The sequence below is a fragment of the Pseudomonas sp. KNUC1026 genome (assembly GCF_021650705.1).
GTDB lineage: Bacteria > Pseudomonadota > Gammaproteobacteria > Pseudomonadales > Pseudomonadaceae > Aquipseudomonas.
Genome location: NZ_CP087138.1, coordinates 1,086,719 through 1,143,556 on the forward strand (window position 1 = coordinate 1,086,719; position 56,838 = coordinate 1,143,556).

Annotated in this window: 43 protein-coding genes and 14 pseudogenes (2 of these 57 only partly in view); 18 read left to right on the top strand and 39 right to left on the bottom strand. The window is 63.9% G+C overall.

Annotation, left to right across the window (positions count from 1 at the left end):
- A pseudogene (locus tag LN139_RS04770) lies at positions 1-108 on the top strand (YcgL domain-containing protein); it begins 187 nt to the left of the window's first position.
- Positions 109-346: 238 nt separating this feature from the next.
- The gene (locus LN139_RS04775; protein ID WP_236358991.1) at positions 347-1,279 is read left to right on the top strand and encodes a D-2-hydroxyacid dehydrogenase; all 933 of its coding nucleotides are present in this window, start codon (positions 347-349) and stop codon (positions 1,277-1,279) included.
- On the opposite strand, the gene LN139_RS04780 is transcribed toward LN139_RS04775, so the two are convergent.
- Together LN139_RS04780 and LN139_RS04785 are read right to left on the bottom strand one after the other, a co-directional pair.
- Complete coding sequence (locus tag LN139_RS04780; protein ID WP_236358992.1) at positions 1,273-3,285, bottom strand: acyltransferase family protein; 2,013 nt, start codon at positions 3,283-3,285, stop codon at positions 1,273-1,275. The two genes, LN139_RS04775 and LN139_RS04780, sit on opposite strands and share 7 nt — an antisense overlap.
- 171 nt (positions 3,286-3,456) lie before the next feature.
- On the bottom strand, positions 3,457-4,461 hold the full coding sequence (locus LN139_RS04785) for a sulfate ABC transporter substrate-binding protein (protein ID WP_236358993.1): 1,005 nt from the start codon (positions 4,459-4,461) through the stop codon (positions 3,457-3,459).
- Positions 4,462-4,827: 366 nt separating this feature from the next.
- Here LN139_RS04785 and LN139_RS04790 point away from each other — a divergent pair, with 366 nt between their 5' ends.
- A complete protein-coding gene (locus LN139_RS04790) occupies positions 4,828-5,124 on the top strand; it encodes a hypothetical protein (RefSeq protein WP_236358994.1) in 297 nt (98 codons plus the stop codon).
- A 62-nt stretch (positions 5,125-5,186) separates the two neighbouring features.
- Here the strand turns inward: LN139_RS04790 and LN139_RS04795 are convergent, their stop codons facing one another.
- Positions 5,187-5,897, bottom strand: a complete 711-nt coding sequence (locus tag LN139_RS04795) for a FadR/GntR family transcriptional regulator (RefSeq protein ID WP_236358995.1) — start codon at positions 5,895-5,897, stop codon at positions 5,187-5,189.
- An 849-nt stretch (positions 5,898-6,746) separates the two neighbouring features.
- Between LN139_RS04795 and LN139_RS04800 the strand changes: the two genes are divergently transcribed.
- Genes LN139_RS04800 through LN139_RS04810 form a run of 3 tightly spaced genes read left to right on the top strand, consistent with a single transcriptional unit; the run spans position 6,747 to position 8,412 of the window.
- Entirely contained in the window at positions 6,747-7,229 is a 483-nt protein-coding gene (locus LN139_RS04800) for a nucleotidyltransferase domain-containing protein (protein ID WP_236358996.1), read from the top strand.
- Positions 7,230-7,274: 45 nt separating this feature from the next.
- A complete protein-coding gene (locus LN139_RS04805) occupies positions 7,275-7,616 on the top strand; it encodes a hypothetical protein (protein ID WP_236358997.1) in 342 nt (113 codons plus the stop codon).
- A gap of 58 nt (positions 7,617-7,674) precedes the next feature.
- Complete coding sequence (locus LN139_RS04810; RefSeq protein ID WP_236358998.1) at positions 7,675-8,412, top strand: phosphotransferase; 738 nt, start codon at positions 7,675-7,677, stop codon at positions 8,410-8,412.
- Between the two features lie 110 nt (positions 8,413-8,522).
- On the opposite strand, the pseudogene LN139_RS04815 reads toward LN139_RS04810, so the two are convergent.
- A pseudogene (locus LN139_RS04815) lies at positions 8,523-9,092 on the bottom strand (transposase); the annotation flags it as partial.
- Between the two features lie 310 nt (positions 9,093-9,402).
- Positions 9,403-11,141 (bottom strand): annotated as a pseudogene (locus LN139_RS04820) (IlvD/Edd family dehydratase).
- A 180-nt stretch (positions 11,142-11,321) separates the two neighbouring features.
- On the opposite strand from LN139_RS04820, the pseudogene LN139_RS04825 reads away from it, so the two are divergent.
- The 3 genes and pseudogenes from LN139_RS04825 to LN139_RS04835 all read left to right on the top strand — a co-directional run bounded on the left by LN139_RS04825 (position 11,322) and on the right by LN139_RS04835 (position 15,006).
- Positions 11,322-12,640, top strand: a pseudogene (locus LN139_RS04825) (MFS transporter).
- A gap of 13 nt (positions 12,641-12,653) precedes the next feature.
- Entirely contained in the window at positions 12,654-13,643 is a 990-nt protein-coding gene (araD1, locus tag LN139_RS04830) for an AraD1 family protein (RefSeq protein ID WP_236358999.1), read from the top strand.
- Positions 13,644-13,714: 71 nt separating this feature from the next.
- A pseudogene (locus LN139_RS04835) lies at positions 13,715-15,006 on the top strand (DEAD/DEAH box helicase).
- A gap of 154 nt (positions 15,007-15,160) precedes the next feature.
- Here the strand turns inward: LN139_RS04835 and LN139_RS04840 are convergent.
- The 15 genes and pseudogenes from LN139_RS04840 to ccoN form a co-directional block, all read right to left on the bottom strand.
- Positions 15,161-15,675: pseudogene (locus LN139_RS04840) on the bottom strand (c-type cytochrome); the annotation flags it as partial.
- Between the two features lie 52 nt (positions 15,676-15,727).
- On the bottom strand, positions 15,728-16,912 hold the full coding sequence (locus tag LN139_RS04845; RefSeq protein ID WP_236359000.1) for an MFS transporter: 1,185 nt from the start codon (positions 16,910-16,912) through the stop codon (positions 15,728-15,730).
- Positions 16,913-16,915: 3 nt separating this feature from the next.
- The gene (locus LN139_RS04850) at positions 16,916-17,494 is read right to left on the bottom strand and encodes a class I tRNA ligase family protein (RefSeq protein WP_236359001.1); all 579 of its coding nucleotides are present in this window, start codon (positions 17,492-17,494) and stop codon (positions 16,916-16,918) included.
- A 379-nt stretch (positions 17,495-17,873) separates the two neighbouring features.
- Positions 17,874-18,329, bottom strand: a pseudogene (locus tag LN139_RS25425) (class I tRNA ligase family protein); the annotation flags it as partial.
- Entirely contained in the window at positions 18,326-19,606 is a 1,281-nt protein-coding gene (locus LN139_RS04860) for a KamA family radical SAM protein (protein ID WP_236359003.1), read from the bottom strand. The gene LN139_RS04860 and the pseudogene LN139_RS25425, both read right to left, overlap by 4 nt.
- Positions 19,510-21,003 (bottom strand): DinB family protein, encoded by a 1,494-nt coding sequence (locus tag LN139_RS04865; RefSeq protein ID WP_236359004.1) that lies wholly within the window; start codon positions 21,001-21,003, stop codon positions 19,510-19,512. The genes LN139_RS04860 and LN139_RS04865 overlap by 97 nt, the downstream gene beginning before the upstream one ends.
- A 378-nt stretch (positions 21,004-21,381) precedes the next feature.
- Positions 21,382-22,077 carry a sulfite exporter TauE/SafE family protein gene (locus LN139_RS04870; RefSeq protein ID WP_236359005.1) on the bottom strand — a complete coding sequence of 232 codons (696 nt, stop codon included), beginning with the start codon at positions 22,075-22,077 and terminating at the stop codon, positions 21,382-21,384.
- On the bottom strand, positions 22,067-22,258 hold the full coding sequence (gene ccoS, locus LN139_RS04875) for a cbb3-type cytochrome oxidase assembly protein CcoS (RefSeq protein ID WP_236359006.1): 192 nt from the start codon (positions 22,256-22,258) through the stop codon (positions 22,067-22,069). The genes LN139_RS04870 and ccoS overlap by 11 nt, the downstream gene beginning before the upstream one ends.
- Positions 22,255-24,636 (bottom strand): annotated as a pseudogene (locus tag LN139_RS04880) (heavy metal translocating P-type ATPase). Before LN139_RS04880 ends, ccoS begins: the two are co-directional and overlap by 4 nt.
- Complete coding sequence (locus LN139_RS04885) at positions 24,633-25,151, bottom strand: FixH family protein (protein ID WP_236359007.1); 519 nt, start codon at positions 25,149-25,151, stop codon at positions 24,633-24,635. Before LN139_RS04885 ends, LN139_RS04880 begins: the two are co-directional and overlap by 4 nt.
- The gene (gene ccoG / locus LN139_RS04890) at positions 25,148-26,407 is read right to left on the bottom strand and encodes a cytochrome c oxidase accessory protein CcoG (RefSeq protein WP_236359008.1); all 1,260 of its coding nucleotides are present in this window, start codon (positions 26,405-26,407) and stop codon (positions 25,148-25,150) included. The genes LN139_RS04885 and ccoG overlap by 4 nt, the downstream gene beginning before the upstream one ends.
- Positions 26,404-27,345 carry a cytochrome-c oxidase, cbb3-type subunit III gene (gene ccoP / locus LN139_RS04895; protein ID WP_236359009.1) on the bottom strand — a complete coding sequence of 314 codons (942 nt, stop codon included), beginning with the start codon at positions 27,343-27,345 and terminating at the stop codon, positions 26,404-26,406. The genes ccoG and ccoP overlap by 4 nt, the downstream gene beginning before the upstream one ends.
- Positions 27,342-27,497: a cbb3-type cytochrome oxidase subunit 3 gene (locus tag LN139_RS04900; RefSeq protein WP_236359010.1), complete on the bottom strand. Its 156-nt coding sequence runs from the start codon at positions 27,495-27,497 to the stop codon at positions 27,342-27,344. The genes ccoP and LN139_RS04900 overlap by 4 nt, the downstream gene beginning before the upstream one ends.
- Positions 27,497-28,111: a cytochrome-c oxidase, cbb3-type subunit II gene (gene ccoO, locus LN139_RS04905; RefSeq protein WP_236359011.1), complete on the bottom strand. Its 615-nt coding sequence runs from the start codon at positions 28,109-28,111 to the stop codon at positions 27,497-27,499. Before ccoO ends, LN139_RS04900 begins: the two co-directional genes overlap by 1 nt.
- On the bottom strand, positions 28,108-29,514 hold the full coding sequence (gene ccoN, locus LN139_RS04910) for a cytochrome-c oxidase, cbb3-type subunit I (RefSeq protein ID WP_236359012.1): 1,407 nt from the start codon (positions 29,512-29,514) through the stop codon (positions 28,108-28,110). Before ccoN ends, ccoO begins: the two co-directional genes overlap by 4 nt.
- Positions 29,515-29,630: 116 nt before the next feature.
- Here ccoN and LN139_RS04915 point away from each other — a divergent pair, with 116 nt between their 5' ends.
- The gene (locus LN139_RS04915) at positions 29,631-30,284 is read left to right on the top strand and encodes an alpha/beta family hydrolase (RefSeq protein ID WP_236359013.1); all 654 of its coding nucleotides are present in this window, start codon (positions 29,631-29,633) and stop codon (positions 30,282-30,284) included.
- Here the strand turns inward: LN139_RS04915 and LN139_RS04920 are convergent.
- On the bottom strand, positions 30,274-31,839 hold the full coding sequence (locus tag LN139_RS04920; protein ID WP_236359014.1) for a methyl-accepting chemotaxis protein: 1,566 nt from the start codon (positions 31,837-31,839) through the stop codon (positions 30,274-30,276). The two genes, LN139_RS04915 and LN139_RS04920, sit on opposite strands and share 11 nt — an antisense overlap.
- Before the next feature lie 129 nt (positions 31,840-31,968).
- On the bottom strand, positions 31,969-33,294 hold the full coding sequence (locus LN139_RS04925) for a putative porin (RefSeq protein WP_236359015.1): 1,326 nt from the start codon (positions 33,292-33,294) through the stop codon (positions 31,969-31,971).
- Between the two features lie 309 nt (positions 33,295-33,603).
- Here LN139_RS04925 and LN139_RS04930 point away from each other — a divergent pair.
- A pseudogene (locus LN139_RS04930) lies at positions 33,604-34,736 on the top strand (GNAT family N-acetyltransferase).
- 174 nt (positions 34,737-34,910) lie between these two features.
- Positions 34,911-36,101 carry a Fic family protein gene (locus LN139_RS04935; RefSeq protein WP_236359016.1) on the top strand — a complete coding sequence of 397 codons (1,191 nt, stop codon included), beginning with the start codon at positions 34,911-34,913 and terminating at the stop codon, positions 36,099-36,101.
- Between the two features lie 139 nt (positions 36,102-36,240).
- Here LN139_RS04935 and LN139_RS04940 read toward each other — a convergent pair whose 3' ends face one another.
- From LN139_RS04940 to LN139_RS04960, 5 genes are all read right to left on the bottom strand, one after another.
- A complete protein-coding gene (locus LN139_RS04940) occupies positions 36,241-37,287 on the bottom strand; it encodes an HlyD family secretion protein (RefSeq protein ID WP_236359017.1) in 1,047 nt (348 codons plus the stop codon).
- Positions 37,284-39,368: a TolC family protein gene (locus LN139_RS04945; RefSeq protein WP_236359018.1), complete on the bottom strand. Its 2,085-nt coding sequence runs from the start codon at positions 39,366-39,368 to the stop codon at positions 37,284-37,286. The genes LN139_RS04940 and LN139_RS04945 overlap by 4 nt, the downstream gene beginning before the upstream one ends.
- Before the next feature lie 32 nt (positions 39,369-39,400).
- Complete coding sequence (locus LN139_RS04950; protein WP_236359019.1) at positions 39,401-40,729, bottom strand: glycosyltransferase family 2 protein; 1,329 nt, start codon at positions 40,727-40,729, stop codon at positions 39,401-39,403.
- A 57-nt stretch (positions 40,730-40,786) separates the two neighbouring features.
- The gene (locus LN139_RS04955) at positions 40,787-42,109 is read right to left on the bottom strand and encodes a diguanylate cyclase domain-containing protein (RefSeq protein ID WP_236359020.1); all 1,323 of its coding nucleotides are present in this window, start codon (positions 42,107-42,109) and stop codon (positions 40,787-40,789) included.
- Between the two features lie 184 nt (positions 42,110-42,293).
- Complete coding sequence (locus LN139_RS04960) at positions 42,294-42,902, bottom strand: acyl-homoserine-lactone synthase (protein WP_236359021.1); 609 nt, start codon at positions 42,900-42,902, stop codon at positions 42,294-42,296.
- 131 nt (positions 42,903-43,033) lie between these two features.
- Between LN139_RS04960 and LN139_RS04965 the strand changes: the two genes are divergently transcribed.
- On the top strand, positions 43,034-43,267 hold the full coding sequence (locus tag LN139_RS04965; protein WP_236359022.1) for a hypothetical protein: 234 nt from the start codon (positions 43,034-43,036) through the stop codon (positions 43,265-43,267).
- Between the two features lie 16 nt (positions 43,268-43,283).
- Here the strand turns inward: LN139_RS04965 and LN139_RS04970 are convergent, their stop codons facing one another.
- The 4 genes from LN139_RS04970 to arsC all read right to left on the bottom strand — a co-directional run bounded on the left by LN139_RS04970 (position 43,284) and on the right by arsC (position 45,930).
- Entirely contained in the window at positions 43,284-44,000 is a 717-nt protein-coding gene (locus LN139_RS04970) for an autoinducer binding domain-containing protein (RefSeq protein ID WP_236359023.1), read from the bottom strand.
- A 307-nt stretch (positions 44,001-44,307) separates the two neighbouring features.
- Positions 44,308-44,979 carry a DNA-3-methyladenine glycosylase I gene (locus LN139_RS04975; RefSeq protein ID WP_236359024.1) on the bottom strand — a complete coding sequence of 224 codons (672 nt, stop codon included), beginning with the start codon at positions 44,977-44,979 and terminating at the stop codon, positions 44,308-44,310.
- Positions 44,972-45,580, bottom strand: coding sequence for an NAD(P)H:quinone oxidoreductase (gene wrbA / locus LN139_RS04980; RefSeq protein WP_236359025.1), 609 nt, complete (start codon positions 45,578-45,580; stop codon positions 44,972-44,974). The genes LN139_RS04975 and wrbA overlap by 8 nt, the downstream gene beginning before the upstream one ends.
- On the bottom strand, positions 45,577-45,930 hold the full coding sequence (gene arsC / locus LN139_RS04985) for an arsenate reductase (glutaredoxin) (protein WP_236359026.1): 354 nt from the start codon (positions 45,928-45,930) through the stop codon (positions 45,577-45,579). The genes wrbA and arsC overlap by 4 nt, the downstream gene beginning before the upstream one ends.
- A 68-nt stretch (positions 45,931-45,998) precedes the next feature.
- On the opposite strand from arsC, the gene LN139_RS04990 reads away from it, so the two are divergent.
- On the top strand, positions 45,999-46,451 hold the full coding sequence (locus LN139_RS04990) for a TlpA family protein disulfide reductase (protein WP_236359027.1): 453 nt from the start codon (positions 45,999-46,001) through the stop codon (positions 46,449-46,451).
- On the opposite strand, the gene LN139_RS04995 is transcribed toward LN139_RS04990, so the two are convergent.
- Both LN139_RS04995 and gcvA read right to left on the bottom strand, forming a co-directional pair.
- Positions 46,417-47,004, bottom strand: coding sequence for a cytochrome b (locus tag LN139_RS04995; RefSeq protein WP_236359028.1), 588 nt, complete (start codon positions 47,002-47,004; stop codon positions 46,417-46,419). The two genes, LN139_RS04990 and LN139_RS04995, sit on opposite strands and share 35 nt — an antisense overlap.
- 58 nt (positions 47,005-47,062) lie before the next feature.
- Positions 47,063-47,961: pseudogene (gcvA, locus tag LN139_RS05000) on the bottom strand (transcriptional regulator GcvA).
- A gap of 180 nt (positions 47,962-48,141) precedes the next feature.
- Between gcvA and LN139_RS05005 the strand changes: the two are divergent.
- Positions 48,142-48,951: a DUF2242 domain-containing protein gene (locus tag LN139_RS05005; protein ID WP_236359029.1), complete on the top strand. Its 810-nt coding sequence runs from the start codon at positions 48,142-48,144 to the stop codon at positions 48,949-48,951.
- A 96-nt stretch (positions 48,952-49,047) separates the two neighbouring features.
- Positions 49,048-49,816, top strand: a pseudogene (locus LN139_RS05010) (IS5 family transposase).
- 640 nt (positions 49,817-50,456) lie between these two features.
- Here the strand turns inward: LN139_RS05010 and LN139_RS05015 are convergent.
- The 6 genes and pseudogenes from LN139_RS05015 to LN139_RS05040 form a co-directional block, all read right to left on the bottom strand.
- A pseudogene (locus LN139_RS05015) lies at positions 50,457-50,738 on the bottom strand (transposase); the annotation flags it as partial.
- A gap of 180 nt (positions 50,739-50,918) precedes the next feature.
- A complete protein-coding gene (locus LN139_RS05020) occupies positions 50,919-51,308 on the bottom strand; it encodes a hypothetical protein (RefSeq protein WP_236359030.1) in 390 nt (129 codons plus the stop codon).
- Positions 51,305-53,296, bottom strand: a complete 1,992-nt coding sequence (locus LN139_RS05025) for an S-type pyocin domain-containing protein (protein WP_236359031.1) — start codon at positions 53,294-53,296, stop codon at positions 51,305-51,307. The genes LN139_RS05020 and LN139_RS05025 overlap by 4 nt, the downstream gene beginning before the upstream one ends.
- Positions 53,293-53,508 carry a hypothetical protein gene (locus LN139_RS05030; RefSeq protein WP_236359032.1) on the bottom strand — a complete coding sequence of 72 codons (216 nt, stop codon included), beginning with the start codon at positions 53,506-53,508 and terminating at the stop codon, positions 53,293-53,295. The genes LN139_RS05025 and LN139_RS05030 overlap by 4 nt, the downstream gene beginning before the upstream one ends.
- 438 nt (positions 53,509-53,946) lie before the next feature.
- Positions 53,947-54,965 (bottom strand): annotated as a pseudogene (locus LN139_RS05035) (AraC family transcriptional regulator ligand-binding domain-containing protein).
- Between the two features lie 14 nt (positions 54,966-54,979).
- Positions 54,980-56,021: pseudogene (locus tag LN139_RS05040) on the bottom strand (carbon-nitrogen hydrolase family protein).
- A gap of 174 nt (positions 56,022-56,195) precedes the next feature.
- On the opposite strand from LN139_RS05040, the gene LN139_RS05045 reads away from it, so the two are divergent.
- Positions 56,196-56,369, top strand: a complete 174-nt coding sequence (locus LN139_RS05045; protein ID WP_236359033.1) for a hypothetical protein — start codon at positions 56,196-56,198, stop codon at positions 56,367-56,369.
- Positions 56,369-56,838, top strand: partial view of an oxidoreductase gene (locus LN139_RS25430; RefSeq protein WP_442964412.1) — the beginning only. 1,168 nt of this gene lie beyond the right edge of the window; only the first 470 of its 1,638 coding nucleotides appear in the window; its start codon is at positions 56,369-56,371; its stop codon lies beyond the right edge, outside the window. The genes LN139_RS05045 and LN139_RS25430 overlap by 1 nt, the downstream gene beginning before the upstream one ends.

A 56,838-nucleotide genomic window follows, 5' to 3' on the forward strand; every position in this document is an offset into this window, starting at 1 on the left:
TGGAAAACCTCGACACTCAGGGCTACCACCTGCAGATGCCGCCGCCTGAAGAGGAGTACATCGAGCATCTGCCTGAGGAGCTGCTGCCGGCGCAACGATCCGGTCTGACGATTTCACTGTCAGGCCCCGGATTTTTCGATACTGTAGCGCCCTGTTTTGAATGATGAGTGCGCATCGCCCTTACATGTCGCCCGGCGAGCCGGCCTCCCACAGATTTGCATGCTGGCGGTGCAGCCTTTGTGGGAGGCCGGCTCGCCGGGCGACATGCACCAGGCAACGCGCACCAGAAATCGATCGGCAACCCTGAAGTGCCGACGCGTGCCCGCTTCCCCTGCAAGGTCCCCACATGCCCGTCCTGATCGCGGAGCACAGCTTCGCCACCTACGTTCGCCTGCTCGGCGAGCAAGCCCCCCATCTCGAAGTGCTTACCAGTGACGATTCCGCCGTGCTTGCCGAGCACGCGGCCCGCTGCGATATCTGGCTAGGCCAACCCGACCTGCTGGCAAGCCTGCTGCGCCAGGGCCACCGCCCGCGCTGGGTGCAGTCCACCTGGGCCGGCATCACGCCGTTGCTGGCAGAGGGTTTGCCGCGCGACTACGCGCTCTCCCGCGCGGTAGGCATCTTCGGCCAGGTCATGGCCGAGTATGTGCTCACCTACCTGCTGGGCCATGAACGCTTTGTGCTCTCGCGGCTGGTCAGCCAGGTCGAGCGGCGCTGGGATAACCGCCTCGCCCCGAGCCTGCGCGGCAAGCGCGTGCTGATCGTCGGCACCGGCGACATCGGCGTGGCGGTGGCGCGTTTTCTCAAGCCGTTCGGCGTGAAGCTGCAAGGCATCGCCAGCCGCCCGCGCAAGCAGGCGCCGTTCACCCGGGTCGGTGGGCTGGAGGCCTTGCCTGAGCGCGTGGCCGAGGCCGATTACGTGGTGAACCTGCTGCCCAACACGCCGGCCACCGAAGACATCTATAACGCCGAGCTGTTCGCGCGCTTCAACCCCGATGCGTTGTTCATCAATGCCGGGCGGGGCACCTCGGTGGTCGATGCCGACCTGGTCGAGGCCCTCAAGCAGGGCCACCTGGCGGGCGCGGTAATCGACGTTTGCCGCCAGGAGCCGCTGCCGCAGCGCCACCCGTTCTGGACTGCCTGGGGGCTTCTGCTCACCGGCCACAGCGCGGCGCCCACTTCGCCCGAGCTGATGACAGAACTGTTCTTGAAAAACCTCAAGGCCTTCGAGGCCGGCCAGGCGCTCAAAGGCTCAGTGGACTTCGACCGCGGCTACTGAACAGCGGCAACCGCAGCCGGCTCGACGATCTGCCGCACCACCGCCAGGCTGCGTTCTGCGCCTTGTGCGTTGAGGTGGTCGCTGTCCTTGTACCAGGGCTGCAGGTCGCCGATCAGGCAGCGCTGGGCATCGCAGAACGCCGCATCCAGGCTGAACAGCCGAACCTGGCCAGCATCGGCCAGTTGCTGCAGGTAGCCGCGGCTGTAGGCTTGCAGTGCCTTGTGTTCCGTGTAGGGCACCGACAGCGCCTGAATGGCCGCGAGTTTATCGGCCTGGCTATCCTGCTGCTGGTGCGCCAGGCGGTAATACAGGTTGCGCGGGCTGGCCAGTTGCTGCGGCGCCTGGGCGACCACATCCACCTGCGCGCCCAGCGCGCGGTATTGCGCCACGGTGCGGGCCAGCCCGGCTTCGAACACCTGCCGTGAGGTGGCCTGATCCTGGCGGCTGTGCTCGGCATCGGTGAGGAAGTAGCGCACCTTGCGCGCGCCCTGATAGCCGCCGTCGGTGTACAGCGACCAGCGTGCAATCAGTACCACGTGCTTGACCTTGTGCTCGCGCACGAAGTCCAGTTGCCGCTGCGCAAGCTTCTGGCAGGCAGCCGGGGCGTAGTTGCCGGCGATTACATCCACGCCCAGTAGCGGCGGGCAACCGCCCACGCCCAGGTGCGCGATGCCGTGCGGCAGGCCATCGGCCAACTGAGCGAAGGCCGGCAGCAGCGCTTCGGAATGGCTGTCGCCGAACACTGCAAGGCTCGCGCCGTCCGTGTCGTTCGCCGCACCGAAGTAACACAGCGCGATGCTCTGGCCGTCGCCGTTGTAGCCCTGGTCGCAGGCATGGCGGATGGTCGGGTCCAGGAATGCGTTGACCAGCGCAGGGTCGAGGTTGTAGCGGCCCGGGAAGCCCTGCTGCTGATAGCCCAGCAAACCGATGGCCATGAACGCCACCGAGGCCAGGGCGCTGGCGCTGAAGATCTGCCGGCGGCTGACGCGCTGCTTGTCGCGAAACGGCCCCTCGATAAAGCGCCAGCTCAACCATGCCAGCACCAGCGACAGCGCCGCCAGCCCCAGCATGGCAGCGGTGGAGGGCGGCATCAGGTCGGCGTTGCGGGCAAAGGCGAACAACGGTTGGTGCCATAGGTAGGCGCTGTAGCTGATCAGGCCGATGCCTACCAGCGGCCGGCTGGCCAACAGCCGACCGGCGAAGGTGTGCGGGCTGCAGCTGGCGATCACCAGGGCAGCGCCCAAGGTCGGGAACAGCGCGTGCAGGCCGGGAAACGGCGTGCCCAGGCCGAAACTGAACACCGCGTAGCCGATCAGGCCCAGGCCCAGCAGCCCGCCCACTTCAGCCAGCGGGCCTTGGGCCGGTTGAGCCCGATGCTGCAACGCGAACGCCAGCAGCGAGCCGAGCAGCAGCTCCCAGCCACGCGCCGGCAGCAGATAGAAGGCTGCGGTCGAGGCCTGTTGCGCACCGTATTCGGCCCACACCAGGCTGGCGAGCCCCAGCAGCGCAAGCCCGGCCACCAGCAGCCGGCGCGGCAGGTGCCAGCCCAACCACAGCAACAGCGGGAAGATCAGGTAGTACTGCTCCTCGACCGCCAGGGTCCAGGTGTGGATCAGCGGTTTCAGCTCGACATCGCCGCCGAAGTAGCCGGTCTCCATCCAGAACAGCGCGTTGGAGGAAAACACCGGCACCGTCACCAGGCTCTTGGCGAAGCTGCGCAGGGCGATGGGGTCCAGCCACAGCCACGCCAGCGGCAAGCACACAGCCATCATCACGAACAACGGCGGCAGAATGCGCCGCGCCCGGCGTTCGTAGAAGCGCAGCACGCTGAAGCTGCCGCGTTCATGCTCGTTGAGCAGGATCGAGGTGATCAGGTAGCCGGAGATCACGAAAAACACGTCCACCCCGACAAACCCTCCGCCGAACAGGCTGATGCCTGCGTGGTAGAGAATCACCGGGAGCACGGCAATGGCGCGCAAGCCATCGACTTCCGCGCGATAGGGCACGGAAGAATGAGGGCATTCTTCATGGGTCGGAAACCTGGAAAAGTCAGCGGGTACGCTCACCGCACTGCCAGCGGGGGCAGAGGGGCGATAAAAGAAGGGGAATTCAGGTTGCCGTTTTACTCCGGCGCGCCGGATTTGTCGAGATGCCCGCGCTGGGCGGGCACCATCGGGTTACGGCTGGTAGATCTGGTCGAACACGCCGCCGTCGGCGAAGTGGGTCTTCTGCACGGTGCGCCAGTCACCGAAGGTTTTTTCCACAGAGATCAGCTCGACCTTGGGGAAACGGTCGGTGTACTTGGCCGCGACAGCGGGGTCACGCGGGCGCAGGTAGTTCCTGGCGGCGATTTCCTGGCCTTCGGGCGACCACAGGAACTTGAGGTAATCCTCGGCCAGGGCGCGGGTGCCTTTCTTGTCGACGACCTTGTCGACCACGGCCACCGGCGGCTCGGCTTCGGCCGACACGCTGGGGTACACCACCTCGAACTGGTCGCGGCCGAATTCACGGGCGATCATCTCGGCCTCGTTCTCGAAGGTCACCAGCACGTCGCCGATCTGGTTTTTCATGAAGGTGGTGGTGGCGGCGCGGCCGCCGGTGTCCAGTACCGGCACCTGCTTGAACAGCTTGCCGACGAACTCGCGGGCCTTGGCATCATCGGCGCCGTGGCGTTGCGCGTAGGCCCAGGCCGAGAGGTAGGTGTAGCGGCCGTTGCCACTGGTCTTGGGGTTGGGCACGACCACTTCGACGCCGTCCTTGATCAGGTCGGGCCAGTCCTTGAGCGCCTTGGGGTTGCCCTTGCGCACGATGAACACGGTCGCCGAGGTGAATGGCGCGCTGTTGTTGGGCAGGCGGGTGGCCCAGTCCTTCGGCACCAGGGCGCCGTTGTCGGCCAGGGCATTGATGTCGGTGGCCATGTTCATGGTGATCACATCGGCCTGCAGGCCATCGATCACCGAGCGCGCCTGTTTGCTGGAGCCGCCGAACGACAGTTGCAGGTTGGCTTCAGGCTTGCCTTCATCCTTCAGGTGCTGGGTGAAGGCGGCGTTGTAGTCTTTGTAGAAATCGCGCATTACGTCGTAGGAAACGTTCAGCAGGGTGGGCTTGGCATCGGCGGCCAGGGCATTGGCGCCCCAGGCCAGGCCTGCGGCGAGCAGGGAGGCGCTTAACAGTCGTTTCACGTGCAAAAGGTCCTTTTCTATGGCGGGCAGGGCAGTGTGCCGGCGACTATAGCCGCCCCCTGTCGCCTTCGAAAGTTCCGAAGGTTCGGGCCTTATGCTTTTTGGTGTTATGGCTTGTCTTCGGGATTGAACAGGCCCAGCGCCGGCAGCGCGAACGGGCAGGCAGCCAGGGCGGCGAAAGCGGCGATCAACAGGCTCAAGGTAGGCAGGTCCATGGCAATGGGCTCCATCGGGATGAAAGGGTATCGGTGTGTGGGGCCCATGTTACGCCGCGGCCTGCAAAGCAGAAGGCAGCGCGTGGCGATGGTAACTATCAAGGCCGCTGATGACTGCGTTATAGTCCGCGCTTTTGCACGGGAAGCTCCCATGAAGCGCTGCGTCGTCGCCCTCGCCATCCTCGCCCTGGCCGGCTGTGCCACCTACCGCATGGGCCAGGCCCGCGATGCCGGCCCGATCGCCACGCTTGAATCGGCACGCCTGCCGGTGGACATGGCCCAGTGCGTTGAAACCACCTGGCAACTCGAATCGCTGTTCGGCCCCGACGCCGACGCCTTTACTGACCGCGACGGTAAGGGGCGGTTCACTGTGCTCGAACCACACCTCTACCTATTTCGCCGACATCGAGCCCAATGGCCGCGGCAGCATCGTGCGCTTCTACGGTGAGCCGCGCCGCGGCGATGTCGCGCAGAAGCGCCAGGCGACCCTCGCTACCTGCCTTCGATCCCTCAGACGCCCAGCACCGCACCCAGTGCATCGCGGGCGTCGTCCAGCTGCACCAGCGCCGCCTGCCGCGCACCGAGTGCATCGCCATGCTCGATGGCCGTGAGGATCGCCTTGTGCCGGGGCAGTGCCAGCTCATGCAGGTTCGGCCGCTGGTTCGAATAGCGCAGCGCCTCGCGCAGGGCAGAGGACAGCATGTTGCACAGGTGGGTAAGCAGGTCGTTGTGGGTGGCGTCGGCGATGCGCGCGTGAAAATCCAGGTCCGGTTGCAGCAACGAGTCGGCCGAGCCTGAAGCCTCCATGCGCTGATACGCCTCGGCGATCGCCGCCACTTCCTCAGGCGTGGCGTATTGCGCCGCCATCGCCGCCGCCGCCGGCTCGATCACCGCGCGCACGTTGGTGAGCATGGCGAAGAAATCATTCTGCGGGCTGCTCTGCATCAGCCAGTGCAGCACGTCCGGGTCGAGCAGATGCCACTCGCCCCGCGGGCGCACCACCGAGCCGACCCGCGGCTTGGAATACACCAGCCCCTTGGCCACCAGTACCCGCGTTGCCTCGCGCAGCACCGGCCGGCTGACCGCGTACTCCTCGCACAGCAGCGCCTCGGCGGGGAGCTTTCGCCCCGGCTCCCAACGCCCGGCGACGATGCCCATGCCGATGTCGTGGACGATCTGGCTGTGCAGGCTTTTGCGTTTGGGGGGCTTGCGGTAATCCATGAGGGGCTCGGTGGCGGGTTTGGCGCTAAAGCTACAGGGCGGGTGGTGGTGTCGCAAGGGTTGGGCTCGGGGATTCGGGGGTGGCTGGATGTATTGATTCAGACGTGGTTTTAAGAGACAGCTGTTTGGTTTTGTTTCAGGATGTTCATTCAAGTAGTTAACGGAAACTAAGCATGCTCCATGCGTCATCCGTAAACTCGTAGCGCTTAGCTATCACGGGATTCCTTTCGATAGATGGCTGAAGAAATTGAAGAACCTTACCGTTCGCGGCACTTAAGTTTGGCTTGTATGGATTTGATACAGAACCTATATGGCGGGAGATTCTACGGAAAATGGCCTGGGGCGTGAGTTTGGTTGAGTTCCTGTCAATTGCATACAGAGCCTATTCGTAAAATATTCTCACAACTGTGTCCTGAGTCACATTCATTTCAAAATGTATTAAGCCTTGACTGCAAATATTGATTTGCGCAGACTTGCTACCTGCAATGCAGCCTTTGTCAGCAAACCCTCCGCAGTTTCATTTGGAGAAATGATTCGGAAGTTTAACTTGACTAGCACTTCTACTACCTGTGTAGATGACTGCGTGGGCACATTGAGTATTGCGCGGAAACATGGGTTTGGAACGGTATATATAGGCGACTTAGTGGCTGTGGAGCATCCTGCTTACAAGAGCGTATCAGACTTCATATCATTTGAGAAACCCGTTGCCCCAAGTGTAACTTGCGAATATGAAGAAGTAGGAGTGGTGAGCGTGTCGAGTGAAGGGGATTCGATTGTTTACAATCGTATAGGGAAGAACAATGCAGGCATTGGCAGTTTATCTAATACATCTGACTAGGCGAGGAGACGATGGAGTTTTTGAAAGCGCTAGGTAGATACCTACCCTACTCGGTCGCGGTTTTTATCCGTGGTAGCCAGGCCCAGGGTTTTGGGGCGGTAGACGCCGATATCGACGCTATTGTCGTTACCGATCAACCTCATTATTTCGAGCTTGGTCCAAAAGGTTTCGATATCTATCGCTGGCAGGATGTGAGTGTGGAGGTCCTGGTTCTGACCGAAGCGGATCTCCATCAACGCTTGAGTGTCTTGGAAAAGCCAAGTTTGTCGCAGGTCGAGCTCGATCAGGCAGAGCGCATTCTATCTGCACGTCTTTTGCAAGGTGATCCCTCACAGTTCGATTTTTCGGCGTATCAGCAGACGTTTAATACGAAGTACATCGCCCTGAGAATGGAGCGATGCAGGAATCTGTTTGGCAAAATTAGGAGCGATTTCGCAACCGGGGACCATCAGCTGGTTCACCTGTCGAGGAAGTTCACACTTTCCATGTTGTAGGCGTATCTGGTTTGGAAGGGCGATAACTTCACCCGCGAGCGCTGGTTGTTCAAGCGCCTGGATAGAACCTTGGGCAAGGAGGCATGGGTGGTCAGACGTTACATCCAGCTCCTGTTTCAACGGATTTGTCTGACGCCGCAAGAACTCCAGGCCAACGCACGGCAACTGCTGTTGCTGGCTCAGGCCATGCAGTACGCCATGCTCACTGACAGACATGACAGCCCAGTGCTCGACGGTAGTGGATGCGAGACGGCCGAGCCTGCGTTCTTGCTACGAATGACACCGGGCCAATCTGCAGTCATCTATTTGAATGACGTCAAGGTTGGAGATGCTACGGCCTGCCTGGATCTGTTCAGGCAACACGTGTGCGGCGTTGCGGCAGGTTGAAGGCAACGGTGGGCCTGACGCGAACAGCGCAATTTTCTTGTATGAGTTGGAGGCCCGCGTGCGCAATTCGATTACATTTGACGAAGCCACTGTTACAAAGCGCTATGTCTGTTGTTTTTCACTTATGAGGGAACGATACGTCTACGATAACGAAACGAATTTGGGAGACGTTGTCATTCGTGGTGTCGTGCCGTTTGGCAACGACGCGCTTCGGCTCCCTTACGTGGCGGCGCAACAGGGACCCTGGTGCCATGAGCAGGCAGGGCGTCTGTTGGCAGACTTCCATGATGCAGTTTATCGAACGCCTTTTACCTCGCTGGAGATACCCGAGGGGAAGATGTTTGTCGAGCGCAAGCTCGTTTCACTGCTTGAGGAATACAAGGGCGATAGAGCGATCAGCGTTGTTCTGACTTGTGCCGTGGAAGCCCGTACCGACCTCGTGCTCTGTCATGGCGATTTTTCTCCAAGGAACATTATCGTCAGTAATTCAGGACGGCTTTATCTGATCGATTTTGAAGCGGTGTCGCTTGGCCCGAGGGCGTTTGATATCGCCAAGTATTTGTGGAAGTGCGCCGAGAATCGAGGTACACGGCAGGGCGCCAGCGTTTTCATAAGAGCCTATGAGCGGAGTGCCCGCTGTGCGGTGGCAGCGCGGGAAATCGACATCTATATTCTGGTTCACGCGTTGCTTGCCAAGAAATGGTTGCGAGCAACCGGTATCGACGACCCTCACTACCACCTGTTGGCGCAACGCACAATCGCTCGACAGATGACCAAGCTTCGCGCAGGCGAATGAACCCGCTCATTACGGCGCAAACACCACATGAAACAAGTCAGTGAGATCGTGGCGATCGTGTCCCGGGAAGTGGTGTAACTCATCATGGCCTTGGCCACTGAGTTTGCCGTTTAGTTGATCACGGTCGACAGCTCGGCCTGTGGATTATCGCTGACTGCCTCAAAGGCCTCCAACTGCATGTAACGCCGTTGCAGGCACCACTCGTCGCTCTGCTCCAGCAACATTGCTCCGACCAGTCGGGTGATCGCCGGGTCATTCGGGAAGATGCCCACGACCTCAGTACGGTGTTTTATCTCGGCGCTCAGCCGCTCTAGCGGATTGGTGCTGTGAAGTTGCTGCCGGTGAGCCTTGGGGAAGCCCATGTGCGCCAGCACTTCATCCTCGCAGCCGTCCATCAGAGCTGCGATCTTCGGGTACTTCTCGCGTAACTGATCGGCCACCAGGCGCCACTGCTGGTGGCATTCCCGGCGGCTGTCCTGGGCAAACACTTTCCGCAGCAGCACCGCCACCATGGTGCGCTGGCCTTTGCCGACATGGACCATGGCATTGCGCATGAAGTGAACACGGCAGCGCCGCCACGTCGCGTGGAAGACCTTGGAAACAGCCGCCTTCAAGCCTTCGTGAGCTTCGGAGATGACGAGCTTCACGCCACGTAGGCCCCGCCGCATCAGGCTTCGCAAGAGGCCCTTTACGGAGATTGCAGCGACGCAGCAATTCAGCCCGCTCAGCCTCAGAAAGCGCTATAGGTATCGCTCGTCGGCCCATGATGTGACAGCTCTAGATGAGTGAGTTCACAATGAGCGTGGACTATATTTTCGCCGGTACTTCTGAAACACCACACTAATACGTCGTAGACCATGGCGCCCAGCATCCTGCCTACAGCAGCCCCTATGGCCGCCAAACACCCCAAACCCCTTCTGTAACAAGGCCTCCTGTCAGTCGCCTGGCAAACGGTCCAACGCAGCCCCACGGCTGCGTATTCCCAATACCTCAATGCGAATGCCGCGCCACCTTCGACCCTCTGCACCCCACCAGGAAGTCGAAATCGCACCCTTGATCCGCCTGCATCACATGTTCGATGTACAGCTGCCGATACCCCCGATCATCCCGTCACCGGCCGGTGCCTGCCAGTCGGCCAGGCGTGCGGCGAGTTCCTCGTCGCTGATGTCCAGGTGCAGCCGCCCAGTGCTGCAATCGAGCTCGATCCAGTCACCTTCGCGCACGGCGGCGAGCGGTCCGCCGGCGGCCGCTTCGGGCGCGACATGCAGCACCACGGTGCCGTAGGCGGTGCCGCTCATGCGTGCATCGGAGATGCGCACCATGTCGGTCACGCCCTGGGCCAGCAGCTTGGCCGGCAGGCCCATGTTGCCGACCTCGGCCATGCCTGGGTACCCCTTGGGCCCGCAGTTCTTCATCACCAGGATCGAGTCGGCGGTCACGGCCAGGTCCGGGTCGTTGATGCGTGCCTTGTAATCTTCGAAGTGCTCGAACACCACCGCCTGGCCGCGGTGCTTCATCAGCGCCGGGGTGGCGGCCGAGGGCTTGAGCACGGCGCCGCCGGGGGCGAGGTTGCCGCGCAGTACGCAGATGCCGCCGTCGGCAACCAGCGGGTTGTCGATGGCGCGGATCACTTCGTCGTCGCCGTGGATGGGCGCTTCGCGCACGTTTTCCCAGAGGGTGCGGCCGTTGACCGTGAGCGCATCGGGATGCGGCAGCAGGTTGTGCTCGCCCAGGCGGCGCAGTACGGCGGGTAGGCCGCCCGAGTGGTAGAACTCTTCCATCAGGAAGCGCCCGGACGGTTGCAGGTCCACCAGCGTCGGTGTGCCGCGGCCGATGCGGGTCCAGTCGTCCAGCTCCAGCGGCACGCCGATGCGGCCGGCGATGGCCTTGAGGTGAATCACCGCGTTGGTCGAGCCGCCGATGGCAGCGTTCACGCGGATGGCGTTTTCGAAGGCTTCGCGGGTGAGCACCTTGGACAGGGTGAGCCCTTCGTTGACCATCTCCACCGCGCGCATGCCCGAGAGGTGCGCGAGCACGTAGCGGCGTGAGTCGACTGCCGGGATGGCGGCATTGTGGGGCAGGGAAACCCCCAGGCTCTCGGCCATGCAGGCCATGGTCGAGGCGGTGCCCATGGTGTTGCAGGTGCCGGCCGAGCGCGACATGCCGGCTTCGGCGGAGAGGAATTCGTCGAGGTTGATGCGCCCGGCCTTATAGGCCTCGTGCATCTGCCAGACGATGGTGCCGGCGCCGATGTCGCGGCCCTTGTGCTTGCCGTTGAGCATCGGCCCGCCGGTGACCACGATGGCCGGCACGTTGCAGCTGGCGGCGCCCATCAGCAGGGCAGGGGTGGTCTTGTCGCAGCCGGTCAGCAGCACCACGCCGTCCACCGGGTTGCCGCGGATCGCTTCTTCCACGTCCATGCTTGCCAGGTTACGGGTGAGCATGGCGGTGGGGCGCAGGTTCGACTCGCCGTTGGAGAACACCGGAAATTCCACCGGGAAGCCACCGGCCTCCAGCACACCGCGTTTGACGTGCTCGGCGATCTGGCGGAAGTGCGCGTTGCACGGCGTGAGCTCGGACCAGGTATTGCAGATGCCGATGATCGGCTTGCCATGGAACTGATGGTCGGCAATGCCCTGGTTCTTCATCCAGCTGCGGTACATGAAGCCGTTCTTGTCGTTGGTGCCGAACCATTGGGCCGAGCGCAGGGTGGGTTTGTTTTCAGGCATGGCGGGCTCTCTTATTGTAAGACTTAATTATTCGAACGTTCTCCAATATAGGCGCTGAAAATCCAATTTGGAAGCTGTTGTGGTTTAAATAGTAAGACTATATAGTCCTTCAAAACGGCCTCTCGACAGGCCGTGCCCTATACAGCCGTGCCCACAAGAACAACAACACGGAGTCGCCCCATGAGCCAGGAACTGGCGCTGATACGCCGTATCACCCTCAAGTTGATCCCCTTTCTGGTGCTGCTGTACCTGGTGGCCTACGTCGACCGTTCGGCGGTGGGGTTCGCCAAGCTGCACATGAGCGCCGACGTCGGCATCGGCGACGCCGCCTACGGCATGGGCGCGGGGCTGTTCTTCATCGGTTACTTCCTGCTGGAGGTGCCCAGCAACCTGTGGCTGGAGCGCTTCGGTGCGCGGCGCTGGTTCGCCCGCATCCTGATCACCTGGGGCGCCATCACCTGCGCCATGGCGCTGATCCAGGGGCCGTGGAGCTTCTATACCCTGCGTTTTCTGCTGGGTGCGGCAGAAGCGGGGTTCTTCCCCGGCGTGCTGTACTACATCACCCAGTGGTACCCGGTGCGCCATCGCGGCAAGATCATGGGCCTGTTCATCCTCTCCCAGCCCATCGCCATGATGATCACCGGCCCCGTCGCCGGCGCCTTGCTCGGCCTGGAAGGGCTTGGCGGGCTGCATGGCTGGCAGTGGCTGTTCATCGCCATCGGCCTGCCGGCGATGCTGCTCACCTGGCCGACCCTGCGCTGGCTGCCGGATGGCCCGCGCCAGGTGGCCTGGCTCAGTGAAGCGGAAAAAGACTGGCTGGCCGGCGAGTTGCGCAAGGACCTGGCCACCTTCGGCCAGACCCGCCATGGCAACCCGCTGCATGCCCTGAAGGACCGCCGCGTGCTGCTGCTGGCGCTCTATTACCTGCCGGTGACTCTGAGCATCTACGGCCTGGGCCTGTGGCTGCCCACGCTCATCCAGCAATTCGGCGGCTCCGATCTCACCACCGGCTTCGTGTCCTCGGTGCCCTATGTGTTCGGCATCCTCGGCTTGCTGATCGTGCCGCGCAGTTCCGATCGCCTCAACGACCGCTACGGCCACCTGGCCGGCTTGTACCTGCTCGGGGCCATCGGCCTTGCTTGCGCGGCCTGGTTCGCGGCGCCTGCGCTGCAATTGGCGGCGCTGTGTGCGGCGGCGTTTTCGCTGTTTTCCTGCACGGCGGTGTTCTGGACGTTGCCGGGCGATTCTTCGCCGGGGCCAGTGCAGCGGCAGGTATCGCGCTGATCAATTCGGTGGGCAACCTCGGCGGCTACCTGGGCCCGTTCCTGATCGGCGCGCTCAAGGCCTGGACCGGCTCGCTCGCCAGCGGCCTGTTCCTGTTGGCCGGTGTGATGCTGCTGGGGTTGCTGCTGACCGCAATCGTTTATCACGTGCTGGAGCGCCGCCATGCGTTGGCGCCTGAGCAGTTCGCTGCCAGTGCCCGTTCCCGTTTGAGTTGAAGGAGGCAGTTCGATGCGTTCGATTCAGTTCACAAGCCCGGCCGGCGAGCGCCGCGTGGGTGTGGTTGAAGGTGGCCAGGTAAGGGCCGTCGACGGAGTAGGCAGCACCCGCGAGCTGGCGTTTGGAGCCATCGAGCGGGGCACCCGCCTGCAGGATGAAGTGCAGCGTCTGGGGCTGGGCGAGGCGTTCGATTACGCCTTGTTGCTGGAGCAGCACCGCGTGCTGCCGCCGCTCGACCACCCGGACCCGGCGCACCTGCTGGTGACCGGCACCGGCCTCACCCACCTGGGCAGCGCCGCCACCCGCGACAAGATGCACCAGGGCGCCGATGAAGGCACCCTCACCGACAGCATGAAGATCTTCAAATGGGGTGTGGATGGCGGCAAGCCCGCCGCAGGCGAAGCAGGTGTGCAGCCTGAGTGGTTCTACAAGGGCGATGGCGGCATCGTGGTTGCGCCCGGCGCGCCGCTACCGCTGCCGCCGTTTGCCGAAGACGGCGGCGAGGAACCGGAGCTGGCCGGCCTCTACCTGATCGGCCCGGACCACAAGCCTTACCGGCTCGGCTATGCCTTGGGCAACGAGTTCTCCGACCACGTGATGGAGCGGCGCAACTATCTGTATCTCGCCCATTCCAAGCTGCGCGCCTGTGCCTATGGGCCGGAGCTGCGGGTGGGCGCGCTGCCGGAGCACCTCGAAGGAAGCAGCCGCATCCTGCGTGATGGCCAGGTGATCTGGGAAAAACCGTTCTTGAGTGGCGCGGCCAACATGTGCCACAGCTTCGAGAACCTGGAGTTTCACCACTTCAAATACGCGCAGTTCCTGCGGCCGGGGGATGTGCATGTGCACTTTTTCGGCACTGCAACGTTGTCGTTCGCCGACGGCATCAAGGCGCAGGAGGGTGACCACTTCGAGGTGAGCCTGGCCGAGTTCGGCGAGCCGCTGCGTAACCCCTTGGGTAAAAGCGCCGAGGTGTTCGCGCCGGGCGGTGTGAAGGCGCTGTAAAAGCTTTCGCCGCGCGCGGGCAAACACGGTATTCTTGGCGGTCGTTCTCCCCGCCCTGAGGTAGTTTTTCCGTGTTTGCCCAATTCGACCTGCATGAACGCCTGCTCAAAGCCGTGGCCGAGCTCAATTTCGTCGAGCCCACCCCCGTGCAGGTCGAGGCGTTGCCGCCAGCACTGAAAGGCCGTGACCTGCGCGTCACCGCACAAACCGGCAGCGGCAAAACCGCCGCCTTCGTGCTGCCGATCCTCAACCGCCTGGTCGACCTCACCGAGCGCCGCACCCACATCCGCGCCGTCATCCTGCTGCCCACCCGCGAGCTGGCTCAGCAAACGCTCAAGGAAGTGGAGCGTTTTGCGCGCTACACCTATGTCAAGGCGGGTTTGGTCACCGGCGGTGAAGACTTCAAGGTGCAGGCTGCGATGCTGCGCAAGGTGCCCGACATCCTGATCGGCACCCGGGCCGGCTGCTGGAGCAGCTCAATGCCGGCAACCTGGAGTTGGAGCGCGTCGAAGTGCTGGCCTTGGACGAAGCAGACCGCATGCTCGACATGGGCTTTGCCGAAGACGTCGAGCGCCTGTGCAACGAGTGCGCCAGCCGCCAGCAGACGCTGCTGTTCTCCGCCACCACCGGCGGCGCGGCACTGCGCGAGATCATCGGCAAGGTGTTGAAAGACCCGCTGCACCTGATGGTCAACAACGTCGCCGACCTCAGCGAAAACACCCGGCAGCAGATCATCACCGCCGACCACCCGGCGCATAAAGAGAAGATCGTGCAGTGGCTGCTGAGTAACGAAACCTATCGCAAGGCGATCGTGTTCACCAACACCCGTGCCATGGCCGACCGCATCTATGGCCACCTGGTGGCGATGGACTTCAAAGCCTTCGTGCTGCATGGCGACAAGGACCAGAAAGACCGCAAGCACGCCATCGAGCGCCTCAAGCAGGGTGGCGCCAAGGTGCTGGTTGCAACCGACGTCGCGGCCCGCGGCCTGGACGTCGAAGGCCTGGACATGGTGATCAACTTCGACCTGCCCCACAGCGGCGACGAGTACGTACACCGCGTGGGCCGCACCGGCCGTGCCGGTGAGCAGGGCCTGGCCATCTCGCTGATCTGCCATATCGACTGGAACCGCATGTCCAGCATCGAGCGCTACCTCAAGCAGCAGTTCGAGCGCCGCGTGATCAAGGAAGTGGCTGGTAGCTACACCGGGCCGAAGAAGGTGAAGGCGTCCGGCAAGGCGGCCAGCACCAAGAAGAAAAAGACCGACAAGAAAGGCGCCGCTGCCAAGCCTGCGGCCAAACGCAAGCCGGCGAGCAAACCGCTGGCCAGTGCTGATGGGATGGCGCCGCTGCGCAAGCGCTGACCCCTTGTCGCGCGGCAAGCCGCCCTCCCACCAGCTCTGTGGGAGGCCGGCTTGCCGGGCGACGCCCTCCCACCAGGTAAATGACGAAGCTCAAGTGGGAGGCCGGCTTGCCGGACGCCGTGTAACGGGCGACGGCCCATGATCAATCGCCAGTCGAAAACCACTTCCTCCAAACCGCCAACGGCCACCGCATCGACAGTGGCCAAGGCACCTCATTGGCCCGGTTTTCCCGCTCGGCCGGCGCCACGCGTTGCATGAAGTACGCGTACAGGGCGATCACATCCTCATCGCTCAAGTGCGCATAGAGGGGTACGGCATCGCCGGATACAGGCTGCTGCCATCGGCCGCGATGCCATGGCGCAGCGCACGGTCGAAATCCTCAAGGCTGTAGGCGCCGATGCCCTGTACCCGGCTGGGGGTGATGTTGGTGCTGTAGAGCGTGCCGATCGGTGTCGGCAGCGCCAGGCCGCCGGCGAACGGCTGGCCGCCCTGGGCGGTGTGGCAGCCTCCGCAATTGCCGGCCAGGGCCAGGTACTCGCCGCGCGTGCTCCAGCGCGGGCCTGAGAGATCCGCCGGTGTCTGCAGCGGCAACGTGCGGGTCGGCCACAGGGCAACGGCCAGCAGCGCGGCGAACAGCAGGCAGGCAAGCCCCAGCAGCAGTTTGACCATCAGGGCGCAGATTCCTTACAAGCGCAGGCAGGCAAAAGCTCAGAGGCGGTATTCAAGCCCCGGTTCCCTGCAAGATGTTACCCATCGCCAGGCGCGCTCGGTAGAACGCCAGCGCCAATAGCGCCGAACCCAGCGATACGCCCGCCAGCAGCGCAGGGTAGCCGAAATAGTGGTACACCACGCCACCCAGATAACCACCCACGCACAGCCCGAGCCACGAACTCAGCCGGTAGAGGGCATTGACCCGCGAAAAGATCGGCCGAGGAATCAGCCGTTGCCGCCACGTGACTGCGATACAGGCCCAGGCGCCCATGCCCGCGCCGAGCAGGGCCATCCCCGCCAGCAAGCCCGGCAGCGCACTGTGAGCCGCCATCACCGCGCTTCCAGCCACGGCGAGCAGCAAGGCACCGAACAACAGATCACCCACGGCCAGCCACCGGGCCATCCCGGGCGCCAGGCACGAGGCCAGCACGAAGCCCGTCGCATTGGCCGCGTATACCAGCCCGGTGGGCAGCGCCGGCTGCGCAGCCTGGCTGGCGATGATCAAGGGCAGCACCGCCATCACACTGGCGATCAGGGCGCAAAAGCCTGCGGCGTAGCTGCACAGCAGGCGCAGCGCCCGATGGCCGGCGAGGTAACGGGCACCTTCACTCCATGGCTGCCCGCTTGAAGCCTGCTGAGCCCGCGGCGGTGCATCGACAACCTGGCGGAACACCCACATCGACAGCGCGTAGGCCAGCACCGCCAGGTACAGCGCCAAGGCTGGGCGCTGGTCATACAGCGCGGCGCCGGCCAAAGGGCCTGCGAAAAACACGAAGAAGTATTCCAGTGACTGCAACGTTCGATTGATGCCAGCCAGGGCGTGGTCCGGGTAAAGCCCCAGGGTGAGGGTTTGCGTGGCGTTTTCCAGAAACACCTCGGTGGCGCCGACGATGAACGCGCACATCAGCAACCAGTGCAGTGCCGGGCCGGCCACCAGCAGTGTGCCGACGCCCAGCAGCCTGACCCAGCGCACCGCTCGCGTTACCCGCAGCGGCGGCGCCACATCCAGCAGGTGCCCGGCCAGCAGGGAGAACACCACCGAAGCGGCTGCCTTGAGCAGATAGCTGAGGGAAAACAGTAGCGGGTCCTGGGTCACGGCCAGCATCATCAGCGGGAACAGCACCGTCAGCAGCCCATCGCCGAAGTTGTCCAGGCCGGCGCTGATCACGAAGCTGCGCTGTTGCAGGTTCGCCATGGCTCAGCCCGGCGCCGCGAGCGCGGCGGCATGGGGCACCAGTGCGCCGAAGCAGCCTGCGAAAGTCGCCAGCCAGTGCCGCGCGGCACGGGCGCCGCCAATGCCAGCGCCCAGGCGGCAGCAGGCGACAAACAGCGCGTAGTACTGGTGCCATTCCGGCAGCGGCTGCTCTAACACGGCGTGAACCCGCGGGGCCAATGCCGCCAGTGCGTCGCGCACGGGTTGCTCGTCATCACCTGGGCGGTCAAGGGCGCGCAAGCGAGCGATCAGCCCGAGCAGGTCGCTGTGCAGGCGTGTGTGCAGGCGCAAGCCATCCAGGCTCAGTTCCACATCCTGCTCGGAGCTGTGCTGGCTGCACAGGTACAGGCGCGTGGCATCGGCCTTCACCCCTTCGGCCATCAGGTCCGCCAGCCACAGCGCGTGATGTTGCCCGGTCGACATCTTGCGCCCGGCGAGCTGGTAGAACGGGCTCACCCAGTGCCGCCGGTAAGGTGCTACCAGCCCGGTGGCCAGGGCGATATGGGGCAGGTCGACCAGCAACAGCCCGGCGTTGTCCTTGCCGTAGGCGAGGATGCTGTGCACCGAACTGTGTGGGTGAAGGGGCCAGCCCGTGCTCGCGCTCGAAGCGCTCGGCCACCAGCCACTGCTCGATCAGGGTGAAGTTGCGGTTGAAAAACACCTGGCCGGGTTCATGCCCCGGCAGGAACAGCCCCCACTCATCGACCCCGGTCCACTGATAGCTGCCCCGGCGCGTGCCAGCCAGCGCCAGGCATTGTTGCCTCACCTCGCCAGGCAAAGGCTGGCCCGCGATATAGCCACCGAGGTCGACCTCGGGCACAGCCAGGTAGTGCACGCAGCGTGGCTGCCAGTGGATGGCCTGGCCTGGCCCGGCAGGGGCGATGTGAATGTCGTCGAAGTCTTCAGGCGTGATGGAGATGCCGCAGGTGTCGCAGCTGTAGCCCTTGGCCGGCAGCCCGCAATGCCTGCAACGCCCGCTGATCCAGTTGCCGGCGATGGGGGTGCCGCCGGCCGTGAACGGGTAACGCACCTGCCGGGTGTGCAGCCAGGGTGTCAATCGCTCCGTGGCCTGGCTGATCGAGCGCAGGCTCTGCTCGGCCTGCTCGGGAGCGAGGTAGTTGATCAGGGCATCCAGCTCGATACCGAAGTAGCTCAGCTCATGCTGGATCTGCGCCTGCATCCGAAGCGCCATGGCCTGCGGCGCCACCCCGTGGGCGCGGGCAATCACACTGATCGCGTTGTCGTACACATCGAAGCCACCATAGAAACCCACACGGTTGCCCTGGCGGCGCTGGTAGCGGGCGAAGATGTCCAGCGGCAGGAACTGCGCGGCTAAATGGCCCAGGTGCAGCCCGCCGTTGGGCGTCGGCATGGCGCCGACCAGCAAGTAGCTTTTCATGGCGCCAGGGCCTCCGAATGGGCGTTGTCGAAGGCTTCGATCAGGCCTTCGATGCCAATGGGCCGCTGAGCCTGGGGTGGCAGCGGGTCGAAATGGTAATAGCGCCGGCCGGGGTCGATGGCCGGTGCGCGAAACAGCGAAACGCCCAGGCCTTGGTCGTAATGGCGGAACGAGCACACATGCCGTTTGCCGCCACCACCCGGCAGGTCGACGACGAAACGGGGGAAGTCGAACCCCGATGTGTGGCCACGCAATGCTTCCTCCAGTTCGATGGCAGTGCTCAAGGGGGTGCGCAGTGCTTCGCTGCCAGGCACCAGGTCGTGCAGGTACACGTAGTAGGGCTCCACGTTGAGGGCCACCAGCGCGTCCAGCAGCGTGCCCAGGCTTTGCGGGGTGTCGTTCACCCCACGCAGCAGCACCGCCTGATTGCGCACCTTGATGCCCCGGTCGAACAACGCATCGGCAGCGAGGCGGGTGACCCAGGTGATCTCCCGCGCATGGTTGAAATGGGTGTGCAGGGCAAACTGCTTGCGCCGCTCGCGCGCCAATCGCTGGGCGGCGACCAGCACGCTGCTCCAGCCATCCTCATCGAGCAAGGCGCAGGGCAGCACCGCCAGCACTTTGCTCGCCACCCGCACGCTGCGTACGTGCTCGATTTCGAGCAGCGTCTGGAGCAGCGGCCACAGGTGCCGGGCCGGCAGGCTGTAGGCGTCGCCGCCGCTGACCACCACGTCTTCGATAGCCGGAGTGTCGCGGATGTAATCCAGTGCCTGCTGCCAGCGGTTGGGCGTGGCGGCTTCATGCGCCTTGGTGACTGCAACAGTGTCGCCGCCCACCAGGTAGCTGCGCGTGCAGAACCGGCAGTACACCGGGCAACTGCGGGTGGCCAGCAACAGCGCTTTGCTCGGGTAGCGATGAACCACGCCCTGCACGGGGGAGGCCTGATGTTCGCTCAAGGAATCCAGCCCCAGTGCCGGATGATCGGGCACGTATTCACTGGCCAGCGGAATGAACTGCCGGCGCAGCGGGTCGGCTACCGGGTCATGCCAGTTGATCAACGCAAGCACGTAGGGCGTGAGGCGAACTTGCATCGGGTTGCTTGCAAGTGAGGCCGCGAAGTCATCCGCCAGCGCCTGTGACGATTCCACGCGGATGAATTCGTAAAGCCGCTCCGGGCTTCTCAGGCTGTTGCGCAACTGCCAGCACTCGGACAGGAACGCCGAGCGCTCGACCTCGCGGTACTGCCGCAGCCGTTGCCAGAAGGCGGGTTGGTCCATCGCGCGAACGCCACACACTCGGTGGCGCGCTTGTTGAGCATCGCCACCAGCGTGGCCAGCTCCGGCTGCAACTGCCGCTCGAACCCCAGCGCCGCGCATTCCACCTGAGCCATGCCTTCGAAGATCACCTGGGCGAAGGTATGCACCCGCTGGGGTTTGTAGCTCAGCTCGGCGAGCAGCTTGCGGTGGGTGCAGAGGTGGTCTTGCAGGTGCCAGCCGAGCCGGTCGAGGCGAAATTTCAGGGTCACCGGTTCCGGCTCCCACCAGCGTGAGCGCAGCGACAATTGCGCGTCAGTGATGCCGGCGAATTGCGCCAGCAGCCGCTGGTGCACCTGCTCGTACTGGGAGAACAGCGCCGAGCCCGGGCCGATGTCGGCGGTGGCTTCGCCGACCTGAGCCTGGTGCGCCTCGAAGTCCCTGGCCGCCTCGGGGTGCAGGGTGTTGAGAATCTGCAAGCCGTGGGCGCTGCCCTCGCACAGCAGGCAGTGCACCAGGTTCTCTCGCAGGCTGCGCTCGTGCTCCAGCGGGGTGGCGTCGAGCAGGGTGTCGGGCACGCCGATGAAGTCGGCCTGCAGCTTGCGGTAGCTGGCGTGCCAGTTGGCGAGGATGGCATGAGTACGCGGCTGCGCGCGGCGCGGCGCTACGGCAAGCTCGATGGCCTGCGCAGCACTCACCAGCTCCTGGTACACCTGGAAGGCCAGCTCGCGCACGCAATCGGTGTACCAGCGCCAGTCGCCGGCGCCGTCCGAGAACGGCCAGTGCGCCATCACCTGGCGGTCCTCGATGCGGCACAGGCTGACCAGCAAGCGCGTAACCGCCTCGGCCAGTTCGCTGTGGTTCAGGCGTGCGTCGAGAAAACTCGCGCGGCCATCGGGCACCCAGTTCTGGATCACCCACGCCTGTTCCAGCGCATTGCGGTCTTCGCCGTTTTCGCTGAGCAGCGCCTGTGCCAGGCGCCGGGCGTGATCGGCGCCGCCGTTGAAGTAGTGGAATTTCGCCAGGCCAATGCGCAGTTGGGTTTCCAGGCGCTGCGGGTCGAAGCTGCCGTCGTTTTCGGCGTGGGTGTAGCGGTAGCCTTTGCTGTGGCGGGTGTGGCGCGGCACGTAGCGGCATTCGTGGCTGCGGCTGCCGTCGGCGTTGAGTACCTGCAGCACCGGCGAGGCCACGAAGATGTGGCGGTCGATCAGGCGCCGTTCGTTGGGGGAGGGGTCGAGCGAACACACCTTGAGCGCAAAGAACCGCTCAACCAGCTCAACTTTTTGGCTCAGTGATTCAAGCGCACAGGCCAGGGCCTGGCAGGCGGCGAGTTCGGGGTTATGCACCAGCAGCAGGACCGGTTTGCCGCTGGCCAGGTGTGCATTGCGATAAAAATCATCGGCGTGCTTCCAATCGATCATGACGGGCTCCTTGCTTCACGGCCGAGGTTCGAGACTTTTCGAACCTTCAATACGGGGGACAGAGCCAGTGTTGAACCGGATGGGCGGACGCACAAGGAAGGCGCGATGCCATGGCCAGCGGGGAATGGTCCTAAAAAATAGAGCAATGGCTCTACTTCGGCTCATGTGAACGCTTTGATGGCGCCAAATAAATACCTCGCGATTTTGTTTCTAAATGTAATTGCGAGCAGACGACCTAGGCTCTGTATGAAATGTATTCCAGCGAAGGCCAGGCAAGGCGAAAACAGGGGAGGAAGCGGAGTTTACTGGTTGTAAATGAGCATTCCGAGCCTGTTTTCAACGCGGCATGGGCGAGCTGGGATGCATTTCGTACAGAGCCTAGTGCCCCATCCCGTGGCCAGCGTGATGCCACCACGGCAAGCTCCAGATGCCGAAGGCAATCACCCAAAGGCCGGCACCCACCCGCACTCCGCGCCGGCGCAGCCAATTCACTGCGCCATTGCCGGCAAAGGCCGCCAGCAGCAACGCAGGCCAGGTGCCCACGCCGAACGCGAGCATCAGCGCGGCACTGGTCAGCGCATCGCCCTGGCTGGCTGCCCACATCAGGCTGCTGTACACCAACCCGCACGGCAACCAGCCCCACAGCGCGCCCAGCGCCAGTGCTGCCCAAGCGCTGCGCACCGGCAACAGCTGGCGAGTGAGCGGCTGCAGGCGGCGCCAAAGCCCTTGGCCCAGCCGCTCCAGCTGCACAAGCCCACGCCACCAATCGGCCAGGTACAGGCCCATGGCGATGAGCAGTAACGCCGCCAGGGTGCGCAACCCACTCAAGGCCTGCATCTGGCTGTGCGCGGCGGCCATGCCGAGCAGGCCGATGAGCAGGCCCGCCAAGGCATAGCTCAGCACCCGCCCCAGTTGGCTGGCGAGCAGCAACAGCAGGCGGTGGCGGGGTGAGCGCGGTGCCAGGCCCAGATTGAGCGCGCCCATCAGGCCGCCGCACATGCCGATGCAGTGCCCACCACCGAGCAAGCCGAGCAGGGCGGCGCTGGCCAGCAAGGCCAGCAGCTCAAGGTTCATCGTGCGGCTCCTTCGGCGGCTGAGCCGCACGATGGGCGGGGTCTTGCTCGTCGAACAGCAGGCGTTCGCCGGGGCTGTCCAGGTCGTCGTACTGGCCGTTGCCGATGGCCCAGAACAGCAGCCACAGCGCCAGGCCCAGCAACACCAGCGCGGCGGGGATCAACCAGTAGAGCGCGCTCATGGCCGGCCCAGCCGTTGCGCGTTGAGCACCACCAGCAGCGAGCTGGCGCACATGCCCAGTGCGGCCCAGCCCGGTGTCACCAGCCCGAGAGCGGCGAACGGCAGCACCAGCAGGTTGTACAGCGCCGCCCAGGCGAGGTTCTGGCGCAGGATGCGCCGGCCCCGGCGGGCGAGTGTGAAAGCCTCGGGGATCGCGCTCAGCCGCTCACCGAGCAGCACGGCGTCGGCGCGCGACTGGGCAAGGTCGGCGCCGCGGCCCATGGCGATGCTCAGGTGCGCCGCAGCCAACAGCGGCGCATCGTTGGCACCGTCGCCCAGCACCATCACGCGCCGGCCTTGTTCGCGCAGGTGCTCGAGGGCGGCGAGCTTGGCTTCCGGGCTGAGGCCGCCCCGGCCTTCGATGCCCAGTTGGGCGCTGAGCTGGGCGACGGCAGCAGAGGGGTCGCCGGAGAGCATCAGCACCTGCCAGCGGCGGGCTCGGGCCCAGTCCACCAGCACCTGTGCATCATCACGCAGCGTATCGCGCAACCCGATCCAGCCTGAGCGGCCCGGCTTCACCGCCCAGCAGCAGCCACTGGCAGCTGGCATCCGGCGGTGAAGGCTCGGCAAAGCCACCGGCACCTGCGACGAACGCCGGCTGGCCGAATGCCACAGGTTGCCCGCCAATCACCCCGTGCACGCCCAGGCCCAACTGCTCTGCCCAGTGCTGCACGGCAAGCGCGGCGGGGCCGAAGGCCTCGGCCACGGCATGGCGGCTGCCGGCCTCCAGTGCCGTGGCGTGGGCCAGCACCGCATCGCTGGTCCATTCACCGAAGGGCTCGACCCGGTGCACGCCCGGCCGGCCAAGGGTGAGCGTGCCGGTCTTGTCGAGCACCAGCGTGTCGACGCTATTCAGGCTCTCCAGCAGGTGGCCGCGCACCACCAGCAGGCCGAGCCGCTGAAGGGCCGACGTGGTTGCCGCAAGTGCCACCGGCAACGCCAGCGAAAGCGCACACGGGCACAGCGCCACCAGCATCGCCAGCACCACCCACGGCGCCCGGGCCGGCTCCACCCAGGCCCAGGCCAACCCCACCAGCAGCGCTAGTACCAGGCTGACGGCCAGAAAAACCTGCGCAGCGCGGTCGGCCCAACGTGCCAACGGCGGCTTATGCGCCTGGGCCTGCTCCAGCACCCGGCCGATGGCCGACAACCGCGTATCACCGTGAACGGCGGTCACTCGCAGCACGAACGCCGGCCCCAGGTTCAGGGTGCCGGCCAGGCACGGCTCGCCCACCTGGCGCAGCTGCGGCTCGGCCTCGCCGCTGAGCAGCGCTTCATCCAGTTGCGCAAGGCCTTCAACCACCTCGCCATCGGCGGGCACCTGGCCGCCGTGAGGCACACGCACCCGGTCACCGACCTTGAGCTGGCCCAGCGGGGCCTGCTCGGCTGCACCGTTTGCCAGCAATCGCTCGGCCGCCAGTGGCAACGCCCGCGCCAGGCCCAGCCCGCCCAGGGCGCTGTGCTGCCGCGCGCGCTGCTCCAGGTAACGGCCGCCGAGCAGAAAGAAGGCGAACATGCCGACCGTATCGACATACAGCTCGCCGCGGCCGGTGCTTGCGGCGTACACACCGGCAGCGAAGGCGCCGGCCAACGCCAGCGACACCGAAACATCCATGCTCAGCTGCCTGTGGCGCAGTGCATTGAAGGCGCCGCCAAAGAACGGCACGCAGCTGTAAGCCAGCACCGGGACTGTCAGCAGGCACGCCAGCCAGCGCAGCAGCTCATGCCAGGGCGGCGAGAGGTCGAGGTTGAAGGCCGGCCAGGTGGCCATGGTTGCCATCATTGCCTGGAACCAGAACAGCCCGGCCACGGCAAGCCGGCGCAGGGCCTGGCGGTTCTCCTCAACCTGCTCGGTTGCAAGGCCGCCGATGGCCCAGGGTTCGGCGCTGTAGCCCAGCTGTTGCAGCGCATCCAGCAGGCGGCTCAAGGCCTGCTCGGCGCTGTGCCAGCGCAGGCTCAGGCGGTGGCTGGTGAGGTTCACGCGCGCATGGCCGACGCCGGCCAGTGCCGCCAGGTGGCTTTCGATCAGCCAGGCGCAGGCGGCGCAAGTGATGCCACGCACCTGCAAGGTCGCCTCGCGCCAGAGGCCATCGTGGTGAACGAAATCGGCCTGCACGGCGGGGTCGTCCAGCTGCGCCAGGGCGGGGGCGGCTGGCAAGCGCTGCGGGTTGAGCGAAGGCCCGTCGCGGTACTGATAGAACGCGCCGAGGCCGGCACCTTCGATGGCTTGGGCAGCGGCGCGGCAGCCGGGCAGCAGAACACGCGTTGCTCACCGGCGACGGTTGCCTGGAACGGTGCGTTGCCCGCCACCGGCAACTGGCAGTGAAAGCACGGCGTCATGGCGCACGCAGCTCGCCGGCCAGCGGCCGCTGGCCAAGTTCGATCGGCTGGCCTTGCAGCAGGTCATGCTCTTCGAACAGCCGCCAGGTGCGCGGCCCGTGCTCGCCCAGCAGCTCGACCAGGCGCCGGCCCGAAGCGCTGCGCGGCAATTGGCCCTGGTAGCGACCGGGTAGGCCGGTGGGCGCCAGCTGCACCTGCAGGTCCTGATCCGGCAGTGTGGGCGACAGCAGATTCAGTTGCAGTGCAGGCGGCAGGCTCTGGCCGGTCAGTGTCACCTGAACGTCGCGGCCGTCGATACGCACCTCGGCGCCCAGTTTCAGGGCCTGGGCCAGGTGTTCGCGGTCGAGGTTGCGGTTGATGCCCAGGCCTGCCTCGTAATAGTGGTCGTTGACCAGGCCATCGCCGCCGAGCACCGAGAGCGCCACCATCAACAGGGTGCCGCCGAGGGAGCCGGCCATCATCGCCAGGATGATCCACGGCCAGCGCTGGCGATACCAGGGCGCGTGCGGGTTCATGGCTGTGGCCCGGTGAAGCGGCTTTCGGCGCGGGCGCTGCCCGTGCCGCCTTCGCTGTCGGTGGCGCTGAACTGCACCACCGCGCTGCCCTGCGTCAGCGCTTGCCGGGCCAGCACCAGCCGTACCGGCTGGCTGGCCTGGCTCTGCGCGGGCACCTCGACCAGCGTTGCGCCGTGCAGCTCCAGCCCTGCCGGGCCGCTGGCAGTGAGCCGGTAGCGGCGTGGCTGGTCGGTCTTGTTGGCGAGGGTGAGGCGGTAGACGTTTTCCAGCCGGCCGTCGGCGCTTTCGCGGTAGAGCAGCCGGTCCTTGCTTATGTCCAGCGCCAGCAGCGGGCGCTGCGCCAGGGCCCAGGCGAGGCCAGCCGTAATCGATAAAAGCATTGCCGCATACCCGATCAGGCGCGGGCGCAGCCAGTGCGTGCGCCCGCCCTCCAACGCCTGCTCGCTGGCATAGCGCACCAGCCCCTCGGGCTTGCCCAGCTTGCGCATCACGCTGTCGCAGGCATCGGCGCAGGCGCCGCAGCTCAGGCACGCCGCCTGCAGGCCGTCGCGGATGTCGATGCCGGTGGGGCACACCTGCACGCAGAGGGTGCAATCGACGCAATCACCGCCGCGACCTGCATGAGCACGCGGTTCGCCGCGGGTGATGTCGTAGGCCACGATCAGGCTGTCGCGGTCGAGCATCACGCTCTGGAAGCGGCCATAAGGGCACAGGTGGATGCACACCTGTTCGCGCAGCCAGCCGGCGTTGAGCCAGGTGGCGAGGGTGACCAGCAGCAGCCACAGGCTGGCGGCGTTCTGCCCCAGGTGCTGGGCAAGCTCGCGGATCGGGCTGAAGTAACCCACCAGGGTAAAACCGGTGGCCAGCGCCAGCAGCAGCCACAGGCTGTGCTTGGCCAGGCGCCGAGCCCGTGTGGGCGTACCGCGGCGGCCTTCGGTGGCGCGTTGGCAGAAGTGGAACATCCACAGCCAAAGGCTCTGCGGGCAGGCGTAGCCGCACCAGATGCGGCCGGCGTACACCGTGGCCACGAACAGCCCGAATGCTGCCGCCGCCAGCACGCCGGCCAGCAGGCTCAGGTCTTGCGGCCAGAACGTGCTGGCGCCCAGGTGCAACTGGCGGCCGGGCAGGTCCCACCACAGTGCCTGGCGCCCGCCCCATCGCAACCACGGGCCGCCGAAAAACAGCGCCAGCAGCAGCCCGCCGCTCACGAATCGCAGGCGCCGGTAACGGCCGTCGATCACGCGGGGGCGTATCACCGCGCAGGCTCCTGCGAGAGTTGCCATACGTAGGCGGCCAGCACTTTCACGCGTTCATCACCGAGCGCTGCGCCCTGAGCGGGCATCTGGCCCTGGCGGCCCAGGGCGATGCTCTGGCGGATCGCATCGAAGCCACTGCCATAAATGAAAGCGCCGGGGTGGGTGAGGTCTGGGGCGCCAAGCAGCGGCTGGCCCTTGCCCTGCGGGCCGTGGCAGGCGATGCAGGTGCGCGCGTAGAGCGCCTGGCCGCGGCTGGCATCAACGTTGGCCTCGGTCGGCAGCGGGCGGTTGCCCAGTTGCAGCACGTAGGCCGCCACGTCCGCCACGCCCTGGTCGCCCAGCACTGCCTGCCACGGCGGCATGGCGCTGCGGCGGCCCTTGAAGATCGTGGTGTAGATCTGCTCCGGGCTGCCGCCCCAACGCCAGTCGCTGTCGGTGAGGTCGGGATAGCCCGGGCCGCCGCCCGCATCGCTGCCGTGGCACTGGGCGCAGCGCTCGGCGAACAGCCGCTCGCCCATGCGCAGGGCGGCGGGGTCTCTGGCAAGTTCAGTGATCGGTTTGGCCGCCAGTTGCGCCAGCCAGGGCGCCAGTTGAGCGTTGGCCTGGGCATTGGCCTGCTCCCATTCATGCACCGCGCTCCAGCCCTGGCGGCCATCGCTGAAGGGGGTGCCGGCGCTGGCCTGTTGGTAGCCGGGCAGCAAGCCACGCCAGTTGCCCAGGCCTGGGTAAAGCACCAGATACAGCGCCGCGAACACCAGGGTGGCGATGAACAGCCACACCCACCAGCGCGGCGGTGGGTAGTCCTCTTCCTCGATGCCGTCCCAGCTCATCGGTTCGTGGTGCTCCGGCGGGCGGGTGCCGGCCCAGAGCAGCCAGGCCATTGCCGCCAGGGTGCCGAGGGTGAGCACGCTGATGTACAGGCTCCAGCCGGTGCTCATGGGCGCGGCTCCTGTTCATCGTCGTCGAAGGGCAGTTGTGCGGCTTCGTCGAAACGCGCCTTGCGCCCCGGGCTGAACACCCAGAGGAACAGCCCGGCAAACGCCAGCAGCACCAGCAGGGTGCCCAGGCCACGCAAGGTGCCGGCGCCCATCAGCGTTTGCTCTTCAGGGTGGTGCCCAACCCTTGCAGGTAGGCGATCAGTGCATCCATTTCGGTCTTGCCGCGCACGGCGGCCTCGGCGCCGGCGATGTCGGCGTCGGTGTAGGGCACGCCCAGCTCGCGTTGCACACGCAGTTTGCGCGGGGTAGCGCTGGCGTCGAGGGGGTTGCGTTCGAGGAAGGCATAAGCCGGCATCACCGACTCGGGCACCAGGCTGCGCGGGTCACGCAGGTGCGTGCGCTGCCAGTCGTCGCTGTAGCGGCCGCCGACCCGGGCAAGGTCTGGCCCGGTGCGCTTCGAACCCCAGAGGAAGGGGTGGTCCCACACGCTTTCACCGGCCACCGAGTAATGACCGAAACGTTCGGTTTCGGCGCGCAGCGGGCGAATCATCTGCGAATGGCAGCCCACGCAGCCGTTGGCAATGAACACGTCGCGGCCTTCGAGCTCCAGCGCCGTGCGTGGCTTCATGCCCTCCACCGGCTGGGTGACTTCGGGCTGGAAGAACAGCGGCACGATCTGCGTGAGGCCGCCCACGCTCACGGCGATCATCATCATCAGCGCCAGGAGGCCCAGGTGTTTTTCAAGGCGCTGGTGGCCGCCGCTCATGCCGCCACCGCCGTGCGCGCACGCACGGTGCGCCAGGTGTTCCAGGCCATCACCAGCATGCCGCTGGCAAAGCAGGCGCCGCCGGCCAGCCGGCCGAGGTAGCCGGCGTGGCTGGCCGCCACCACCTGGATGAAGTTGTAGGCGAGGGTGCCGTCGTCGTTGACCGCGCGCATCATCAGGCCCTGGATCAAGCCGTTGACCCACATGCTGGTCACGTACAGCACGGTGCCGACGGTGGCCAGCCAGAAGTGCAGGTGCACCGCCCGTGCGCTGTGCATGCCGGAGCGGCCGAACACCTGCGGGATCAGGTGGTAGGTGGAGCCGATGGTGATCATCGCCACCCAGCCCAGCGCCCCGGAATGCACGTGGCCGATGGTCCAGTCGGTGTAATGAGTGAAGGCGTTGACCGACTTGATCGCCATCATCGGCCCCTCGAAGGTGCTCATGCCGTAGAACGCCAGCGCTACCACCAGAAAGCGCAGCACTGCGTCGTCACGCAGTTTGTGCCAGGCACCGTTGAGCGTCAGCATGCCGTTGAGCATGCCGCCCCAGCTAGGCACCAGCAGGATCAGCGACATCACCATGCCCAGGCTCTGCGCCCAGTCGGGCAGGGCGGTGTAGTGAAGGTGATGCGGGCCGGCCCAGATATACAGGGTGATCAGCGCCCAGAAGTGCAGGATCGACAAGCGGTAGGAATACACCGGCCGCCCGGCCTGCTTGGGCACGAAGTAGTACATCATCCCCAGAAACCCGGTAGTCAGGAAAAACCCCACCGCGTTGTGGCCGTACCACCACTGCACCATGGCATCGGTGGCGCCGGCGTAGATCGGGTAGCTCTTGAACCAGCCCGCCGGCAGCGCCAGGTGGTTGACCACATGCAGCATCAGCATCACCAGGATGAAGGCGCCGTAGAACCAGTTCGCCACATAGATGTGCGGCACCTTGCGCCGCGCCACGGTGCCGAAGAACAGCCAGGCGTAGGCTATCCACACCACTGCCAGCAGCAATGCGACCGGCCATTCGAGCTCGGCGTATTCCTTGGAGGTGGTGTAGCCCAGCGGCAGGGTCACCAGCGCCGACACCAGCACCGCCTGCCAGCCCCAGAATACGAAACTGGCCAGCCGGTCGCTGATCAATGGCGCCTGGCAGGTGCGCTGCACCACGTAAAGCGAAGTGCCCAGCAGCGCGCAGCCGCCGAAGGCGAAGATCACCAGGTTGGTGTGCAGCGGGCGCAGGCGGCCGAAGCTGGTCCAGCCCAGGTCGAAGTTCAGCTGCGGCCACACCAGTTGCGCGGCGATGAAAACCCCCACCGACATGCCGACGATGCCCCACACCACGGTCATCACGGCGAACTGGCGCACCACGTGGTAGTTGTAGGCCGGGGGCGGGGAAGCGGGGTGCATGCAAAGGGTCCAGGGGCAGCGGGCGGCCAGCAGTATGGGTAATGCGCCAGGGGGTGCAACCTGCCTGAATCAGGCTTTCATGTTATAAACCGGCCCCCTTGGCAGAGGAATGACGAATGAGCAGCGCCTGGATTGAACGCGTGCACGACAACGGCTGGCTGTGGGATGCGCCACCGCAGGAGGCCAGCGCCTGCCTGATCCTCGCCCATGGCGCCGGCGCGCCGATGGACAGCCCGTTCATGAACGCCATGGCGCAGAACCTCGCAGGCCTGGGCATCGCGGTGCTGCGCTTCGAATTCGACTACATGGCCCAGCGCCGGATCAGCGGCGGCAAGCGCCCGCCCAACGCGCAAAAGCAGTTGCTGGAGAAATGGCGTGAAGTCCATGCCCTGGTGCGCACACAGGTGAGTGGGCCACTGGCGATCGGCGGCAAGTCGATGGGCGGGCGCATGGCGAGCCTGGTGGCTGATGAGCTGGAAGCTGACGCGCTGGTGTGCCTGGGTTATCCGTTCTATGCCGCGGGCAAACCGGAGAAACCACGCATCGAGCACCTGGCGGCATTGCGCACCCCCACCCTGATCGTGCAGGGCGAGCGCGACGCGCTGGGTAACCGCGAAACGGTGGCCGGTTACACCTTGGCGCCGAGCATCGAGGTGCACTGGCTGGCCGCCGCCGATCACGACCTCAAGCCGCTCAAAAGCAGCGGCATCAGCCACGCCGAGCACCTGCTCAGCGCGGCCGACCGGGTGGCAGCGTTCGTCAGCGGTTGAAGCGCTCGACCAGCGCGTACTGAGTGGCGGCGGTTCGAGTCAGTGCCTGGCTCAGTTCGGCGCTGCTCATGGCCTGGCCAGTGGTTTCGTCGGCCAGCGCGGCGATGGTGCTGATGTTGCGGCTCACCTCGTCGGCCACCGAGCTTTGCTCCTCGGTGGCGGCGGCGATCTGCGTAGTCATCTCGGTGATGTTGGCCACCGCTTCGCTGATGCCCACCAGCGCCTGGTCGGCTTCCAGCACACGCGCCACGCCTTCTTCAGCCTGGCGGCGGCCGGCGTCCATGGTCTGTACCGCCTCATTGGCCGATTGCTGCAGGCGCGCGATCAGGCCGTGGATCTGCCCGGTCGACTCGCTGGTGCGCTGCGCCAGTTGGCGGACTTCATCAGCCACTACGGCAAACCCGCGGCCCATTTCCCCGGCCCGCGCTGCCTCGATGGCTGCGTTGAGCGCCAGCAGGTTGGTCTGGTCGGCGATGCCCTTGATCACATCCACCACGCCGCCGATCTCGTCGCTGTCGCGGGCCAGTTGCGTGACGGTTTCACCGGTGGTACCCACCGCGGCAGAGAGCCGCTGGATCGCTTCGCGGGTGTCATTGGCGATCAGCCGGCCTTCGCCGGTCAGGCGGTTGGCGCGCTGGGTCGCGTCGGCGGTGCGTTGTACGTGGTTGGCCACTTCCTGGGTGGTGGCAGCCATCTGGTTGACGGCGGTGGCCACTTGGTCGGTCTCAAGCTTCTGCCGCTCCAGGCCCTGGGCGCTGTCGTGGGCCAGCACGTCGGCCTGGCGAGCCTGGCCGTTCAGGTGTTCGGCGGTGTCCTGCAAGCGCGTGAGGCAGGTACGCAGGTGTGCCTGCTGGCTGAGCATCGCCAGTTCCAGGCGGCCTTCAAGGCCAGCGTGGTCGGTGTAGAGGCGGGCGATCAGCGGGTCGACGTTGGCCTCGCCTGCAGCGTCGATCAAGCGTGCCAAACGCGCGCGTTGCAGTTGCGCTACCCACAACCCGGCGGGCACTGAAAGCAGCGCAGCTGCGGCCATGCCCCAGGCGCTGCCCAGCCACAGGCCCAACCCGCAGGCGGCCTGGCTCAAGGCGATGAAGGGCAGCCAGCCCACTGCACCGCTGGCCCAGCGCTGGCGGCTGGAGTGCACCGATTTGCCGGCGTTGATGCGCGCGTACAGCGCTTGCGCGCGGCGTATCTGGTCGGCGTCGGGTTTGACCCGCACCGATTCGTAACCCACCACCTGGCTGTTTTCCAGGATCGGGGTGACGTAGGCGTTCACCCAGTAGTGGTCGCCGCTTTTGCAGCGGTTCTTGACGATGCCCATCCACGGCTTGCCGGCCTTGAGGGTTTCCCACATATGGCCGAACACCGCTGCCGGCACATCCGGGTGGCGAACGACGTTATGCGCAGCACCGAGCAGCTCCTGGCGGGCGAACCCGCTGATCTCCACGAAGGCTTCGTTGCAATAGGTGATGTTGCCGCGGGTGTCGGTGGTGGAAATCAACCGCTGGTGGGCGGGGAAGGTGCGTTCGCGTTCGGTGATGGGCTGGTTGTTACGCATGGCAGATCCGCTTGCAAGGTGACTTGTGCGGGTATCGGCGGGCGCGTGTGAAACTGTAATAAAAGGCAAGGCCCTGGATGGGGGCCAGGGCCTTGCCGGTACTGCTCGGGGTTGCTGAGCCTTGAGCGATCAGAACTTCGCTTCGAGGTCGACCTGCAGGGTGTTGACGTTCAGGTCGTTGTCGGCGCGCTGGGTGGAGCTGGCAGGCAGCGAGTCGGTTTCGGCGAGGAAGTAGGTCACGCCCAGGCCGAAGTTCTTGCTGATGTCGTAGCCCACTTTCAGCTTGTGGCCGCGCGAGCCGGTGAAGCCGTTGGCGAAGTCCGAGTCGGTGAAGCCGCCGACGACTGCGTTACGCTGCACGTCGCGGTAGTTGTAGTCCAGTGACCAGTCGCCCAGCCTGGTCTTGGTACCGGCCAGCCAGCCGGTGTCCTGGTCGCTGTTGGTGGCCTGGTTGTTCACGTACTGGCCGTAGAACGCCAGCGGGATCGGCAGGTTTTTCAGGTCGACCTGGCCAAAGGCTTCGTAGAGGCGGAAGTCGTTGGTGGTGTTGCCGTTACGCGAGATCGTGCCGCTGCCGATCGGGTCCTTGTCGTCGTTCTTGAAGGCGTACACGCTGCCGCCCAAGGTCACTTTCAGCGCGCTGCCCAGGTCGAAGCGAGTACCCAGCTGGCCGCTGAACATCGACAGGTCGTGCTTGTACTGATAACCCTCTCCGTCGACGTTGTCCTTGAGGTTGAAGTAACCGGTGCTGCCGAACAGCTCAACGCCCTGGCCAACGGCCACTTTATAGGTGGCGGCGGCGCCTTCGGGGTTCAGGTCGCCGTCCCAGATGATGTCACCCATGCTCACCCACGGCTGGGCCATCTTGCCGCCGATCAGGTGCAGGTTGGGCAGGGCGTTGGGGTGCCAGTCCAGGTAGGCCTGGTCGACCCACAGTTGCTTCTTGGCGAACGCGGTGGTGCCGTCGGCGTTCAGGTCCTGGTTGGTGGAGCGGCCATCGGAGCTGCTGCCGGTGGCGACGCGGATGCCGCCGTCGACTTCCGGGTTGATCTGGCTGTACACACCGAAGCGGGCACGCACGCGCTCGCGGTCGGCGCTGCGGCTGTTGTCCAGGCGGTTGCCCTGGCTGCGAACGTCTTCGTAACGCACGCGCAGGTCGCCCTTGATCTGGGTCTTGGAGGCCCAGGCCACTTTCTGTTCGAAGGAGGAGAGCTCGTCTTTCTTGGCCTTGACGTCGGCGATGGCCTGGGCCTGGGCGGCGTCAGCCTGTTGCTTGGCCTGGGTTTCCTTGGTCAGTTCGGCCGACAGTTCGCTGTACTGAGCGGCGCTGATCGAACCGTTGGCGCGCAGCATATCGAGCAGCTTGGCGTCGACGGCGGCACTGGCCGGAGCGCTCAGGGCCATCAACAGGCCCGTGCAGAGGGTGGCTCCGGTAAGTGTGGAAACGACACGCATAAGGTTCTCCCTATCGAAAAATGAGGAGGCGACAGCCACCCCGAATACGGTGCGTTTTCGCCGCGAACCTTTTGCTCAAAGGGCTGTCTGGCCGGCGAAAAACTGGCGCAAGTATTGCGAGGGGTAATGACAGAATGATGGCTCGCACATGTCATCTATATGACTGTTTGTCGCTGAAATGTCGCAGGCCAGAGCCTTCCCGGCGTGTATGTGAAAAAAATGTCGATGAATTTTCGCGGTTTGTGAAAGCTTCGCTATCCCGAAGGGGTTTTGGGATACTGCGCAGAACTTCCCCGCCCGGAGGGTGTGATGCCCGTTCAAGTGCTCGACTCGTTGGAGCAGATCAGCGCGCAGCGTTGGGATGCCTTGCTGCCTCGCCAGCAGCCTTTTCTGCGCCATGGCTTTCTGAGCGCGCTCGAAGCCAGCGGCAGCCTGGGGGCCGGCAGCGGCTGGCGGGCCGAGCACTTGCTATTGGAAGAAGGCGGCCAGTTGCTGGCAGCGTTGCCGGCCTATCGAAAGTGGCACAGCTACGGCGAATACGTGTTCGACCACGGCTGGGCCGACGCTTGCCGGCGCGCGGGCATCGCCTACTACCCAAATTGCTCGCGGCAGTGCCGTTCAGCCCGGTCACCGGCCCCCGGGTGCTGGCGGCGAGCGCGGATGCAGCACGCCGCCTGGTCGAGGCATTGCCGCAGCATATCGAGGTGCAGGGGCTCTCCAGCGCCCACGTCAACTTCACCGAGCCCGACCTGGACGCGCTGATGGTGAGCCAACCTGGCTGGCTTGAGCGTTGGGGGTGCCAGTACCACTGGCACAACCGCAGCTACCGGGACTTTCAGGACTTTCTCGACAGCCTCAGCTCGCGCAAGCGCAAGCAGATGCGCAAGGAGCGTGAACAGGTCGCCGGGCAGGGCATCAGTTTCGAATGGCGCAGCGCCGAGCAGATGAGCGAGGCGGCCTGGGATTTCGTCTACGCCTGCTACGCCAACACTTATCAGGTGCGCGGCCAGGCGCCTTACCTGACCCGCGCATTCTTCAGCCTGCTCGCCGAGCGCCTGCCCGAGGCGATCCGCGTGGTGCTGGCGCACCAGCACGGGCGGCCGGTGGCCATGGCCTTCAGCCTGGTAGGCGAGGGTTGCCTGTACGGGCGCTACTGGGGCTGCCTGGCCGAGTTCGACCGGCTGCATTTCGAAACCTGCTTTTACCAGGGCATGGAGTACGCCATCGAGCAGGGGCTGGGGCAGTTCGATGCCGGTGCTCAAGGGGAGCACAAGTTGATCCGGGGTTTCGAACCGACGATCACGCGCTCCTGGCATTACCTGGTGCACCCCGGGCTGCACAACGCGGTGGCGGAGTTTCTGGAACAGGAAAGGGCAGGGGTGGCGGCCTATGCCGAGCAGGCGCGGGAGGCGTTGCCGTATCGGTGCACCGCGCCCGGCTAGCCGGCCTCCCACCAAGGCTCGTGGCGGCTCGCCGCGCGACGCGCACCATCGCTCGGCTCTATATAGCGTTCGAAACGGTGGTAGATTACCGGCAATCGAACCGGCAAAATTATTTTCCGAAAATTGGAATAAGCCTTTTTCTATAGGGCTTGGTGCAAGGTGGTAGACCGGCAAATGTCATTCACCCCATATATTTCTCAAGAAAAAGCCCCCGAGGCGTTGCAGGACCAGATCGTTAAGGTCATGCGCCTGGATGCCGAACTCCACGGCAAAATCCCGCGCCCGCTGCGTGTGCCGATGGCCAATCTGCTGCGCGTGGTCAACTCGTACTACAGCAACAAGATTGAGGGTAACTCAACGTTACCGGCGGACATCTTGCGTGCGGAACAGGTTGCAGGCGGATCTCAGGCGGTCAAAGCCAGCAAGGACTTCCTAGAGATAAAGCGTCACATCGAGGCACAACGCCGCCTGACCGACGACCCGATCAACCCGGTCGAGGTCTGTACTCGGGATACCATCTTGCGCCTGCATCGGGAGTTCTACGCCGGTGTGCCAGACGAGATGCTGGATATCCAGATGAACGAACAGGGTGACGTCGTTCGAATGGTTCCAGGCGTATTCCGTGAGTACGGCGTCAAGGTTGGCCAACACATCGCTCCGACCGCTGAGCAGGTGCACGCCTGTCTTGGCCAATTCGAGCGTGTTTACCGACTGGACTGGATTCACGGCCTGTCGCGCTTCCTCGCGGCTGCTGCTGCACACCATAGGCTGATGTGGATCCACCCCTTCATGGACGGAAACGGCCGTACTGGGCGACTGTTCACTGACCAATATCTGAAGGCCGCCGGTTTTGGCGGCTATGGCCTGTGGTCGATGAGCCGTGGCTTCGCCCGAAACACCGACATGTATTACGACATGCTCAAGGCAGCCGACCACCCTCGCAAAGGCGACCAGGACGGCCGCGGCATCTTGTCGGATAGCGGTCTGATGCGCTGGACTCAGTACTTTACCGACACGGCGCTGGACCAGGTTCAGTACTTCAGCGCTCAGCTTGATCCGGAGAAGCTGGGGGAGCGGATCGATGTGTACTTCGAGATGCGCAGTCGTGGTGCGCTTTCAGACAGCAAGGGCAATCCACTGCCAGAGCTCCGGATCGAAGCCAGGGATGTCTACAAAACTTTGCTCCATATGGGTGACCAGCCACGAGCCGAGCTGCAGGCCAGCCTTGGCGTTGGGGAACGCGCCACCCGTGGCCTGTTGAGCCAGATGGCAAAAGAGGGCTTGATCACCCTCGACGGACGCAAACCGGTATCCCTGAACCTTTCGCGGCATTCGATCGAATTCCTGTTCCCCTACCTCTGGTAGGGGAGCTGGAGCACCATTGGAATGACTGGAAAATACCGACCGTAACAAGACTGATCATCGAGTAGCTGAACGCATTCCAGCCTCCCACCAAGATCAAACCATGGGCAGCTTGCCGCGCGACCCCCACCATCACCAGCGCTCAGATATCCCACCCAAACACATGAAACCGCTCACCCGCAAAGCGCACCTTCACCGGCAGCGAATCGATCCGCCACGCCTCAGCCAGCGGGGTATCGAACTGCGCCGCCACCAGCAACCCCCGAGTGGGGCTGGAGAAGGGCTGGCGCAGGTCGGTGGGCAGCGGGTTGGCGCTTTCGGCGGGGCTGATCACCGTGGCCTGGGCCCAACCGCCATCGGGCAGTTGCACTTCGAGCTTCGAGCCGGGCGCCGAGTGCTCCACATCCTTGGGGTCTAGGTAGATCCACAGCTGTGCCGGGCCTGCTTTCTCCACCCGCAGCAGCGGCGTACCGGGGCCGACGTTCTCGCCCTCGGCGGCAACCACCTCGGCCACTCGGCCTGCGTACGGTGCACTCACGTTCAGGTTCGCCATCTGCCCTTGCAGCCATTGCCGTTCGGCCGCTTGCTGCTGGGCGTAGCGCGCCGCTTCCGAGGCGCCGGCGCCGCCGAACTGGCTGCGCTGGAAGTCCAGCAACTCGGCACGGCGGCGGTCCAGCGCGTTCTGCGCATCGACCAGCTCGCCACGGGTGGCGGCACTGGCGTTGAACATCCGCTGCACGTAGGCCACCCGTTGCTGAGCGCGGCTGACCAGGCTCTGCAGGTTGGCCTGGGCGCGCGCATCGAGTGCAGCCAGGTCGCCCGTGGCGGCCGGTGCCTGCTCGCTGCCCTGCAGAATTGCCAGGCGCAGGTCCCACTCCGGGTTATCCAGCTTCAGCAGTGGCTGGCCGGCCTGCACGTGGTCGCCGGCCTTGACCTGGATCGCCTGGATGCGCCCCGCCTGGCGCGCACGCACCTCCAGCACGTCCAGCCTCACCAGTGCCGGCGCCTCGATGCGGATCAGCGCCAGCCCATAGTTGCCCGCCAGCCACAGCGCTGGCAGCAGGATGAGGAACAGGATGAAGTACCAGCGCAGGCGAAAGGCCAGGCGCTTGCCCGGCGCGTACAGCACCTGAATGCCGGAGTCCTGGGTCGGGTGCTGCTCTTTGGCACTGTTGAAACGTATCTTCATGGGGCTCTCGGGTAGTCGGTCCAGGATTGCCAGTCGATGCCGCCCACGTTGGCCGGGGCCAGCGCAGTGGCCCAGTCGCGGGCCTGGCGTTGCAGGGTGGCGGCGTCTGCGTCGTGCCAGGAGAGGTCGGCGGGTTGGTCACGCTCCACGCTCTGTGCCAGGCGCAGGTGCAACGAGGGCCACTGGCGGCTGATGTCGGCCAGGCGCCGGGCGCTGTTGTGCGGGTTGCGGGTGTACATCATCAGGCTGATGTCGGCTACGCCGAGCCTGGGCAGCTCGCAGGGCACGCAGGGTTGCCGGCGCGCCTGGTCGCTGAACCAGCGCGGGTGGCTGGAGAGCCGCAGCGGCCAGGGGCTGGCCTGCTTGGCCGCCTGAAGGGTCGCCAGCCAGTCGCGCAGGCGTTGGTCCGGCACCGGCCAGCCCAGTTGTTCCACTTCCAGGTCCAGGTGCAGGGCATCGAAAGGCAGTGCTCTGAAACGGCCGATCAGCGCGATCAGTTCCGGGCGTTGGCTGGGCTTGATCCAGGCGGGGTCGCCGAGCAGCAGGTTGACCTTCAAACCCTGTGCATGCGCCTCATCCAGCAGCGCCTGCAATTGCCCGTAGGTGCCGGAAGCGTTGGCAACCTGCAGCGGGCTCAGGCCCAGGTTCAGCTCGCTGATCTGCGCAGCGCGCAGGGCCGCCAGCTCGGCCGGGCGCGTCGCGGCGTCCAGCAGCGCCTGGCTGTGCCAGATGTAGACGCCCTGGGTCCAGTGCTGCGGGCCATCGGGCGCTGGTTGGCCGCCGACACCAGGCGCCTGCCAGCGCAGCAGCGCGCTGCCCATCAACTGGGCGAAAGCGGGGCTGTCGTCGCTGAACAGGCGCAGGGCCGAGTCCTGCAACCACACCGCGTGCCAGGCCGAAATCTGCGCGAAGCCCGCGTTGTAGTGATCTATCTCGGCCTGCAGCAGCTTGAGGCTGGCATCGCCGCCGTCCAGTTCCGTGCGCTGGCGGCGCTCGCCGATGATGCTGTCCAGCGCCTCGCGCCGCTCGCTGCGCCAGGCGTACTCGTTGTAATTGCGCCGCTGCTGCTCCAGCACCTTGCCCAGTTCGCGCAGCAACACGCCACGCTCCTGCTCCATGGCCAGTTGCGCCGCCTGGTAGCGTTGCTCGCCTTCGCGGCGGCGCGCGGTGCCGTAGTCCATCACATCCAGCGGCGCCGAGAGGGTGATGCCGGCGCTCACGCCGTCGCCGACCTTGCTGGCGTCGCTGCGGTTCTCGGCGGTGCCGGCGAGGGTGAAGTAGGCATCGATGGCCGAGAACCAAGGGCGGCGGCGGTCCTGTTCGGCGGCGGCCAAGGTCGCCTGGCGCTGCTCCATGCGTGGGTTGCTCTCGAGCAGGCTCTGCCAGTCACGCAGGGGCCTGGGGTGCTCGGCGAGCGGCTCTGCTGCCGGCTGGTCGCCGGGGGCGATGTCGACGCCAAGGCTGGCCAGGCTGTCGCGGGTGTCGCTGAGCAGGTCGGCCTGCATCTGGCAGCGGCGCGCGACGGCGGTCCATTCGCTGCGCATCAGTTGCGCATCGGCCGGCAGGATCCAGCGGTTGCGCAGGCGCTCGTCGACGGTGGCCAGCGCCTTGTGCTGCGCGGCGGCGCTGTCCTGGCACAGCTGCTGTTCCTGGGTGGCGCGCCACCAGTCGGCGTAGGCGCTGCGCAGTGCCAGGCGTTGCTGGGCGCGTTGCAGGTCACGTTCGATTTCACCGATGCGTGCGTCACGGTTGGCCTGATGCAAAGCCTCGACCTTGCGCCGCATGGCGCCGAACAGCGGGTAGCGCACCCCGATCGAATAGCTGCGGCCAAAGTAACTGTCGCGCTCGTTCTGGGTGACCAGCTCGTTGTAGCGGCCGGCGTTGGCGCCGGCGAAACCTTCCCAGCCGGCTTCGGCATCGCGCTGCTGCGCGGCGGCCTGGCGGGCGCGAAATTCCGCCTCGGCCGAGGCCACGCCACGGCCGTCACCGGCCTGTTGCAGTACGTTGTCCAGCGTCAGTGGCGCGGCGGTAGCGCCCATGGGGGCAGTGCACATCAGTGCCAATAGCAAGCGTTTGGGCATTGAGCTCATTCTTCTGATTCGATAGGCGGGGGTCAGAACCGGTTGGCGCGCTTGAGCACCCACCAAGGGGCCATGCTCGACTCTTCATGGCCGCGGCGCAGGGTTTCGTTGAGGATCGCCACCACGCTCCACAACCGCAGGCCGTACATCGCCAGCGGGTAGATCGGCAGGATCCAGGCCAGGCGCAGGTCCTGGCGTTGCCGCTCGCTGACCATCACGATCAGGCCCAGGTACAGCAGCGTGGCGAGCAGCGCGTAGATCCCATAGATCAGCAGGCTGTAGAAGGCGAAGGCCGCAAACGGCAGCATCAGCAGCGCCACCAGGCTGTAGCCCAGGATGATGAACGGCAGCACCAGCTGGAAGAACAGCCCGCTCACCAGCAGCATGCCGAAGTTTCGCCAGCCCACCAGGCGCGGGTTGAACGCATGGGGATGCTTGCGCATGTAGACGAAATAGAGGTCGCCGTCCCAGCGCAGGCGCTGCTGCAAAAAGCCTTTGAGCGTATGCGGTGCATCGGTGTGGCCGATGGCCTGTGGCTCGAACGGCACGCGCAGCCCGTATTTGCGAAAGTAGCTCTTGATGCGCAGGGTCAGGTCCAGGTCTTCAGCGGTGTGGGTGTCCCAGCCGCCGATGTGCTCCAGGAAACTGCGGCGGAAAGCCCCGAACGCGCCGGACACGTTGTTCACCAGGTTGAATTCGGACAGGCCGATCTTCGACATGTGGATCGACAGCAGATATTCCAGCGCCTGGATGCGCGCTACCAGCGACTGGCTGGCATTGCGCACGCGCAGGCTGCCGGCAACGGCCGGCACCTTGGGGTCCTGGAAGTGGCGCACCATGCGCACCACCATGTCGTTGTCGAACGAGGTGTCGCCATCGACGTTGATGATCACCTCGCCACGGCTGTAGGCAAGGCCTGCGTTGAGCGTGGACACCCGCCCGCCGCGTTGCCACTTGGCGATCGGCCGCACCTGGCGGTTGGCCGGCAGGCGCGCGTCGCGCTTGAAACGCCGCACTGCAGCGGTGGTCGCGCCGTTGGCAGCTGCGCCGTCGATCACCGGGATGATTTCGATGACGCCGGGGTAGGTCTGTTCGGCCAGCGAACGCAGCGTCAGCGCCACTGCATCCCCCTCGCCATAGCAGGTAATGACGCACGACACCCTTGGCAGGTACGGGCTGTGCTGCGGCGTGGCGCTGCGCACCCGGGTGAACCAGCGCAGGATGCCCACCAGCACCAGCAGGTTCATCGGTACTTCCAGCAGCAAAAAGTACGGGAACACCATCAGAAACAACCGCCAGTCGCCGTTCGGCCCGCGGATCTCGTTCAGCCAGGCATGGCCGTGCTCGATCAGCGCCTGCATCAGAGCTCGCCTCCCAGGCGGGCCAGCAACAGGTCAGCGTCCTCCTTTTCCACCAGGTCACGGGGCGCGATGCAGCCGGTGGTGCGCAGCTGGATGTCTTGCAGGTCTTTGCCCACGGAACAGCTCGCTGATGCGGTTCAGGCGCTCGGTCACCAGGCGCAAGCCCACCTGGTCGGTGTGCATCAGCAGCAGCCACAGGTGCTCTTCACTGGTGCGAGTGCAGCGGTCGGTGTCGCGGATCACTTCCTGGATGCGCTCGATCAGGCTGTCGAGCAGGGCGTGGCCACGCTGCGGGCCGAGCCGTTCCAGAGTGCTGCCCAGGTTGCGAAAGCGCATGCCCAGCAATACGAACGAGGGCGCCTTGTGCCGCTGGATCAGTTCGATCTGCCAGTTCAACAGGGTTTTGAAGGTGTTCATGCCGACCATCGCCAGGCGGCTGAAGTATTCATGGCGGGCCTCTTCGAGCCCCTGGCGTGCTACCAGCAGTGCGTTTTCCGAAAGCTGGTAATGATGGATCTCGCGCATCAGCAGTTCGTCGGGCTGATGGTGGGTGCCGCAATCCAGGCAGCGAGCCTCCACGTCTGCATCGACGAAGAAGGCTTTGCAGCCATTGCAGTGGTAGTTCTCCAGCGGCCGGTCGTAGTCGGTGCCGATGTGCCGCAGGCGCGTCAGGCAGTTGGGGCACAGCAAGGCGCCGTCCTTGAGAAATTCGCCCTGCGGGCCGATGTGGCCGCAGGTGAAGCAGTGCATCGAGGGCTGGCGCTGGATGTCCAGGCAATTGCATTCCACGCACACATCGATGTAGTTCAGGTGGCCCGAGCCGCATTGCTTGCACAGGCGGATACGGTCGATCAGCTCGGTGCTCTGGATCAGGTTGCGCTGGGTGAGGTTGGCGATCCAGACCTGCCCGTTGACCGGGCCGTCGGCCATGGCGTCGAGTAGCGGGTACACATGATGTTGCGGCGAGCGCGCGTCGCGCACGGCCAACAATTTGCCGGGCGCGCGCAGCCACAGGTAGGCCAGCAACTGCGCGTCGATGCCCTCCGGCGCGCGGCCGCGATTGAACAGCTCATGGCGCTGTTGCCATTGCTGATATTGCTGGTCGATCACCGCGCGTGCAGCCGGTGCCGGGCCATCGGCCAGCGCCTGAGCGCGCGGGTCGGTGCTGCTGGCGTAGATCAGCTTGAGGCGATAGCTGGCATGCTTGCGCAGGCTGTACAGCAGGGTGGAGGTGTACTCACCGGTGCCATCGAGAATCACGGCGTCGAACGGGCCGGCGGCCAACAGTTCATCCAGGTGTTCGAAGCGTTGCGAATCGGAGAACAGCGGGGTAGAGCGGCTGCCGATTTCGGCAAGGCGGGGGGCGGCGGCGGGGGCCATAGGCGTAAACATCCGTTTCCAGGGTCCGGGGCATTGACGTCCCTTGGAACGGAAAGTTCGGATTTGCACATGAAGATGTAGAAGATTTGTACAAGAAACCTGTGGTGCTATGGCGCTTGTCAGCCGTGAAACAGCCGCCCGCGCGAAGGCGCGGTAGCGGCGTGTACGGCAGGCGAACAGCGGCTCAGTGCACCGAGTTCGCTGCCGGCTGCACCAGGTGCACCAGATGGTCCAGGCCCAGCGAAGTGAGGGTTTTCGGGCTCACCCAGACTTCCAGCGCCACGGCGTGTTCCACACCCACGGTGCGCGCTGCGCCCATGCGGCGAAAATCCAGGCCCAGGCGTTTGAGCAGGCGTTCTACGCCCACGGTGGTCACTGTCACGTAGCGGGCGATGGAATGGTTGACGCCGAACTCCATCAACGAGCGGATGGCCTGGGTTGTGGTTTGCGAGAGTTGCGCCGGCAAGGTGCCGTCCCCCTGGATGGCGAACCGGCTCAGTTCCCAGGTGTGCGCATCGGCCGGTGCCTGGGTGCCGTCGAGCAGTTCAGGGAAAGTGTCGGCCAGCATGTTCGGCCCGCTGGTGGGCAACAGGCGCCAGCAACCGATCACGTCGGCCTGGTTCTCCAACATCATGTAGTAAGGGTCAAGTGCATCGTAACCGTCGATTTCCATGTCGCCGATCAAGGCGACATCCCACTGTTTGCGTATTTTGAAAACTTGCGCACGCAGGCGGTGCATGGCGAACAGTTGGTCGTGGGAGAACTGGTGGCGGGCGCGGATAGAGATTTCCATGACGGACTCCATGTTTTCAGAGAAGTCCCGGATCTTATATTCAGGGTGGATATTGGCTACCCGCCGAAATTGGGAGGTTGTATCACCGGGAAAACGTGGCAAAGTCCAGTGTTTTTACAGCGGTGAAGTCCATGAAACCGAACAAATCTCGAAACTCGGCATTGGTCCGCGAACTGGTGCAGCGGCGGGTCGATCACAATCTGAGCCAAAAGGCATTCTGGGCACGGTTCGGCATCAGCCAGGCAAATGCCAGCCGCATCGAAACTACGGCGATGCTGTCACCGTCGTTATCGATCCTGCTGCAGCTCTATGCCCAGGGCGTGATACCGGACGAGCGCCTGGCGATGTCGGAGGCGCGTGAGTGATGTTGGCGCGGCTTGATCAGGGATTGATCAGGCCCAGTTCGATAGCGCGAACGACGGCCAGGCGGCGGCTGCTGACGCCGAACTTGCGGCGGATATTCTTGAAGTGGAACTCCACCGATGCCGACGCGATGGAAAGAATCACGCCGATCTCCCAGCTGGTTTTGCCCGCAGCGCTCCAGTAGAGCACCTCACGCTCGCGATCGGTGAGTTGCGGCCGTTCGCTGTTCATGCCCAGCAGGCGTGGCGCATGGCCCAGGGTGAAGTCGCGCAGCAGAATGGCGCGGCCCAGCAGTATTTCCATGTCCTTGGCAAAGGCCTTGGGCGAATGGTTGCCATAACTCAGGCTGAGCATGCCCACTTCACCCTGAGGCTCATGAATAGGCAACGTGAAACCCTGGCGCAAGCCATGGTGCGCGGCTTCTTCTGAAAAGTTTTTTTCAGCCAAAGAGCGATAAATAGTGTCGCTCCAGATAATCGGGAACTTGTTTTTCAGGCTGTGCGCAACCACCGGGTCAATGTTGGCATACGCATGGGCATCATATTGAGCCCGCCAGGCACGGCCGAAGTTGCTGTGGATCACCGCGGCGCTGTTATCGGCTGCTTTATTGGGCTTGAGCGCGATAAGAAACTCCGAGGCGCCCATGTTCTTCGCGGCGTGCTGCAACAATCTCAGCCATTCATCCTGCTGCGTTGCGCGAGCGAGCTCATGTAGCTCTTGGGCAAATCCGATCATGTTCTCTCAATGCACGGCCTTGGCCGCCGTAGGCGCAATACAACTCGGGACCTTACTCTTTTGGTTCGGCGGCTTCAAGCGGGTAGGGAAAGCTTCCCGAACACTGCGCAGGCGACCCGGGTCGTGGTAGATCGGCCATGTCGAGCGATGCGCCGATCTTCATCCGAAGCAGTGCCTTATACCCGTGGAGATTTGCTCAGCCGCTCTCCCGCAGGCTGAAGCACCGGTGGGAGGACGGCTTGCCGCGCGACGCGATAATGAATGGCCAAGGGAATCGGTTGCAAAAACCACAGAATCCCCCACGGCCTCAATGATTGACCGTATGGGCCAGCATTACCGACAACTGGCACAGCGGCCTGCCGCTTTGCTCGCGCCACAGGTTGAAGGCCGCCTGCGCTGCGGCAATATCGCGCTGGCTGGTGGGCGCTTTGTCTACCACGCCTTGAGCCACCAGCGCCGCGCATACGTCGTCGGTGAGCACGAAGGTGTCCTTGCCGACCATTCGCAAGAAGCGCGGTGCCGACAGCCCGCCCAACTGGTTGCCGTGCTGGCGCAGGTAGCGCCACAACCCGCTGATGTCTTCCTCCGGCCAGTTGGCGATGAATGCGCCGAAACTGCCATGTTCATGGGCCACATTCAGCACCATCTGCGCGTTGCGCGGTACGCTCTTGAGCTTGCCCAGGTGCCGGATGAGCCGGGCGTCCTGCATCATCCGCTCCAGGTGCTCGGCGCTCATCAGCACCACTTTTTCCGGGTCGAAGCCGAAGAACACTTGCTCGAAGGCCGGCCACTTGGCGTCGACCAGGCTGTGCTTGAGCCCTGCGCGGAAGATGCGCAGGGTCAGGGTCGAAAGGTAGCGATCATCGCTCAGCGCAAGCAGTTCGGCGCGGTCACGCGGCTTTGGCAGCCAGGCCTCTAGTGCGGCCTTCGAGCCGAACCGCTGCAGAGCGAAGTCGTGCAGCCAGGCGTAGTCACGCATGCGGGCCCTCCAGGCGCTGCGCGGTGCGCCCCAGGCGCAGGCCCAAGGCTTTGCACAGCGCGATTTCGTGCTCGTCCAGCGCGCGCTTGCCGTCGTTGCCGGCGTGATGGCTGGCACCGTAGGGCGTGCCCCCGCCACGGGTGTCGAGCAGGGCTTGTTCGCTGTAGGGCAGCCCGGTGATCAGCATGCCGTGGTGCAGCAGCGGCAGCATCATCGACAGCAAGGTGGTCTCTTGCCCGCCGTGCAGGCTGGCGGTGGAGGTGAACACCCCGGCCGGCTTGTTCACCAGCGCCCCGGACAGCCACAGGCTGCTGGTGCCGTCGAGAAAGTACTTGAGCGGCGCGGCCATGTTGCCGAAGCGGGTCGGGCTGCCCAGCGCCAGGCCAGCGCACTGCTTGAGGTCGTCGAGGGTGGCATAGGGCGCGCCGCTGTCTGGCACCGCAGGCGCGGTGGCTTCGCAGTCGCTGGACACCGCCGGCACCGTGCGCAGGCGCGCCTCCAGCCCGGCCTGCTCGACACCGCGGGCGATGTAGCGCGCCATCTCGGCGGTGGCGCCGTGGCGGCTGTAATACAGCACCAGAATGAACGGTTGTGTGCTCATGGCAGGATCTCCAATACCTTTCCAGGCGGCCGGCCGATGATGGCCCGCTCGCCGTTGACCAGGATCGGCCGCTCGATGAGCTTGGGGTGCTCGACCATCGCGGCGATCAACGCAGCGTCGGACAGAGCCGGGTCAGCCAGGTTCAAGCTTTTGTATTCGTCTTCGCCGGTGCGCAGCAGCGCGCGCGCGCCGATGCCCAGCTTGCCGAGCAGCGCTTGCAGCGTGGCGGCGCTTGGGGGCGTTTCCAGGTAACGCACTACCACCGGTGCCAGGCCGAGCGCTTCGAGCAGTTCCAGCGCGCCACGGGATTTGGAGCAGCGCGGGTTGTGATAGAGGGTCAGGTCGGTCATGGGGCTCGCCGCTTCGAATGAGGGGCGCGTATTCACCCGGCATTGTCGAGAGTAGGAGGCCCGGTGCCATGATGCGACGTTGGTTGATGCCCTGGCTGCTCGGGGCATGCTTGCTGGCAGGCGGCTGCGACAGCGACTGGGGCCCCGATGCCCAGGGCCAGGTAGTCAAGGCCGATCAGTTGAAGGGGCAGTGGTGGGTGCTCAACTACTGGGCCGACTGGTGCGGCCCGTGCCGCAGCGAAGTGCCCCAGCTCAATGCGCTGGCCGCAGAGGGCGTCACGGTGCTGGGGGTGAACTTCGATAACCTGCAGGGCGACGAACTGCGTCAGGCTGCCAGCACCTTGGGCATCGGCTTTCGCGTACTCGCCCAGGACCCCGCTCAACGCCTCGATCTGCCCCCCAGCGAAGGCCTGCCGGTGACCTACCTGATCGGCCCCGACGGCAAGGTGCGCGAGCGCCTGGTAGGCGAGCAGACCGCTGTCGGCCTCAAGGCGCGCTTGGCGGCGCTGAAGGGCGCGTAGCCGGCGCGCTGTCGCGAGGCTGCGGCAGCATGCCTTTCAGCACGGTGTCGCGGTCGATGAAGTGGTGTTTGAGCGCGATGAGAGTGTGCCCACCCACCAGCGCCCCGCAGAGCCACGCCACCCAGGTGTGGAACACGCCCACGGCATGCTGCACCGCCTCGTTCGGCGCGATCAGCGCAGGTAATTTGAGCAGCCCGAGCATCCACACCTCATGGCCGCCCGAGGAGCTCCACAGCCAGCCCGACAGCGGCAGGGCCATCAGCGCTATCGCGTAGAGAAACAGATGCCCGGCATGCGCCGCCTTGCGCATCGACGGCGCCATGCTCGCCGGCAAGGGCGGTGCCGGGTGAGTGAGCCGCCAGGCCACGCGCACCACCACCAGCACCAGCACGGTGCTGGCCACCGCCTTGTGCAGGAGGGTGATGCGGTGGTCGGCATTGATGCTGTGCCAATGCACGGCCGAAAGGCCCAGCAACCAGGCGCCCAGCCAGATCGCGGCCATCAGCCAGTGCAGCCATTTGGCGGTGGAGGTGTAGTGGGTGACGGTGTCCATGGGCGTTCCTTGTGCCGGGCCTGGTGCGCTATAGCGCGGCCCGCGCCGGCACTGCAAATCAGGCCGGTTGAGGGTGCGCGCGCGCCAGAATCCAGTCGACGAAATGGCGAATCTTTGGCACTTCGGCCGCGTGCTCCGGGTACGCCATAAAGTGTGCGCCCGGGCTGCGCATCGGATGCGCCACCGGCACCACCAGCTTGCCTTCGGCCAGTTCCTCGGCCACTAGGTAGCGCGGGATCAGCGCCACGCCGCAACCGGCGACCGCCGCGTGAATGCACATGTAGAAAGTATCGAAACGCGGGCCATGGTAGCTGCCTGCCGAATGCAGCCCCTGGGCAAGGAACCAGTCGTGCCAGGCCTCGGGCGCGAGGTGCATTGCAGCAATACGGTGTTGGCCAGGTCCTCGGCGCCGCCAAGCGGTGTGCTGGCCAGCAGGTCGGGCGCGCACACCGTCACCACCTCTTCACCGAACAGCTCAACGCACGTGGCCCCAGGCCAGGTGCCCTGGCCGAAGAAGAACGCAACATCGGCCCGCGACTGGGTGAGGTCGAAGGGTTCGAGCTCGTTGCGGATCTCCAGGTGAATGTTCGGGTACTGCTTGCCGAACCCCTTGAGTGCCGGGATCAGCCAGCGTGCGCCGAAAGTGGGCTGGGTGGCCACCCGCAGCACTTCGGTCTCGCCGCCGTAGGAGAGGATGTAGCGGCTGGACATGTCGATCTGGGTGAGGATCTTGTTCACCTCGGCCAGGTACAGCGAGCCGGCCGGGGTGAGTTGCAGGCGCCTTCGCACCCGCTGGAACAGGTGGTGGCGCAGCATCTCTTCGAGCTGCGCTACCTGCTTGCTCACCGCGCTCTGGGTCAGGTGCAGCTCCTGCGCGGCGCGGGTGAAGCTCAAGTGCCGTGCGGCCGCTTCGAAGCATTGCAGGGCGGTCATGGAGGGGGTCAATCGTTTCGACATGGCGCAACCGCAACAGCCAAAACCGCGACTATACCTCAGCCCTCGGCAGCCTTGCCGGGCGGCGCGGCGCTTTTTCCCACAGCGCATGCGTAGTAAAGTCGCTTTTTGTGACGCTTGTTTCATGCGTGTGCCCAAGGCCTGTTGCACAATGGGCGCCATGTGATATTTCCAGGATCCGCAATGTCTGAATTCCCCCGTTTCGGTGCCTTGCGCACCGGCGTCGCGCTGGCGCTGCTGGCTGCCAGCCTCGCCGGTTGCTCTTCTTCCAAGAAGGCCGGCATCTACGAGCACGAGAGCTTCGACGACTCCGGCACTTTCTCGCGCAACTACCCCGTCAGCGACATGGCCTCCTGCGAGGCGGCGCGCCGTGCGCTGCTGAGCCAGGGTTACATCATCACCAGCAGCGACCCCGAACTGGTCGCCGGCCACAAGAGCTTCCAGCAAACCGCCGACACGCACCTGGAGATCAGCTTCAACGTCACCTGCGCCTCAGACACCACCGCCAACAAAAGCTCGATCGTGTTCGCCAACGCCTTGCTCGACCGCTACGCGCTGAAAAAATCCAATACCTCCGCCAGCCTCGGCGTGGGCGTGCTGGGCTCTGTGTCGATGCCGATCGGCTCCAGCGACGATTCGATGGTCAAGGTGGCCAGCGAGACGGTCGCCTCCGACACCTTCTACGACCGCTATTTCGCCTTGGTGGAGAACTTCCTGCCGCCGGATGCGAAAAAGGCTGCGCATATCGAAGAAAAGCCGAGCAAGGAACTGGGCGTGCCCGAGCAGCCAGCGGCCAAGCCTGCCGAAGCGGCGGCTGCGGCGCCTGCGGCCGCGCCTGCAGGGCATGAAGCCGCCGCGCAGCAGGCGCCTCAGCCTGCCGCCATCGCCCCGGCAACGCCTGCAGACGGTGCACAGCCACCTGATGAGAGCTTAAATTCTCAACCCATAGCGCCGCCGGCAGATGAGCCTCCGATCACCACTGATGAGCGGTGATTAGGCTCTGTACGTAATTGGCAGAAACTCAGCCAAACCCATGCTCCAGGCCATTTGCCGTAGAGTCTCCCGCCATGCAGGGAAAGGAATTTTCTGATGGCCAGTCGATACGATATTTCAGATGAAGCTTGGGGTTTGGTAGCGGATCTTTTCGCAGGTCCGCAGCGCAAAGGCCGCCCCAGCCGCGACGACAGGCAGATGCTCAATGGCATCCCGTGGGTACTCTGTTCGGGGGCACCCTGGCGCGACATGCCGGAGGATTTCGGGCCTTGGTCAAGCGTCTATCAGCGCTTTCGTGATTGGCGAAACCAACGTGTCTTCAGCCAGATGCTCAAACGGCTGCAACTGAAGCTCAATGAAAAAGGCCGCATCGATCTGAAGACCTAGATGATTGACTCGACCGCCATACGCGCTTCCGGCTCGGCCTCCGGCGCGGGTAAAAAGGGGGGCTGACGAACCCGCCGATCATGCTCTAGGCCGCAGCCGCGGGGGCTTCACGACCAAGATTCATATGCTGTGCGACGCTAACGGCATTCCTCTTCGCTTTCTGCTCTCCGGTGGCAACGCAAGCGACATCAACTACGCCCAACCCCTCCTGGACGGCGCCCACCTTCCGACTGTCCGTGGCCGGCCACGCAAGCGTTGCAGATGGCTACTGGCAGACAAAGGTTATGACGCCGAGGCGCTGCGCCAATACTGCGACCGCTATCGAATGCAGCCCGTCATTGAGCGGATGTTCGGCTGGCTCAAAGACAACCGCGGAATGGGTACGCGCTATGACAAGCTGGCGGAGAGCGTTGCCGCTATGGTTTCGCTGGCGTGCTCGTTACGGTGTTTAAAAAAGTTGGTTTCGTACAGAGCCTAACAAAGATTTTGACTCCCTGAACCCAATGGATGTGAAAGAGATCCCGGTAGGGTGCGCAGGCACGCTACCAGATGGGCGTAATATCGTGGTTCGTCCGGATAGCTCAGACGGCAGACCAAAGCTTGAATTACAAGATGGGCGGAATAGAATTAAGGTGAGATATGGCAAAAGTGAATGAGATCTACGAAGATTGGCTGGAAGAATGTTCTGGGCGATATTGTGTAGAAAAGATTTGCGACGACGCGACTGGACTTGAGATTTGTATCTCATCCAGGAGAGATGCGTGCTACTGTTAGTATTAAATTTGACTTGATTGATATGGTTGGCTATCAGGTTTTTAATGATAGTTATATTTTGGCTAGAAATAAATCTCAGCAAAGAAATCCCATTCGCTCAATTTTCAAAGAAAAAAAATTCTATGCTTATAAGTCAAATTAAAGATGAGACTTATGGAGCTGTAGATATTCAGAATCTAAATCACTATTGCTTTCTGTTGGCTGAAGAGTGTGTGGATATTGTTTGTTTTGGCGAGCCCAGCATAAAAATAATACAGGTAAGTAGCTCTTCCTAGATATTTGCTGTTCTTGAGGGTACTTAGCTCCAAGTGGACTCTCTTTTTTCACAGAAGTGGGGAGTGGGGTTAGGCTCTGTACGAAACCAGCTGTTTTAAACACCTCAACGAGTACGCCAGCGAAATCATAGCGGCAAGGCTCTCCGCCAGCTTGTCGTAGCGTGTACCAATTCTGCGGTTGTCTTTTAGCCAGCCGAACATCCGCTCGATGATGTTCCGTTGCGCATATTTGGGCTTGTCAAACAGGCGAGGCAAGCCTGGTTTCGGCTTGCGCTTCATGATTCGCAAGGGAATGACGGGCTCCATTCGATAGCGGTCGCAGTATTGGCGTAGCGCCTCGGCTTCATAACCTAAGCACAGAGCCTACTGACCTTGCCTATCATCTGACGGGTTTCAGGATCGGGAGAGGTAGGAAAGAGCTGTTCCTCCCCCCTGATTGCGAAAATTTTTATCGATGAAGTGGATCAGCTGATTTATAGATAAGTGTCAGTGCTCTGATAGTCATTTCTGGTGTATAGCCTACGAATATCGCTATCCCTGGGTTTGAGGCAAGATTGAATCGCTCCGCTCCTCCAGTAGGTGCCCATATTGAAATGGTAGTAGGTGGGTAGGTCTCCAGGGCGCTCCAAAAGTACTATGAATATCTGCCTGACTCGAATCTACGCTAAGTTTATAAGGTAGCGCCCCTTCGTAAGCAATGGTACTCAGGCGGTCCGGATTGGCCTGGATGTTCAGCTGATAGAATATATCGTCTTTTTCAGTGAATAATAACTCCAGTCCTTTGTGGTTGGTGTAATAGTAATCTGGGGTTTCTTCGACAGCCTTGTTTCGGGTCATTGTCTCAATGCCAAAGACTTTATCGGGAGTTTTCTGACTCGTTCCAAGTAAGGCAATGATTGATTCAATATGTGTGTCATTCATTTGTAGAGTTCCAGTTCCACGTTAATCGAATTGATCTCATGTTCCAGCTCGGCAACGCGTTCTGTCGTCAGTCCGGATTCCAGCAATGCTTGCTCTATGGCCTTAAGATTGTTACCTACGGCTGCACGCAAGTCGTTAGCGTCATGCTCGGCCTTGTCATTAGTGTTCCGTCGGCCGTAGGTCTCACTTTTCTGTTGATGCACCCAATCGGGAATAGCGACTGCAGCAGATTGATTAAGAATAGCCCTTATTGCGCTTTCCGGAAGTTCAGGGTAAGCCCGCTTTAATGAAATACGAATAGCTTTTTGAGAAGGCATATGATCATTCTGGATTCCATCTCCTTTTTCACTTCGTTTGACCAAGTCGAGGTAGGGACCTGTGTCACCGACTTTGACAGGTGGCGCTTTTACCGCCAGGTAAACTGGCGGTAAACCTGAGGTGGCAGGGTACCGGACTATGTAGATTTCATGGTCAAGTACTTCGTATCCCGGTATCACGTTCCCGGTTGCGGGTGTCAATATCTCGGCTGGCCCCGTCGGTGGCTGCACCGCTGAAGGTTCGGGGAGTAGCTCGGTAGAGGGGTCTGGTGGTTGTGCAACGGGGGTTACGGTAATCAAACGTGGGGGTTGATGCAGCACGCCTTGCCAAGCGTTACCAGAGGCCGGGACGCTTGCATCGATTATCTGCGCCGGCACCGAGGCTTCCAGGTTCGCCAGTACGTGTAACTCAATACGGTCCTGGGTTACGCGGGGTATGAGTGCATAAGGAAGCGAAACGGTTTGGCCATGTTCTACGCCAGAAATGTCCAGATCCGGGGCGATGTCAGACAGCGGGACAAGCAGGTGCTTGGGTAGCTCGCTGTTTCCGAGCCGAGAAGGGGCCAGAACGGCCAACGCTCCGTAGACTGCTAAAACCGGGGCGAGCCGAGTGGCCGCAAACTCAGCGAGAACTTTAGCTGTTTCTATCAGCGCTTTTTTTATTGCGCTGTTTAATACGTCCGGGGTGATCTGATGCAGGCCAATCAGGTTGCCGCCGGTTATGATGGAGGGGTAAGTGGTAGCGTTATTAGGTAGGCTCAGAGCCAAAGAACCAGGCCGCGCCATCAATGCAGCATTTTCGGCCAACTGCTTGCCTGCTTGGGCCTGCTCCTGCTGACGCGCGGTTTCCTTTGCATCAGTCAGTTCCTGACGTTTGGAAACACTCTCCGGGCGTTGTAGCAGAGTGCGGACTTGGTCGGCTCTTGCTGCCATCAACGCATGCTCGATGCTAAGTGGGGCAGCATTGCTCAAGCGTTCATGGAATTCGGCCAACGCAACGGGATCACCCCAATGAGCAGGTTCGACGTGAGCCAACACTTGCTCGGTGGTCAGGTTCAAAGGATCGAACGGCAACGTCGTGAGCGTAAGTGCCAGGCTTGCATCTGCTTGAGACTGGTATTGGTTCAACAGCTCGTCGAGCTGGGCAAAGATGTTGAGTGACGCCTCTGAAGTTGGGGCATTCGACAGAGCTGCGTAGAGTGAGTCGGTCTCTACCATTACCTCAGCTCTGACGGCGACTTCACGTTCTGAGCGATGTTGATGGAGCGTCTTCAAGCTTGCCGAAATATCTTCTCTGAAGGTACTTTGGCTGGTGGCCAGGTTTGCTTGTGAAAGAGTGTCGAGGCGAGCAGCTTTAGCCTCGTGCGTTTCGGCGGCAATCGCGTGTGTCAGTGCGGCCTGCAGCCGGTTTTGATATCTCATCCGGCCTTCGTTGGATTGCCACGCACTGAGTGGGAGTTTGGCGAACGCATCGCCTTCATTGATGCTGAGAGGCCAGGGGGTATATAGAGAATTTGCGGAATCGCGATTTTGCGAAGCAAGCAGGTTGTAGGTGTTTTTTAGTTCATTCATCCTGGTGTGACGTTGTGCTAACTGCTTGAGTACAGGTAGCGAGGGTTCTACCGTAGCCGTAATGTCTGACTCGATTGTTGAGTCTATGGCGTTGATCATTGCAGCGGAGATGCTTTGGCGCCGGCTAGAATAGGTCCGGCTTCATCAATGAATTGATTAACAAAGTCAGGATAGAACCAGTGTGGGGGCAACCCAGGTACCGGGTGCTGAATGGGGATGCCCGGAATTATTTGATCGTTTTTTATTTGCTCTTCATCGTCTGGCCATGTGATGTTGGTCGTTCCGAGGGTAATATCTTCTTGCTGCGCCATCAGTGATCCTCCATGTCGAGAGGGAACACTGATGGCAGATGGTTTTTAAAGTAATACGGAAATTATTTCATTGGAATTGATATTGCGAACTGGTTGGGTTGAGGTATCAAGAAGCTATTTTCTTGAACAGTAATTCCCAGGTGGCTAGTTGCTTCGTTTTTTGCGAATCCACTTATTGAAGCGACTTCGTTTCAGCTGTTTTCGGTGGTTCCGAACTCATGAAATCACTTGAAGAAAGCGAGAGGCTCCAGATAGCCCAAACCCTGATTCATTGACTTCAAGCGCAGCTGGGGAGCAGATTAATTTATGCCAGGAATCAGAAAGTTCGTATTGGTATAGCCCGTTGACTATAAATAACTATGGGGCTGTGGAACGACACAGGCACGAGCGAGCGCGACCGGGTTGATACACTTGAGAGCGATATCGAGCTTTGATCTATCAATCTGCCAGCGTACGCCGGTACGCCCCAGGCGTAACGTCACTCCAGCGCTTGAACGCGCGAGTGAACGCTTCGGCCGAAGTAAAACCCAACAAGTAGGCGATCTCACCAAAGCTCAACTCCGTGTCGCGGATGTAAGCCAGCGCGAGGTCCCGGCGGGTGTCGTTGAGCAGCTCTCGAAAGCCCACGCCTTCCTCGGCCAGCTTGCGCCGCAGTGTCCAGCTGGGCATTTTCAGCTGGGCGGCAAGGCCTTCAAGGTCGGGCTCACGCCCGCCGCTGAGCATCGGGCCCAGCAAAGCCACTACGCGCTCGCTCAGGCGCCGGCCACGGGTCAGTTGCTCCAGCTCGTTTCGCACAACAGCAACAGTTGCTGCCAGGTACCGGGGCAGTGCGCCGGGTTGGGCAGGGCCAATTGCTCGTTGGACAGGCGCACGCCATTGCCTTGAGCGTCGAAGCGCACCGGCTGCTGGCACAGTGGCGCATAGGCGTGGGCGTAGTCGGGGGCGGGGAATTCGATCAGCAGTTGCTCGGCCACCAGCGGCTCGCCTGCAAGGGCGCCAAGTTGATGCAGCCAGCCACTGAGCAGGGAGTCGACCACGAAGCGGTTGAAGCGGTTGTAGGGGGCGATGGAGTAGAACCAGAGCCAGGCGCCTGCTGCGTCCTCGGCCAGGTACGAGCGGCCACGATAGTTGCTGGCATACAACGGCTCGAAACGCAGCAAGGTGCGCGCTGCCTCGCGCAGGTTCGGCGCCTGGGCTGCCGCCACCCCGGCCAGGCCCGCCACCGGCAATTGGCACAGCTGGCCCATGCGCAAGCCCAGCGCCGGGTCCGCGGCGAGGGCCATGGCGGCATGGCCCAGGCGCATGTAGCGCGGGATCGAAAGCCGTGCGCCCGGCTCGGCGAGGCGTTGAGGGCCCAGGCCGAAGCTTTCGAGCAAGCCTTCGGGCGGGTGGCCCCCAGCGCGCAAAGCCTGGCCCAGCAGGCCTGCGTAGTTGACCGAGAGGTCGCCCAGGCGCAGCCGGGGCGCGTGGTTCACAGCCACAGGTTGACCAGCCGCGCGCCCGGCCCCGCTGAGGCCTCATGCACCTGGCCACCTTGGGCGACGAAGCTTTGCCCGTCGCTGCGCCGGTCCCAGAAGCGCCCTTGCAGGAACACGCCGATGCTCGGCACGGGCAGGGCGGCAGCGGCGCTGGCCCAGCGGGCATGCTCGCCCGCCCAGCCGTCGCCATCGACCCAGGCCGGGATCGCCAATAGCTGTGCGCCGGCCGCCACCAATGCCTGGCCCTGGTCGGTGTCGAGGCTGTCGTGGCCGATCATCACGCCCAGGCGCCCGGCCGGGGTATCGAACAGTGCCGGGGGCGCGCCGGTATCGCTGTCGGCCACTCCGCGCATGGCGCCGGCCAGGGCCTGCCTGGTGGGTTGCCCGATGACCTGGCCATCCGGCCCGAACACCACGGTCACGTTATCGAGCGGCCCACCGCCGGCCTTGAGCTCGCCCTCGTCGAGCCATGGGGTGGGCAGCACGACGCTGCCGGCCACCAGACGTTACGCCGAACTCCTGGGCCAGGCCGCCGAACAGGCGCATGTATTCATGGGCCATGTGCCGGGCTTTGAGGCGCAAGCGCGCATCTGCGGAGCGGTCGGTGTCCTCGGCGCCAAGCCAGGCCCAGGCGAAGCTCAGCGGGTGAGTGGCGGCCAGCCAATGGCTGGCTTCGCTGTGATGGCTGGCCTGGTAGAACTCGCGTTTTTCACCGCGCAGCCATAGCCAGGTGCCGGTGTGCTCGGGCAGCACCACAATCGTGCGCGGGTTGAGCAGCCCCCATTGGCGCGCTTGCGCAAGCCAGGCGTGCAGCTTGAGTTGCAGGCGTGGGAGGTCGTGGTAGTCGGGGGCGAACAGCTCGGCCTGCACCCCAAGCAGGTTGCCGCGCTCGCTCGGCGTGCCCTGGTTCACGGCCAGTTGCACGCGAAGGTCGGCCAGGTAATGCGCAGGCTCGCGTTTCTGCGCCCAATAGCCATAGCCGCCGGCGGCGCCTGCGGTGAGCAGCAGCAACAGGAAAATCAAAAGCTTGCGCATGGGGAACGGCCGGGCAGAGGACGCGCTCAGGGTAGTCGGCCTGCACGCCAGGATCAATAACTTGTCAGTTTCGATCATTGAGCCACTGGCTGCGCCGCTTTACTGTGGCGCTCAGCCAGGCGCCCCATACACTTTCATAACGGCGCCGCCTACCGTGAACCGCTGGAGCCTGCCATGACCACCGCCTCGTACCCGCACCTGCTCGCCCCGCTGGACCTGGGTTTCGTGACCCTGCCCAACCGCTGCCTGATGGGCTCGATGCAGCACCGGGCTCGAAGAGCGCCCAGGCGGTTTCGAGCGCATGGCCGCCCTACTTCGCCGAGCGCGCCCGGGGCGGCGTGGGCCTGATGGTCACCGGCGGCATTGCGCCGAACGAAGAGGGCGGTGTGTACGCAGGTGCCGCCAGGCTCACCACCGAGGCCGAGGCGGCCCAGCACCGTATCGTCACCGAAGCGGTGCATGCCGCAGGCGGGCGCATCTGCCTGCAGATTCTGCATGCCGGCCGCTACGCCTACAGCCCCAAGTCGGTGGCGCCCAGCGCCTTGCAGGCGCCGATCAACCCGTTCAAGCCGCATGAGCTGGACGATGCGGGGTCGAGCAGCAGATCGCCGATTTCGTCCGCTGCGCCACACTTGCCCAAAACGCCGGTTATGACGGCGTCGAAGGTAATGGGTTCGGAAGGCTACTTCATCAATCAGTTCCTGGCGGCCGCCACCGATCAGCGCACCGACCGCTGGGGCGGCGCATTCGAGCAACGCATGCGCCTGCCGGTCGAGATCGTGCGGCGCATCCGCGAGGCCGTGGGCGAGCGCTTCAT

What these genes read in the sequence shown, in the direction of transcription:
- ccoS (WP_236359006.1), bottom strand. Translation starts at nt 22,258, where the DNA reads ATGAGCGCGCTCTACTGGTTGATCCCCGCCGCGCTGGTGTTGCTGGGC.
- LN139_RS04870 (WP_236359005.1), bottom strand. Translation starts at nt 22,077, where the DNA reads ATGAACCTTGAGCTGCTGGCCTTGCTGGCCAGCGCCGCCCTGCTCGGC.
- LN139_RS05020 (WP_236359030.1), bottom strand. Translation starts at nt 51,308, where the DNA reads ATGAATGACACACATATTGAATCAATCATTGCCTTACTTGGAACGAGT.
- LN139_RS04900 (WP_236359010.1), bottom strand. Translation starts at nt 27,497, where the DNA reads ATGGGCGCCGGCACCTTGCGTGGCCTGGGCACCCTGCTGGTGCTGCTG.
- ccoO (WP_236359011.1), bottom strand. Translation starts at nt 28,111, where the DNA reads ATGAGCGGCGGCCACCAGCGCCTTGAAAAACACCTGGGCCTCCTGGCG.
- LN139_RS04950 (WP_236359019.1), bottom strand. Translation starts at nt 40,729, where the DNA reads ATGCAGGCGCTGATCGAGCACGGCCATGCCTGGCTGAACGAGATCCGC.
- LN139_RS04845 (WP_236359000.1), bottom strand. Translation starts at nt 16,912, where the DNA reads ATGGCGAACCTGCAACAGCGCAGCTTCGTGATCAGCGCCGGCCTGGAC.
- LN139_RS04860 (WP_236359003.1), bottom strand. Translation starts at nt 19,606, where the DNA reads ATGGACCAACCCGCCTTCTGGCAACGGCTGCGGCAGTACCGCGAGGTC.
- LN139_RS04920 (WP_236359014.1), bottom strand. Translation starts at nt 31,839, where the DNA reads ATGCGTAACAACCAGCCCATCACCGAACGCGAACGCACCTTCCCCGCC.
- LN139_RS04965 (WP_236359022.1), top strand. Translation starts at nt 43,034, where the DNA reads ATGAAACCGAACAAATCTCGAAACTCGGCATTGGTCCGCGAACTGGTG.
- LN139_RS04960 (WP_236359021.1), bottom strand. Translation starts at nt 42,902, where the DNA reads ATGGAAATCTCTATCCGCGCCCGCCACCAGTTCTCCCACGACCAACTG.
- ccoN (WP_236359012.1), bottom strand. Translation starts at nt 29,514, where the DNA reads ATGCACCCCGCTTCCCCGCCCCCGGCCTACAACTACCACGTGGTGCGC.
- wrbA (WP_236359025.1), bottom strand. Translation starts at nt 45,580, where the DNA reads ATGAGCACACAACCGTTCATTCTGGTGCTGTATTACAGCCGCCACGGC.
- LN139_RS04865 (WP_236359004.1), bottom strand. Translation starts at nt 21,003, where the DNA reads ATGATCGATTGGAAGCACGCCGATGATTTTTATCGCAATGCACACCTG.
- LN139_RS05030 (WP_236359032.1), bottom strand. Translation starts at nt 53,508, where the DNA reads ATGGCGCAGCAAGAAGATATTACCCTCGGAACGACCAACATCACATGG.
- LN139_RS04970 (WP_236359023.1), bottom strand. Translation starts at nt 44,000, where the DNA reads ATGATCGGATTTGCCCAAGAGCTACATGAGCTCGCTCGCGCAACGCAG.
- LN139_RS05025 (WP_236359031.1), bottom strand. Translation starts at nt 53,296, where the DNA reads ATGATCAACGCCATAGACTCAACAATCGAGTCAGACATTACGGCTACG.
- LN139_RS04940 (WP_236359017.1), bottom strand. Translation starts at nt 37,287, where the DNA reads ATGAAGATACGTTTCAACAGTGCCAAAGAGCAGCACCCGACCCAGGAC.
- LN139_RS05045 (WP_236359033.1), top strand. Translation starts at nt 56,196, where the DNA reads ATGACCACCGCCTCGTACCCGCACCTGCTCGCCCCGCTGGACCTGGGT.
- LN139_RS04800 (WP_236358996.1), top strand. Translation starts at nt 6,747, where the DNA reads ATGGAGTTTTTGAAAGCGCTAGGTAGATACCTACCCTACTCGGTCGCG.
- LN139_RS04955 (WP_236359020.1), bottom strand. Translation starts at nt 42,109, where the DNA reads ATGGCCCCCGCCGCCGCCCCCCGCCTTGCCGAAATCGGCAGCCGCTCT.
- LN139_RS04795 (WP_236358995.1), bottom strand. Translation starts at nt 5,897, where the DNA reads ATGGATTACCGCAAGCCCCCCAAACGCAAAAGCCTGCACAGCCAGATC.
- LN139_RS04995 (WP_236359028.1), bottom strand. Translation starts at nt 47,004, where the DNA reads ATGGACACCGTCACCCACTACACCTCCACCGCCAAATGGCTGCACTGG.
- LN139_RS04790 (WP_236358994.1), top strand. Translation starts at nt 4,828, where the DNA reads ATGAAGCGCTGCGTCGTCGCCCTCGCCATCCTCGCCCTGGCCGGCTGT.
- LN139_RS05005 (WP_236359029.1), top strand. Translation starts at nt 48,142, where the DNA reads ATGTCTGAATTCCCCCGTTTCGGTGCCTTGCGCACCGGCGTCGCGCTG.
- LN139_RS04915 (WP_236359013.1), top strand. Translation starts at nt 29,631, where the DNA reads ATGAGCAGCGCCTGGATTGAACGCGTGCACGACAACGGCTGGCTGTGG.
- LN139_RS04975 (WP_236359024.1), bottom strand. Translation starts at nt 44,979, where the DNA reads ATGCGTGACTACGCCTGGCTGCACGACTTCGCTCTGCAGCGGTTCGGC.
- LN139_RS04990 (WP_236359027.1), top strand. Translation starts at nt 45,999, where the DNA reads ATGATGCGACGTTGGTTGATGCCCTGGCTGCTCGGGGCATGCTTGCTG.
- LN139_RS04885 (WP_236359007.1), bottom strand. Translation starts at nt 25,151, where the DNA reads ATGAACCCGCACGCGCCCTGGTATCGCCAGCGCTGGCCGTGGATCATC.
- LN139_RS04775 (WP_236358991.1), top strand. Translation starts at nt 347, where the DNA reads ATGCCCGTCCTGATCGCGGAGCACAGCTTCGCCACCTACGTTCGCCTG.
- arsC (WP_236359026.1), bottom strand. Translation starts at nt 45,930, where the DNA reads ATGACCGACCTGACCCTCTATCACAACCCGCGCTGCTCCAAATCCCGT.
- araD1 (WP_236358999.1), top strand. Translation starts at nt 12,654, where the DNA reads ATGCGTTCGATTCAGTTCACAAGCCCGGCCGGCGAGCGCCGCGTGGGT.
- ccoP (WP_236359009.1), bottom strand. Translation starts at nt 27,345, where the DNA reads ATGAGCACCGGCTGGAGCCTGTACATCAGCGTGCTCACCCTCGGCACC.
- LN139_RS04925 (WP_236359015.1), bottom strand. Translation starts at nt 33,294, where the DNA reads ATGCGTGTCGTTTCCACACTTACCGGAGCCACCCTCTGCACGGGCCTG.
- LN139_RS04935 (WP_236359016.1), top strand. Translation starts at nt 34,911, where the DNA reads ATGTCATTCACCCCATATATTTCTCAAGAAAAAGCCCCCGAGGCGTTG.
- LN139_RS04945 (WP_236359018.1), bottom strand. Translation starts at nt 39,368, where the DNA reads ATGCCCAAACGCTTGCTATTGGCACTGATGTGCACTGCCCCCATGGGC.